Source organism: Streptomyces sp. NPDC101225 (genome assembly GCF_044767585.1).
Classification (GTDB): Bacteria; Actinomycetota; Actinomycetes; order Streptomycetales; family Streptomycetaceae; genus Streptomyces.
Window position 1 is genome coordinate 1 of sequence record NZ_JBIWOE010000053.1, and the last position, 49,979, is coordinate 49,979.

36 protein-coding genes and 1 rRNA gene are annotated in these 49,979 nt (G+C 72.5%); 15 read left to right on the forward strand and 22 right to left on the reverse strand.

Annotated elements, in window-relative coordinates; translation table 11 throughout:
* Window positions 1-92 (forward strand): 5S ribosomal RNA (rrf, locus tag ACIRPX_RS40830); the annotation flags it as partial.
* Between the two features lie 113 nt (window positions 93-205).
* Here rrf and ACIRPX_RS40835 read toward each other — a convergent pair.
* From ACIRPX_RS40835 to ACIRPX_RS40855, 5 genes are read right to left on the reverse strand one after another with little or no spacing between them, the layout of a single operon-like run.
* Complete coding sequence (locus tag ACIRPX_RS40835; protein WP_404205025.1) at window positions 206-1,516, reverse strand: DUF58 domain-containing protein; 1,311 nt, start codon at window positions 1,514-1,516, stop codon at window positions 206-208.
* The gene (locus tag ACIRPX_RS40840; protein WP_404205095.1) at window positions 1,516-2,505 is read right to left on the reverse strand and encodes an AAA family ATPase; all 990 of its coding nucleotides are present in this window, start codon (window positions 2,503-2,505) and stop codon (window positions 1,516-1,518) included. Before ACIRPX_RS40840 ends, ACIRPX_RS40835 begins: the two co-directional genes overlap by 1 nt.
* Window positions 2,505-3,701 carry a DUF4350 domain-containing protein gene (locus ACIRPX_RS40845; RefSeq protein WP_404205027.1) on the reverse strand — a complete coding sequence of 399 codons (1,197 nt, stop codon included), beginning with the start codon at window positions 3,699-3,701 and terminating at the stop codon, window positions 2,505-2,507. Before ACIRPX_RS40845 ends, ACIRPX_RS40840 begins: the two co-directional genes overlap by 1 nt.
* Window positions 3,698-4,483: a DUF4129 domain-containing protein gene (locus ACIRPX_RS40850; RefSeq protein WP_404205029.1), complete on the reverse strand. Its 786-nt coding sequence runs from the start codon at window positions 4,481-4,483 to the stop codon at window positions 3,698-3,700. Before ACIRPX_RS40850 ends, ACIRPX_RS40845 begins: the two co-directional genes overlap by 4 nt.
* 4 nt (window positions 4,484-4,487) lie before the next feature.
* The gene (locus ACIRPX_RS40855; protein WP_404205031.1) at window positions 4,488-5,810 is read right to left on the reverse strand and encodes a hypothetical protein; all 1,323 of its coding nucleotides are present in this window, start codon (window positions 5,808-5,810) and stop codon (window positions 4,488-4,490) included.
* Window positions 5,811-5,950: 140 nt separating this feature from the next.
* Between ACIRPX_RS40855 and mtnA the strand changes: the two genes are divergently transcribed.
* The 7 genes from mtnA to ACIRPX_RS40890 all read left to right on the forward strand — a co-directional run bounded on the left by mtnA (window position 5,951) and on the right by ACIRPX_RS40890 (window position 14,961).
* Window positions 5,951-7,099, forward strand: coding sequence for an S-methyl-5-thioribose-1-phosphate isomerase (gene mtnA / locus ACIRPX_RS40860; RefSeq protein ID WP_404205033.1), 1,149 nt, complete (start codon window positions 5,951-5,953; stop codon window positions 7,097-7,099).
* Window positions 7,100-7,341: 242 nt separating this feature from the next.
* The gene (mtrA, locus tag ACIRPX_RS40865) at window positions 7,342-8,031 is read left to right on the forward strand and encodes a two-component system response regulator MtrA (RefSeq protein ID WP_187284748.1); all 690 of its coding nucleotides are present in this window, start codon (window positions 7,342-7,344) and stop codon (window positions 8,029-8,031) included.
* A gap of 1 nt (window position 8,032) precedes the next feature.
* Window positions 8,033-10,090 carry an MtrAB system histidine kinase MtrB gene (gene mtrB / locus ACIRPX_RS40870; protein WP_404205035.1) on the forward strand — a complete coding sequence of 686 codons (2,058 nt, stop codon included), beginning with the start codon at window positions 8,033-8,035 and terminating at the stop codon, window positions 10,088-10,090.
* Window positions 10,080-11,912, forward strand: coding sequence for an LpqB family beta-propeller domain-containing protein (locus ACIRPX_RS40875; RefSeq protein WP_404205037.1), 1,833 nt, complete (start codon window positions 10,080-10,082; stop codon window positions 11,910-11,912). Before mtrB ends, ACIRPX_RS40875 begins: the two co-directional genes overlap by 11 nt.
* Before the next feature lie 219 nt (window positions 11,913-12,131).
* The gene (locus tag ACIRPX_RS40880) at window positions 12,132-13,007 is read left to right on the forward strand and encodes a ComF family protein (protein ID WP_404205097.1); all 876 of its coding nucleotides are present in this window, start codon (window positions 12,132-12,134) and stop codon (window positions 13,005-13,007) included.
* A 310-nt stretch (window positions 13,008-13,317) separates the two neighbouring features.
* Entirely contained in the window at window positions 13,318-14,010 is a 693-nt protein-coding gene (gene hpf, locus ACIRPX_RS40885; protein ID WP_404205039.1) for a ribosome hibernation-promoting factor, HPF/YfiA family, read from the forward strand.
* Window positions 14,011-14,214: 204 nt separating this feature from the next.
* Entirely contained in the window at window positions 14,215-14,961 is a 747-nt protein-coding gene (locus tag ACIRPX_RS40890; RefSeq protein WP_404205042.1) for a response regulator, read from the forward strand.
* 3 nt (window positions 14,962-14,964) lie between these two features.
* Here ACIRPX_RS40890 and ACIRPX_RS40895 read toward each other — a convergent pair whose 3' ends face one another.
* A complete protein-coding gene (locus tag ACIRPX_RS40895; RefSeq protein WP_404205044.1) occupies window positions 14,965-16,149 on the reverse strand; it encodes a winged helix-turn-helix domain-containing protein in 1,185 nt (394 codons plus the stop codon).
* A gap of 92 nt (window positions 16,150-16,241) precedes the next feature.
* Complete coding sequence (locus tag ACIRPX_RS40900) at window positions 16,242-16,817, reverse strand: GNAT family N-acetyltransferase (RefSeq protein WP_404205046.1); 576 nt, start codon at window positions 16,815-16,817, stop codon at window positions 16,242-16,244.
* A gap of 282 nt (window positions 16,818-17,099) precedes the next feature.
* Between ACIRPX_RS40900 and secA the strand changes: the two genes are divergently transcribed.
* The gene (gene secA, locus ACIRPX_RS40905) at window positions 17,100-19,913 is read left to right on the forward strand and encodes a preprotein translocase subunit SecA (RefSeq protein ID WP_404205048.1); all 2,814 of its coding nucleotides are present in this window, start codon (window positions 17,100-17,102) and stop codon (window positions 19,911-19,913) included.
* Window positions 19,914-20,113: 200 nt separating this feature from the next.
* Here the strand turns inward: secA and ACIRPX_RS40910 are convergent, their stop codons facing one another.
* The gene (locus tag ACIRPX_RS40910; protein ID WP_404205051.1) at window positions 20,114-20,716 is read right to left on the reverse strand and encodes an Rv3235 family protein; all 603 of its coding nucleotides are present in this window, start codon (window positions 20,714-20,716) and stop codon (window positions 20,114-20,116) included.
* Window positions 20,717-21,028: 312 nt separating this feature from the next.
* Here ACIRPX_RS40910 and ACIRPX_RS40915 point away from each other — a divergent pair, with 312 nt between their 5' ends.
* Together ACIRPX_RS40915 and ACIRPX_RS40920 are read left to right on the forward strand one after the other, a co-directional pair.
* Window positions 21,029-21,544: a DUF6912 family protein gene (locus ACIRPX_RS40915; RefSeq protein WP_404205053.1), complete on the forward strand. Its 516-nt coding sequence runs from the start codon at window positions 21,029-21,031 to the stop codon at window positions 21,542-21,544.
* Window positions 21,545-21,666: 122 nt separating this feature from the next.
* A complete protein-coding gene (locus tag ACIRPX_RS40920) occupies window positions 21,667-22,335 on the forward strand; it encodes an HAD family hydrolase (protein WP_404205055.1) in 669 nt (222 codons plus the stop codon).
* Between the two features lie 40 nt (window positions 22,336-22,375).
* Here ACIRPX_RS40920 and ACIRPX_RS40925 read toward each other — a convergent pair whose 3' ends face one another.
* A complete protein-coding gene (locus tag ACIRPX_RS40925) occupies window positions 22,376-22,942 on the reverse strand; it encodes a DJ-1/PfpI family protein (RefSeq protein ID WP_404205057.1) in 567 nt (188 codons plus the stop codon).
* Window positions 22,943-23,520: 578 nt separating this feature from the next.
* On the opposite strand from ACIRPX_RS40925, the gene ACIRPX_RS40930 reads away from it, so the two are divergent.
* A complete protein-coding gene (locus tag ACIRPX_RS40930; protein WP_404205059.1) occupies window positions 23,521-28,470 on the forward strand; it encodes an NAD-glutamate dehydrogenase in 4,950 nt (1,649 codons plus the stop codon).
* Window positions 28,471-28,566: 96 nt separating this feature from the next.
* Here the strand turns inward: ACIRPX_RS40930 and ACIRPX_RS40935 are convergent, their stop codons facing one another.
* Window positions 28,567-29,415: an ABC transporter ATP-binding protein gene (locus tag ACIRPX_RS40935; RefSeq protein ID WP_404205061.1), complete on the reverse strand. Its 849-nt coding sequence runs from the start codon at window positions 29,413-29,415 to the stop codon at window positions 28,567-28,569.
* On the reverse strand, window positions 29,408-30,325 hold the full coding sequence (locus ACIRPX_RS40940; protein ID WP_404205063.1) for an ABC transporter permease: 918 nt from the start codon (window positions 30,323-30,325) through the stop codon (window positions 29,408-29,410). The genes ACIRPX_RS40935 and ACIRPX_RS40940 overlap by 8 nt, the downstream gene beginning before the upstream one ends.
* A gap of 151 nt (window positions 30,326-30,476) precedes the next feature.
* On the opposite strand from ACIRPX_RS40940, the gene ACIRPX_RS40945 reads away from it, so the two are divergent.
* On the forward strand, window positions 30,477-31,103 hold the full coding sequence (locus tag ACIRPX_RS40945) for a TetR/AcrR family transcriptional regulator (protein WP_404205065.1): 627 nt from the start codon (window positions 30,477-30,479) through the stop codon (window positions 31,101-31,103).
* On the opposite strand, the gene ACIRPX_RS40950 is transcribed toward ACIRPX_RS40945, so the two are convergent.
* The 3 genes from ACIRPX_RS40950 to ACIRPX_RS40960 all read right to left on the reverse strand — a co-directional run bounded on the left by ACIRPX_RS40950 (window position 31,052) and on the right by ACIRPX_RS40960 (window position 33,648).
* Window positions 31,052-31,267, reverse strand: coding sequence for a helix-turn-helix domain-containing protein (locus ACIRPX_RS40950; RefSeq protein ID WP_404205067.1), 216 nt, complete (start codon window positions 31,265-31,267; stop codon window positions 31,052-31,054). The genes ACIRPX_RS40945 and ACIRPX_RS40950 overlap by 52 nt on opposite strands.
* Before the next feature lie 37 nt (window positions 31,268-31,304).
* Entirely contained in the window at window positions 31,305-32,285 is a 981-nt protein-coding gene (galE, locus tag ACIRPX_RS40955) for a UDP-glucose 4-epimerase GalE (RefSeq protein WP_404205069.1), read from the reverse strand.
* Window positions 32,286-32,364: 79 nt separating this feature from the next.
* Complete coding sequence (locus tag ACIRPX_RS40960) at window positions 32,365-33,648, reverse strand: glycosyltransferase 87 family protein (RefSeq protein WP_404205071.1); 1,284 nt, start codon at window positions 33,646-33,648, stop codon at window positions 32,365-32,367.
* Window positions 33,649-33,740: 92 nt separating this feature from the next.
* On the opposite strand from ACIRPX_RS40960, the gene ACIRPX_RS40965 reads away from it, so the two are divergent.
* Window positions 33,741-35,354, forward strand: a complete 1,614-nt coding sequence (locus ACIRPX_RS40965; RefSeq protein WP_404205073.1) for a hypothetical protein — start codon at window positions 33,741-33,743, stop codon at window positions 35,352-35,354.
* On the opposite strand, the gene ACIRPX_RS40970 is transcribed toward ACIRPX_RS40965, so the two are convergent.
* Entirely contained in the window at window positions 35,308-35,784 is a 477-nt protein-coding gene (locus ACIRPX_RS40970) for a MarR family winged helix-turn-helix transcriptional regulator (RefSeq protein WP_404205075.1), read from the reverse strand. The two genes, ACIRPX_RS40965 and ACIRPX_RS40970, sit on opposite strands and share 47 nt — an antisense overlap.
* A gap of 122 nt (window positions 35,785-35,906) precedes the next feature.
* Between ACIRPX_RS40970 and ACIRPX_RS40975 the strand changes: the two genes are divergently transcribed.
* A complete protein-coding gene (locus ACIRPX_RS40975; protein ID WP_404205077.1) occupies window positions 35,907-36,320 on the forward strand; it encodes an organic hydroperoxide resistance protein in 414 nt (137 codons plus the stop codon).
* A 76-nt stretch (window positions 36,321-36,396) separates the two neighbouring features.
* On the opposite strand, the gene ACIRPX_RS40980 is transcribed toward ACIRPX_RS40975, so the two are convergent.
* From ACIRPX_RS40980 to ACIRPX_RS41010, 7 genes are all read right to left on the reverse strand, one after another.
* Window positions 36,397-38,628 (reverse strand): CDP-glycerol glycerophosphotransferase family protein, encoded by a 2,232-nt coding sequence (locus tag ACIRPX_RS40980; protein WP_404205079.1) that lies wholly within the window; start codon window positions 38,626-38,628, stop codon window positions 36,397-36,399.
* Window positions 38,629-38,636: 8 nt separating this feature from the next.
* The gene (locus ACIRPX_RS40985) at window positions 38,637-40,838 is read right to left on the reverse strand and encodes a CDP-glycerol glycerophosphotransferase family protein (protein ID WP_404205081.1); all 2,202 of its coding nucleotides are present in this window, start codon (window positions 40,836-40,838) and stop codon (window positions 38,637-38,639) included.
* Window positions 40,839-40,992: 154 nt separating this feature from the next.
* Complete coding sequence (locus ACIRPX_RS40990; RefSeq protein ID WP_404205083.1) at window positions 40,993-43,239, reverse strand: CDP-glycerol glycerophosphotransferase family protein; 2,247 nt, start codon at window positions 43,237-43,239, stop codon at window positions 40,993-40,995.
* A 173-nt stretch (window positions 43,240-43,412) separates the two neighbouring features.
* Entirely contained in the window at window positions 43,413-44,294 is an 882-nt protein-coding gene (locus ACIRPX_RS40995) for a carbohydrate ABC transporter permease (RefSeq protein ID WP_404205086.1), read from the reverse strand.
* A complete protein-coding gene (locus ACIRPX_RS41000) occupies window positions 44,291-45,640 on the reverse strand; it encodes a carbohydrate ABC transporter permease (RefSeq protein WP_404205088.1) in 1,350 nt (449 codons plus the stop codon). Before ACIRPX_RS41000 ends, ACIRPX_RS40995 begins: the two co-directional genes overlap by 4 nt.
* A 9-nt stretch (window positions 45,641-45,649) precedes the next feature.
* Window positions 45,650-47,035, reverse strand: coding sequence for an ABC transporter substrate-binding protein (locus tag ACIRPX_RS41005; protein WP_404205090.1), 1,386 nt, complete (start codon window positions 47,033-47,035; stop codon window positions 45,650-45,652).
* Between the two features lie 172 nt (window positions 47,036-47,207).
* A partial coding sequence (locus ACIRPX_RS41010; protein ID WP_404205093.1) for an FtsK/SpoIIIE domain-containing protein occupies window positions 47,208-49,979 on the reverse strand: 2,772 nt, incomplete at its 5' end.

Genomic DNA, 49,979 nt, shown 5'->3' on the forward strand with positions numbered 1-49,979 from the left:
CGCCCGGTTACATTCCGAACCCGGAAGCTAAGCCTTACAGCGCCGATGGTACTGCAGGGGGGACCCTGTGGGAGAGTAGGACGCCGCCGAACAATCATTCAGAAAACCCCCGGCCGGGGATACCGGTTCGGGGGTTTTCTGCGTTCCGGGTTCGATTGTTTTTGGGGCTCTCCAGAAAGAGCCCCTTGGCCCTACATGCCGTGTCCTACAGGCGTCCGGCGGTCTTCAGCGCCAGATATGCGTCCGCCAGTGCCGGCGCCAGTTCGTCCGGTGTCTCGTCGACGACGGTGACGCCGTGGCGGCGGAGTTGTTCTGCGGTGCGGTGGCGTTCGCTTTGGGACTGCGCTGCGGCCGCGGCGTCGTAGACGGCCTCGGTGTTGCCCCGGGACGTGGCCATCCGGGCGATGTGCGGGTCCGCGACGGAGGCCACCAGAACCGTGTGGCGCTGGGTGAGTTGAGCGAGGACGGGGAGCAGGCCCTCTTCCACCGGGGCCGTGTCGAGGCTGGTGAGCAGGACGACGAGCGAGCGGCGAGGGGCCGTACGGAGAGCGGTCGCCGTCAGGCCTCGGGCGTCCAGTTCGACCAGTTCGGGTTCGAGCGTGGCCATCGCGTTGACCAAGGACGGGAGGACGTCGCGCGCCGTGCGGCCCTGGACGTGGGCGCGTACCCGGCGATCGTAGGCGAGCAGGTCCACCCGGTCGCCGGCGCGGGAGGCGAGGGCCGCCAGCAGCAGCGCAGCGTCCATGGAGGCGTCGAGGCGCGGAGCGTCGCCCACGCGGCCCGCGGACGTACGGCCCGTGTCCAGGGCCAGGAGGATGTGACGGTCGCGTTCGGGGCGCCAAGTGCGTACGGCGACCGCGGACTGGCGGGCGGTCGCGCGCCAGTCGATGGAGCGGGTGTCGTCGCCGGGGACGTACTCGCGCAGGCTGTCGAATTCTGTGCCCTCGCCGCGGGTGAGCACGCTCGTGCGGCCGTCCAGTTCGCGGAGGCGGGCGAGCTTCGAGGGAAGGTGCTTGCGGCTGGTGAAAGGCGGCAGGACGCGTACGGTCCAGGGGACTTTGTGCGTCCCCTGGCGGGCGAACAGGCCGAGAGGGCCGTACGAGCGGATCGTCACCCGGTCCGCCTGGCGGTCGCCGCGGCGGGTCGGTCGCAGCCGGGTGGTGAGGCGCCGGCGCTCCCCTGCGGGGACCGTGAGGCGGTGGCGGGACGCTGCGACCTCCGTGCCGGGCTCCCAGCTGCTCGGCGGCCAGGCGTCGCGCAGGCGGGCCCTGAGGAGGCGACGGGACGGATTGGTGACGGTGAGGGTGACGTCCGCCGCCTCGCCCAGGCGTACGGACGTGTCGCCGGAGCGGGCCAGGCCGAGGCGTCGTACCGGAGCAGCCAGGGCGAAGTCGCAGGCGCAGGCCGCGGCGATGGGGGCGTTCACGGCGAGCAGGCCCGTCCAGCTGGGGTCCCAGATGCCGACGGGGAGGGAGCCGAGGGCCGCGAGGAGCGCGGCGCGTCCGGTGATGGCCATCAGCGGGGGACGGGGACGTGGGCGAGGATCGCGTTGATGACGGAGTCCGCGGTGACGCCTTCCATCTCGGCCTCGGGGCGCAGCTGCACCCGGTGGCGCAGGGTGGGGAGGGCCAGAGCCTTGACGTCGTCGGGGATGACGTAGTCGCGTCCGGTGAGCCACGCCCACGCGCGCGCGGTGGCCAGGAGCGCCGTCGCGCCGCGCGGGGAGACGCCCAGGGTGAGTGACGGCGACTCGCGGGTGGCTCGGCAGATGTCCACCACGTAGGCGGTGATCTCCGGGGAGATCGCCGTCTTGGCGACGGCTGCGCGGGCGGCCTCCAGGTCCGCCGGGCCTGCCACGGGGCGTACGCCGGCGGCGCGCAGGTCGCGTGGGTTGAAGCCCTCGGCGTGGCGGGTGAGGACGTCGATCTCGTCCTGCCGAGAGGGCAGAGGGATCGTCAGCTTGAGGAGGAAGCGGTCCAGTTGGGCCTCGGGGAGGGGGTACGTGCCCTCGTACTCGACCGGGTTCTGGGTCGCGGCGACCAGGAACGGGTCGGGGAGCGGGCGCGGAGTGCCGTCGACCGTGACCTGGCGCTCCTCCATGGCCTCCAGCAGGGACGACTGGGTCTTCGGGGGCGTGCGGTTGATCTCGTCGGCCAGGAGGAGGTTGGTGAAGACCGGGCCGGGCTGGAAGGAGAACTCCGCGGTGCGGGTGTCGTAGACCAACGAGCCCGTCACATCGCTCGGCATCAGGTCCGGGGTGAACTGCACGCGCTTCGTGTCGAGTTCCAGGGCGGACGCCAGGGCGCGCACGAGCAGGGTCTTGGCGACTCCGGGGACGCCTTCGAGGAGGACGTGCCCGCGGCAGAGGAGCGCCACGACGAGGCCGGTCACGGCGGGGTCCTGGCCGACCACGGCTTTGGCGATCTCGGCACGCAGGGCCTCCAGGGAGGCCCTGGACCGGGCCGGGTCCCCGGCGTACCCGGCGTTGTCAGTGGTCGGGTCCATCATGGACGGCGTACCTCTCTTTCGAGGGCGTCGAGTTGGTCGGCGAGTGCGATCAGGGCCGTGTCGTCGCTGGGCGGCGGGCCGAAGAGGAGTGAGTGCAGCGACCGTCCGTCGCCGTGGAGGTGGGCGGACAGGGCGGGGAGCAGGGCCTCGGGCGCGTGCGCCTGGGCGACGGGGACGCCGACGAGGGGGGCGAGGCGGATGCGGGAGGCGGAGCGAAGAGCGGCGGCCGCGCGGTCGCGGGCGTTCGCCTTGCGGTAGAGGCGGGCACGGCCTTCGACGGTTTCGGAGGCGCGGATCGCCACGGGGAGTTTCTCGGGCACGAGGGGGCCGAGCCGGCGTGCCCGCCAGAGGGCGGCGAGGGCTGCCGCGACGAAGAGCTGCAGCGTGCCCCAGACCCAGCCGGAGGGCAGCAGGTCGAGGAAGCCCTTCTTCTCGCCCGTGTCGGTGGCCGAGGTGTCGGAGAGCGAGGGGAGGTACCAGACCAGATGAGGGCGGGAACCGAGGAGCTGGAGGGCGAGCGAGGCGTTGCCCTGCTGGTCGAGACGGTTGTTGAGGAGGATGTCGGGGGCGCCGACGACGACGGTGTCGCCCTTCTCGGAGGTCGCCGGGAGGCGCAGGAGGGTGGCCAGGCGTTCGCTCGGGTAGCACTCGTCGGCGTCGACGCGGGTGGTGGTGTAGCGGATGCCACCCGTGTCCGCGGCGCCCGCGCGGCGGGCGGCGGGCAGCCGGCACTCGGGGGTGAGCGTCGAGTCGAAGCTGTTGGCGGGGTCCGCGGTGACCCCGGGGACGAGCGTTTCGACGGACGCTCCGCTCGGCGCGACGAGGACGGTGCGGCCGCCGGAGCCCGCGACCGCGGAGTGCAGCCGGCTCTGCTGCGACTTCGTCAGAAGGTCGGGGACGGCGACCAGGAGGGTGGTGTCCGGGGCGGCTGCGGCTCGGGCCCCGTCCAGGGTGGTCACCACGCGCGTGGACACCCCGCGCTCGGCGAGGAGTTCGGCGACGGCGCGGCTGCCGTAGGGGCCGACGGAGCGCGGGTCGAGTTCGCCGTGCTTGGTGTCGGAGCGGATCACGGCGATCGCGACGGCCGCCGCCAGGAGGAGCACGAGGGCGAGCGCGATGCCGCGTGTGCGGGTCCACACCTGGCGGGCGGTGGGCGAGGCCGAGGTGGACGGGAGGGTGGCCTCGGTGGTCATCCGGCGGCTCCCTGGCGGGCGCCGTCCGCGGTGCCGGCGCTGCTGCTCGCGAGCCGGGGCTTGCTGCGCTCGAGGTCGCGGTCGAGTGCGGCCATGCGGTCGTACGACTCCTCGGTCGCCCTTCGCCCGCCGTACGTCACGTCGTCGAAGTCCCGGGCGGCGGCCCGCAGGCGGTCGGTGTGGGCGGGCAGGGCGCGGCCTGCTTCGGCGGCCGCCTCGTCCGCGGTGCGGCCCGGGCGGACGTCGAGGAGGGCGCGCTCCTCCAGGGAGCGGACGATGGCGCGCGTGCGCTCCTGGACGGCCTGGTTCCAGTGGCCCTGGGCGGCGTGCGCCTCGGCGGCGGCGCGGTGTTCGGCGGCGCTGCGGGGGCGGTCGTCGAACAGGGCGGCGGACGAGACGGGTTCACGGCGCGGCGTGCCCAGGCGCCACCACAGGGCGCCCAGGACGGCGACGACGGCCACGATGATGACGACCAGGCCGAGCATGCCCCCGGGCGTCGCGGCCGCGGCCGAGCCGAAGAGCTTGTCGACCCACTCCCAGAAGGCGTTCAGGGCGCGCTGGAACAGGCTGGGGTCGTTCTCGTGGTACATGCGTTTGGACAGCTCACGACGGGCCGCCTCACGCGCGGGGTCCCGCGCGATCGTCACCGGCGGTTCGTCGCCCGAGCCGGCCGGCGACAGGACCGACGCGTGTGCGGCCCTCGTCAGGGTCCGTACGGCCGATCCCGCGGCGTGCGGCAGGGCTGTGGGCACCGCCGTGAGAACTCCCCCCGTCAGGCTCACGGCTTCAGCCTCCCGAGCCGGCGCCGGCGCCGTAGCCCGCGACGCCGGAGGCGCGGGCCAGTTCGAGGTCGAGGGCCTCGCGGCGGATGCGCTGGTCGATGTAGAGGAGCACGGTGACGCCCGCGTTGATCGGGTACGTGATCATGGAGCCGATCACCGAGCCGATCCCGCTGATGATCAGGAAGGTCCAGCCGAGGTCGCCGGTCCCGGCGGTGAGGAGGCCGGTGATGCCGTCGCCGCTGAACGCCGCGGCGATGAAGGTGAAGGGGATGACGACGATCGCCGAGATGATGTTGGCGATGATCCCGGCGAGCAGGAGGATGCCGAACACCCGCCACCAGGAGCCGCGGACGAGCTTCACCGACCGGCTCATCGACTTCACCACGCCGCGCTTCTCCAGCATCAGGGCGGGCGAGGCGAGGGAGAAGCGGATCATCAGCCACAGGGCGACGATGCCGCCGCCGAGCCCGCCCAGGGCGGCGAGCGCGAAACCGGCCGCGGTGTTCGCGAAGACGGCCACGAGGATGCCCGGCAGCATGCCGCCGAGGACGATCGCGACGGCGATGACGAGCAGCAGCAGGATCAGGCCGAGCAGCTTGAGCACCTGGGGCCGGGCGTCGCGCCAGGCCTCACCGGTGGTCACCGGCCGGCCGAGGACGGCACGGCTGGTCACGGTGGTCAGCAGGGCGGTCGCGGCGACCGTGGCGATCAGGGAGACCAGGAAGACGGCACCGGAGCCGAGCATGGCGTCGCCCAGGGCACGCGTGAGTTCCTTGGCGCTGGCGCTGGGGTCGTCGAGGGCGGCCGTACTGGTGTCGTTGAGCACGAGGCCCTGGAGCAGGATGACGACGACCTCGGCGACCACCGCGACGGTCAGGGAGATGCCCAGGACCGTGCGCCAGTAGGTGCGCATGGTGGAGACCGCGCCGTCGAGGATCTCGCCCACGCCCAGCGGGCGGAGCGGGATGACACCCGGCTTGGCGGCGGGCGGGGGGCCTCCCCAGCCGCCGCCCCACGCGGGGTGGCCGGGCGCGCCGTAGGCACCGTAGCCCTGGGGGGGCTGGGTGCCCCAGCCGGGGCCCGGGGGCGGTGGCGGCGGAGGGCCGGGCGGGGCGGCGTCGCCGGGCCCCGTGGGCGCGGACCACCGGCCTGGCGGCGGCTGCTCCTTGGACCACTGCGGGCCGTGGTCCTGTGCGCCGGCACCGTCCTGCTGCTCGGGGCCGGGCCGGTCCGCGGGACCGGGACGGTCGGCAGGGCCGGACGTGCCGGACCCCTGCCCGTCGGAGGGGGCAGATCCGGGCGAGGCCCAGCCCGGAGTGTCTTTCATCGTCGCTCCTTCACGGTGCCCGTCCGCGGTCGCGGCTGCAGGTTGGCAGCCATCGTGCCATGGGGTGGTCATCCGGGTACCGGCCGCGGTATGGGCTGGACACCTTCAATTGTCCGCCGCGGAAGGGGCAGACTGACCGCATGGCTGATCAGTACGCGCATTCCGGCGAAGACAGCAGGCCGACCGAGATCCCGGTGATCCGATGGGAGGAACCCCCCGAAGGCCCGGTGCTGGTTCTGCTCGACCAGACGAGGCTGCCGGCGGAGGAGGTCGAGCTGGTCTGCACGGACGCGTCCGCCCTGGTGGAGGCGATCCGTTCGCTGGCCGTGCGCGGGGCGCCGGTGCTCGGGATCGCGGGAGCGTACGGCGTCGCGCTCGCCGCCGCGCGCGGATTCGACGTGGACGAGGCCGCGACCGTGCTCGCGGGTGCCCGTCCCACCGCGGTGAACCTCGCCGCCGGTGTGCGCAGGGCGCAGGCGGCGCACCGGGCCGAGTTCGCCAGGACCGGCGATGCCACGGCCGCGGCGACCGCTGCGCTCGCCGCGGCGCAGCGACTGCACCGGGAGGACGCCGACGCCAGCGCGCGCATGGCCGCGCGCGGACTGGCGCTGCTGGACGAACTGCTGCCGGCCGGCGGGCACCGCGTCCTCACGCACTGCAACACCGGGTCGCTGGTGTCGGGCGGGGAGGGGACGGCGTTCGCGGTGGCGCTCGCGGCGCACCGGGCGGGGAGGTTGCGGCGGCTGTGGGTGGACGAGACGCGTCCGCTGCTGCAGGGCGCCCGGCTGACCGCCTATGAGGCGGCGCGCAGCGGCATGGCGTACACCTTGCTCACGGACAACGCGGCGGGCTCGCTGTTCGCCGCCGGTGAGGTGGACGCCGTACTGATCGGGGCGGACCGGATCGCGGCCGACGGGTCGGTGGCGAACAAGGTGGGCAGCTATCCGCTCGCCGTGCTCGCGCGCTACCACCATGTGCCGTTCATCGTGGTGGCGCCGGTGACGACGGTGGACCTCGACACCCCGGACGGAGCGTCGATCGAGGTCGAGCAGCGGCCCGGTCATGAGGTGACCGAGGTCGTGGCGCCTCAGGTGGCGGTCGCGGGTGCGGAGGCGGGAGCCGGGATCCCGGTGGCGCCCCTGGGCACGCAGGCGTACAACCCGGCGTTCGACGTGACGCCGCCCGAGCTGGTGACCGCGATCGTCACGGAGGAGGGCACCGTCTCGCCGGTGACCGCCGAGGCGCTGGCCGAGCTCTGTGCCGGGTCGCCCCAGGTGACGATCGGCTGAAGAGGACCGGCGGCCCGCCCGGTGCCGGTGGGCCGCGCGCACTCCGGATCGGCCCGCCGGGCGGGTCCGGCGCCCGTCCGCCGGGCCGACCTCGTGGTCAGGGTGCGCCTACGCTGGGTGAGGGACGGCCGTTGACGACAGCGGCGTCGGTGGACGAGGCAGACAGTGACGGCGCAGTACGACTATCGTCACGGGCCAGTGACCCTGCTCACCAGCGCCTCTGTCACTGTTACGAGAATGGGATGATGTCGTTTATGAAGGGACGAGTCCTGGTCGTCGACGACGACACGGCACTGGCCGAGATGCTCGGCATCGTGCTGCGTGGTGAAGGTTTCGAGCCGTCTTTCGTGGCCGACGGCGACAAGGCGCTGGCCGCCTTCCGTGAGAGCAAGCCCGATCTCGTGCTGCTCGACCTGATGCTGCCCGGACGGGACGGCATCGAGGTCTGCCGCCTGATCCGGGCCGAGTCCGGTGTGCCGATCGTGATGCTCACCGCCAAGAGCGACACCGTCGACGTGGTGGTCGGGCTGGAGTCGGGCGCCGACGACTACATCGTCAAGCCGTTCAAGCCGAAGGAGCTCGTCGCCCGGATCAGGGCGCGGCTGCGGAGGTCGGAGGAGCCGGCGCCGGAGCAGCTGGCCATAGGCGACCTCGTCATCGACGTGGCCGGTCACTCCGTGAAGCGGGACGGGCAGTCGATCGCGCTGACGCCGCTGGAGTTCGACCTGCTGGTGGCGCTGGCGCGCAAGCCGTGGCAGGTGTTCACGCGTGAGGTGCTGCTCGAACAGGTGTGGGGCTACCGCCACGCCGCGGACACCCGCCTGGTCAACGTGCATGTGCAGCGGCTGCGCTCCAAGGTGGAGAAGGACCCCGAGCGGCCGGAGATCGTGGTGACCGTCCGGGGCGTCGGTTACAAGGCAGGGCCGAGCTGACATGTCCGGTCACAGTGCCGCTTCGGCGCCCGGGCCGGGCGAGGCCCGCGCGGAGCGGCCTGTCGGCCGGGGAGCGGCCGGCTCCCGATGGGAGCAGCTGCTGGAGGGCGGTCTGCTGCAGGGCGGCGTCCAGGGCAGCCCCGTCCTGCGCCTGTTCATGCGCTGGGTACGCCGGCCGCTGCTGCCCGTCATGCGGCTGTGGCGCCGCAACATCCAGCTCAAGGTCGTCGTCACGACGCTGCTGATGTCGCTCGGCGTCGTCCTGCTGCTGGGCTTCGTCGTGATCGGGCAGGTGCGCAACGGCCTGCTGGACGCCAAGGTGAAGGCCTCGCAGAGCCAGGCCACCGGCGGCTTCGCGGTGGCCAAGACGCGGGCCGACGAGGCCGCGGCGGCAACCACCGACGGCAGCGGCACGACGGCCGACAACCGTCCCTCGCAGAACGTCATCCAGTGGATGAGCGATCTGGTCTCCTCGCTGTCCAGCGGCGGTCAGGGCGCCTTCGACGTGGTCACCCTGCCCGCCGGGGACAACGGCGGCGGCGGGCGCGGTCCGCGCGCCTCCGGCGACGTCGACCCCTCCGCCAGCGTCCCCGAGGACCTGCGGACGCGGATCGGCGACGGGGCGGGGGCCGCCCAGAGCTACACCAGCATCGTCTACAGCAACGCCAAGGAGTCCCAGCCGGCGCTGGTCATCGGCAAGCAGGTCAACGACCCGAACGGCGACCCGTACCAGCTGTACTACCTCTTCCCGCTCACACAGGAGGAGAAGTCGCTGAGCCTGGTCAAGGGCACCCTGGCGACCGCCGGGCTCTTCGTCGTCGTCCTGCTGGGGGCCATCGCCTGGCTGGTGGTGCGGCAGGTCGTGACGCCGGTGCGGATGGCGGCCGGGATCGCCGAGCGGCTGTCCGCCGGGCGTCTTCAGGAACGGATGAAGGTCACCGGTGAGGACGACATCGCGCGGCTCGGCGAGGCCTTCAACAAGATGGCGCAGAACCTGCAGCTGAAGATCCAGCAGCTGGAGGACCTGTCGCGGATGCAGCGGCGGTTCGTGTCGGACGTGTCGCACGAGCTGCGGACGCCGCTGACGACCGTACGGATGGCCGCCGACGTCATCCACGAGGCGCGCGAGGACTTCGACCCGGTCACCGCGCGGTCGGCGGAGCTGCTGGCCGATCAGCTGGACCGGTTCGAGTCGCTGCTCGCGGACCTGCTGGAGATCAGCAGGTTCGACGCGGGGGCGGCGGCGCTGGAGGCCGAGCCGATAGACCTCAGGGAGGTCGTGCGGCGGGTCGTCAGCGGGGCGGAGCCGCTGGCCGAGCGCAAGGGCACGCACATACGCGTGACGGGCGACCAGCAGCCCGTCGTGGCGGAGGCGGACGCCCGGCGCGTGGAGCGGGTGCTGCGCAACCTCGTCGTCAACGCCGTGGAGCACGGCGAGGGCAAGGACGTCGTGGTCAAGCTCGCCTCGGCGGGCGGGGCGGTCGCGGTCGCGGTGCGCGACTACGGCGTCGGGCTCAAGCCCGGCGAGGCCACGCGCGTGTTCAGCCGGTTCTGGCGGGCCGACCCGGCACGCGCGCGTACCACCGGCGGTACGGGCCTCGGTCTTTCCATCGCGCTGGAGGACGCGCGGCTGCACGGCGGCTGGCTGCAGGCGTGGGGCGAGCCGGGCGGCGGCTCGCAGTTCCGGCTGACGCTGCCGCGGACCGCCGACGAGCCGCTGCGGGGCTCGCCGATACCGCTGGAGCCCAAGGACTCGCGGCGCAACCGCGGACTCGACGACGCGGGGCTGCCGCGCGGCGGCAGTGAGAAGGCCGCCACCGTGCCCGCGCAGCCCGCCGGGGACCAGATACCGATGGCCCCGCGGCTGAACGGCACGGCGCCCAACGTCGACCCGGCTGCGCTGCCGGGCAACGGCGCGCGGGTGGTGCCCCGTCCCGCCTCGGGAGCGCGGCGGCAGGACCAGACGTCCACCGAGGGTGGAGCACCGGAGAAGACCCCTGGCCGGGGTCCCGGGCCGGAGGAGTCCAAGAAGCAGGGGGAGGCATTTCGTGGGCGCTGACCGCGACGGGGGTGGCCGGCGCCGACCGGCTCGTGCGGCGGCGTACGGCGTCTGCGGCGTCGTACTGCTGGCGGGGTGCGCCTCGATGCCGGACAGCGGGGACGTCAGCGGCGTCGACTCCACGCCGCGCCAGGACACCCAGGTACGGGTCTTCGCCATGCCGCCCCCGGACAACGCCCAGCCCTCCGACATCGTCTCGGGCTTCCTCGAGGCGCTGACCAGCGACGACCCGAGCTATTCGACGGCGCGCCAGTATCTGACCAAGGCGGCCTCGCGGGCGTGGAAGCCGGGACTGTCCAGCACCGTCCTCGCCGACGGGCCGGGCATCGACGTCAACCGCCTGGGCAGCCGGGAGAACAGCAACGACCTGTCCTTCACGCTGACCGGGACGAAGCTCGCCAGGGTGGACGCGCAGCAGGCGTACGCGCCCGCGAGCGGCTCGTACAACGAGCCGGTGCACCTCTCGCGCGACAGGAAGACCAAGCAGTGGCGCATCGACACGCCTCCCCAGGGCGTCGTCATGGGCAAGTCGGACTTCCAGCGCAACTACATGGCCGTGAGCAAGTACTACTTCGCCACCGACACCGCGAGCCGGTCGGCGTCGCGGCCCGCGGCCGTCGCGGACCCCGTGTACGTGCGCCGGCGCGTGGACCCGATGACGCAGATGGTCCGCTCGCTGCTCAGCGGGCCCACCCACTGGCTCGATCCCGTGGTGCGGACGAGTTTCCCCACCGGTACGCAGCTGCAGAAGGGCGTCGCCGCGCTGGCGCCCGACGACCAGAACAAGCTGACCGTGCCGCTGAACGCGAACGCCGCCCGGGCCGGTGCGGCCAGGTGCAAGGAGATGGCGGCGCAGATCCTGTTCACGGTGCAGACCCTCACGCCCGCGGTGGACGAGATACAGCTGCGGTCGGGCCGGACGCAGCTGTGCTCGCTGGTGGAGGGGCGGGCCAACGACGTCGCCTCGCTCGGCTCGGCGCGGCAGCCCGACTACGTGTACTTCCTCGACAACAAGAGCCGGCTCGTACGGCTCGCGGCCGGCGCCAACAGCACCAAGGCGGAGCCGGTGCCCGGGGCGCTGGGCGAGGTCGGCAGGCAGCTGCGGTCGGTAGCCGTCTCGCGCCACGAGGACAGGGCGGCCGGTGTGAGCGCCGACGCCAAGAACCTGTACGTCGCGTCGCTGGCGTCCGGCAGTTCGCTCGGCGCCCCCGTTCTGGTCAGCCACGGCACGACGGAGCGGGACCGGCTGTCGGCGCCCAGCTGGGACGCGAACGGCGACCTCTGGGTGGCCGACCGCGACCCCGCCAAACCCCGGCTGCTCCTGCTGGACCAGGGCAAGGGCGAGCCGGTCGAGGTGAGGACCCCGGACCTGGACGGCAGCATCCAGGACGTTCGGGTGGCCGCCGACGGCGTGCGGATCGCGCTCGTGGTGGCGAAGGGCGGCAAGACGTCGCTGCTCATCGGGCGGATCGAGCGGCGGCAGGAGTCCGCGGAGACCCGGCCGACGGTCTCGGTGCTCGAACTGCGCTCCGCGTCGCCCGAGTTGGAGGACGTGACGACCATGTCCTGGGCCGGGGACGGCCGGCTCGTGGTCGCCGGTCGCGAACAGGGCGGAGTCCAGACCATGCGCTACGTCCTGGTGGACGGCTCCACGCCGGAGGGCCCGGCGCCCGCGGCTCTCAGCGGGATCAAGGAGATCACCGCGACCGAATCCGACAGCCTGCCCATGGTGGCGAACTCGGAGGACGGGATCGTACGGCTGCCGTCCGGGATGCAGTGGCAGAAGGTCACGGACGGGCAGGCACCGGTCTATCCCGGGTGAGATCCGTGCGGGGTAAGGCCGGGCAGGCCGGTCGCGGGGTCTGACGGGGACGACAGCCGCGTGCGTCCGCGCAGGCCCGCCGCGTGCGTCCGCGCCGGGTTGCCGCGTGCGCTCGCGGACTGCCGTGTGGCGGGCCTGGTGTGCGCCGGGGACGAGTTGTCCACAGGGAGTTTTCCACAGGGGTGGCCGGGTGACCCGGGCATGGGCACAGTGGTGGTCATGCGGGGGTGGTGGCAGGACCTCACCGACCTGGTGCTGCCGGCCGAGTGCGGAGGCTGCGGGATGCCTCGCACGGTGCTCTGTGCGAAGTGCCGTGCCGCCCTGAGCGGGGCCGCACCGGGCCGGGTGCGACCGGTGCCGGAGCCGCCCGGGCTGCCCGTGGTGCACGCGGCCGCCCGGTACGCCGACGAGGTCCGGGCCGTGCTCCTGGCCCACAAGGAGCGCGGGGCGCTGTCTCTCGCCGCACCGCTCGGCACGGCCCTGGCAGGGGCTGTGCGGTCGGGGCTCGGTCAGGCGCCGGGTGCGGCGGCCGTGGGCGGCGCGCCCTTGCTCCTCGTCCCCGTGCCGTCCTCGCGCGCGGCCGTGCGCGCACGGGGACACGATCCGGCGCGGCGGATCGCGCTCGCGGCGGCGGGTGAGCTGCGGCGGGCCGGGACCGCGGCCAGGGTGCTCGCCGTGCTGCGGCAGCGGCGTGCCGTGGCCGACCAGGCGGGTCTCAACTCCCGGCAGCGGCTGGAGAATCTGGCGGGCGCCCTGACCGTGGCGCCCGGAGGTGAGCGGCTGCTGCACGCCGGCCCGGTCGTGCTCGTCGACGACCTGATGACGACGGGCGCCTCCTTGACGGAGGCGGCGCGTGCCGTACGGGCTGCGACGGCGCCGACGGAAGGGCTCATTCCGTACGGAGAATCAACTGGGCCCGTGTACGCGGGAGCTGCGCGGGAAGTGATGGGAGAACAGAGGCTTGGATCAAGAGAAGAAGAGACCGGCCGAGGGCACGCGGTGCCGCTCATGGCGGGCGCGTGGGCCGCGCGTGACGTCGTCCGTGCGGCCGTGGTCGCAGCCCCGCCGGGTTCTTTCGAAATAAACCGGAACTGACTGCTTAGTTGCATCGTTGCAGGTAATGAGAGGGTCAATTCACCTGAACGGAGGTACGCCGCAGTAGAGGGTGACGCCATCCGTCCGGGCGAGATATGTTCGGTTGTGAGAGAAAGGCGCAGGCCATCCCTCGCACACCCGAATGCCGGGCTGCGGGTTTTCACAATCACCCGCAGCGGTGGAGTGGAGATCTTGTCCGCGGGGGAGGAGGTGGAAGTCACCGAGTCCGAGGTTCCGGAGTTGCCGGGGCCTGGTGCAAAAGGGAGATGCTCCGCCGCCGAAGCGGAGTGATCCGGGAACGGAGTTCTGCGTGGACATCGTCGTCAAGGGCCGCAAGACCGAGGTGCCCGAGCGGTTCCGCAAGCACGTGGCCGAGAAGCTGAACCTGGAGAAGATCCAGAAGCTCGACGGCAAGGTGATCAGCCTCGACGTCGAGGTGTCCAAGGAGCCCAACCCCCGACAGGCCGACCGGTGTGACCGAGTGGAGATCACGCTCCGCTCCCGCGGTCCCGTGATCCGGGCGGAGGCAGCGGCCAGCGATCCGTACGCCGCCCTCGACATGGCGGCGGAGAAGCTGGGCGCCCGGCTGCGCAAGCAGCACGACAAGCGGTTCTCCCGCCGCGGCGCGCGCAGGATCTCGGCGGCCGAGGTCCCCGACCACGTCCCCGGCGCGGCGACGCTCAACGGCAATGGCGAGGCGGTCCGGGACGACGAGCCGGACGGCGTGCCCACCAAGAAGATCGGCTCTCTCGAGGTGAAGGGCGAAGGCCCTCTCATCGTCCGCGAAAAGACTCACGTAGCCGCCCCGATGACACTCGACCAGGCCCTCTACGAGATGGAACTGGTCGGCCATGACTTCTATCTGTTCGTCGACTCCGAGACCAAGGAGCCCAGTGTCGTCTACCGGCGGCACGCCTACGACTACGGGGTCATCCACCTCAGCACGGACCCGATGATCGCCCAGGCGCAGGCTCCCGCGCCGGGCGGCACGCTGGGTGGCTGACGAGCGCGGCTGACGGCTGAGCCGGTGCCCCTGGAGCGCCTGTGCGCCCCCAGGGGCATCGGTGTGCGACCACTGCGCGCCCCGTTCGGTCACCGCATGGTCGCCCGGGCATGGAATCATGGCCGCAACGGCCCAACCGGTGGGCCGCTGCCTTGGGTTGGCGTTGGCGCAGCACCACAGGCCACAGCCTCAGGGGGAGGAACGATGGCGGACAGCTTCGGACCGATGCGTGACGAGGATGCCGACGACGGCGTCGTCGGCATGGGCCCAGAAGCGGGCTCCCCACGCAAGGAGCCGATCAGAGTCCTGGTCGTGGACGACCACGCCCTTTTCCGCCGGGGTCTGGAGATCGTGCTCGCGGCCGAGGAGGACATCCAGGTCGTCGGCGAGGCCGGGGACGGTGCGGAGGCCGTGGACAAGGCCGCCGACCTGCTGCCCGACATCGTCCTGATGGACGTGCGGATGCCCAAGCGCGGCGGGATCGAGGCCTGCACCTCCATCAAGGAGGTCGCCCCCAGCGCCAAGATCATCATGCTGACGATCAGTGACGAGGAGGCCGACCTCTACGACGCGATCAAGGCGGGCGCGACCGGATATCTGCTCAAGGAGATCTCCACGGACGAGGTGGCCACCGCCATTCGCGCGGTGGCCGACGGGCAGTCGCAGATCAGCCCGTCCATGGCGTCCAAGCTGCTCACCGAGTTCAAGTCGATGATCCAGCGGACCGACGAGCGCCGGCTGGTCCCCGCCCCGCGGCTGACCGACCGGGAGCTGGAGGTCCTCAAGCTCGTCGCGACCGGCATGAACAACCGGGACATCGCCAAGGAGTTGTACATCTCCGAGAACACCGTGAAGAACCACGTGCGCAACATCCTGGAGAAGCTGCAGCTGCACTCCAGGATGGAAGCGGTGGTGTACGCGATGCGGGAGAAGATCCTCGAGATCCGGTGAGGCTCAGCCCAGCGCGCGGGTGAGTTCCACGGCCAGGGGAGCGCGCAGCTCGGGTGCCTCCACCCGCTCCACGCGCACGTCCGTGCAGTCCACCCAGGCCGCCGCCTCCACGAGGGCCCGGGCCACCGCGGGGACCGCCTTCGGGCCGTCCAGCGTGACCTGCCGGGCCACCAGCGTGTGTCCCTCGCGGGCCGGGTCGACACGGCCGACCAGCCGGCCGCCTGCGAGGACCGGCATCGCGAAGTAGCCGTGCACGCGCTTGGGTCTGGGGACGTAGGCCTCCAGGCGGTGGGTGAAGCCGAAGATCCGCTCCGTGCGCGCTCTCTCCCAGATCAGGGAGTCGAAGGGCGACAGGAGCGTGGTGCGGTGGCGGCCGCGCGGCGGGGTCTCCAGGGCCGCCGGGTCGGCCCAGGCCGGCTTGCCCCAGCCCTCCACCGCGACCGGGACCAGGCCCGAGTCGGCGATCACCGCCTCCACCTGTTCGCCCTTGAGGCGGTGGTAGTCGGCGATGTCCGCGCGTGTGCCCACGCCCAGGGACCGGCCCGCCAGGCGGACCAGGCGGCGCAGGCACTCCGTGTCGTCCAGCTCGTCGTGCAGCAGCTCCTGCGGGATCGCGCGCTCGGCGAGGTCGTAGACCCGCTTCCAGCCCCTGCGCTCCACGCACACGACCTCGCCGTACATCAGCGCGCGCTCGACGGCGACCTTGGCGCCGGACCAGTCCCACCACTCGCTGGTGCGCTTCGCGCCGCCCAACTCCGTGGCGGTGAGGGGGCCTTCGGCGCGGAGCTGCTTGACGACCTGGTCGTAGGCGCCGTCCGGCAGCTCGTGGTTCCAGTGCGGGCGGCCGCGGTAGGCGCGACGGCGGAAGGCGAAGTGGGGCCACTCCTCGACGGGGAGGATGCACGCGGCGTGCGACCAGTACTCGAAGGCGTGCGGACGGGCGGAGGGGGCCTTCCAGTAGGCGCTCTCCACGGTCCTGCGGCCCACCGCGCCGAGCCGGGCGTACGGGATGAGCTCGTGGGAGCGCGCCAGGACCGAGATCGTGTCCAGCTGGACCGCGCCGAGACGGCGGAGGACGCCGCGGACTCCGGCCCTGCGGTCGGGGCTGCCGAGCAGGCCCTGGGCGCGGAGCGCGATACGGCGGGCGTCGTCCGCCGAGAGGTCGGTGATGGGGCGCGGGGTCGTCATGGTCCGCACGATAGAAGGCGGCACTGACAATCGCCGACGACCTGCGCATACGAGAGGAGGGTGCCGGTGTTGAGGCAAGGGCCGGGGAGCGGCTATGCGCCCGGCGGCGGCAGATAGGGCGCCGTCGAGGGCAGGCCCAGGTCCGAGGGCAGCAGCGAACCCACCCAGCAGTCCCGGCGCACGCCCTGGTGGACGATCGCGGAGCGCAGGACGCCCTCGACGACGAAACCGGCGCGCTCCGCCACCGCGCGCGAAGCCCTGTTGCCCACTTCCGCCCGCCACTCCACGCGGTCGACCGCCAGGTCGGTGAAGGCCCAGCGGGACGCCGTGACGGCGGCCTCGGTGACGTAGCCCCTGCCGCGGTGCTCCTTGGTGCCCCAGAAGCCGATCTCGGCCACGCTCAGGGAGTGCATGGTCAGGCCCAGCATGCCCACCAGTTCCTCCCCTTCGGGGAGGAAGAGGCCGAAGGTGAGCATCGAACCGTTCGTCCAGCCCTCGGGGACGAGCTGGTGGGTGAAGGTCCGCGCGTGCTCCGGGAGATACGGGGAGGGGATGGTGGTCCAGCGCAGGATGTCGGGGTCCTGGGCGGCGGCGTGCACGGCGTCGGCGTGCTCGGGTCCGACCGTGCGCAGCAGCAGGCGGGCGGTCGTGAGGGTCACGGGTTCCATCGGCCGATTCTGCTTGGGCGGTCGGTGAAGGCGCCATCTTTTTGGCCGTGCGTGAGCGGGTGATCACAATTCGCGTAATTCGGCGGCGGGGTGCGGCACCATCGGCAGGGCCCGTCCGTTGTCCCTTTTGAAGAAGATTTTGAAGCGGTGCGAGGTGCCTCCTGCGGTCGTCGTCCCGGCAGGCTCCCGGCTTGGTGGGGTCCTCGCATACGATGGCCGTTGCTCAGTACGTCAAATGGAAACCGACCGTCCCAGGCCCGACCGGCAAGGAGACCAACCCCCGTGTCCGTCCTTTCGAAGATCATGCGTGCAGGCGAAGGCAAGATCCTGCGCAAGCTGCACCGCATCGCGGACCAGGTCAACTCCATCGAAGAGGATTTCGTCGCCCTCTCCGACGCCGAGCTGCGGGCCCTCACCGATGAGTACAGGCAGCGTTACGCGGACGGCGAGAGCCTGGACGACCTGCTGCCCGAGGCGTTCGCCACCGTGCGCGAGGCGGCCAAGCGCGTCCTCGGCCAGCGCCACTACGACGTGCAGACGATGGGCGGCGCCGCCCTCCATCTCGGTTATGTCGCCGAGATGAAGACCGGTGAGGGCAAGACCCTGGTGAGCACCCTGCCGGCGTATTTGAACGCGCTGTCGGGAGACGGTGTCCACATCATCACGGTCAACGACTACCTGGCCGAGCGCGACTCCGAGATGATGGGCCGCGTCCACAAGTTCCTGGGCCTGAGCGTCGGCTGCATCCTCGCGAACATGGCGCCGGCCCAGCGCCGCGAGCAGTACGGCTGCGACATCACCTACGGCACGAACAACGAGTTCGGCTTCGACTACCTCCGCGACAACATGGCGTGGTCCCAGGACGAACTCGTCCAGCGCGGGCACAACTTCGCCATCGTCGACGAGGTCGACTCCATCCTGGTCGACGAGGCCCGTACGCCGCTGATCATCTCCGGCCCGGCGGACCAGGCCACCAAGTGGTACGGCGACTTCGCCAAGCTGGTGCTGCGCCTGAAGAAGGGCGAGGCGGGCAACCAGCTGAAGGGCGAGGAGGAGACCGGCGACTACGACGTCGACGAGAAGAAGCGCACGGTCGCCATCCACGAGCCCGGCGTCAGCAAGGTCGAGGACTGGCTGGGCATCGACAACCTCTACGAGTCGGTGAACACGCCTCTGGTGGGCTACCTGAACAACGCCATCAAGGCCAAGGAGCTCTTCAAGAAGGACAAGGACTACGTCGTCATCGACGGCGAGGTCATGATCGTCGACGAGCACACCGGCCGTATCCTCGCCGGCCGCCGCTACAACGAGGGCATGCACCAGGCGATCGAGGCGAAGGAAGGGGTGGACATCAAGGACGAGAACCAGACCCTCGCCACGATCACCCTGCAGAACTTCTTCCGCCTCTACGACAAGCTCTCCGGCATGACCGGTACGGCGATGACCGAGGCCGCCGAGTTCCACCAGATCTACAAGCTCGGCGTGGTCCCGATCCCGACCAACAGGCCGATGATCCGCATGGACCAGTCGGACCTGATCTACCGCACCGAGGTGGCGAAGTTCGAGGCGGTCGTCGACGACATCGCCGAGAAGCACGAGAAGGGCCAGCCGATCCTCGTCGGTACGACGTCGGTCGAGAAGTCCGAGTACCTCTCGCAGCAGCTCTCCAAGCGCGGCATCCAGCACGAGGTGCTCAACGCCAAGCAGCACGACCGGGAGGCGACGATCGTCGCCCAGGCCGGCCGCAAGGGCGCCGTCACCGTGGCTACCAACATGGCCGGCCGTGGTACGGACATCAAGCTCGGCGGCAACCCCGACGACCTCGCCGAGGCGGAGCTGCGCCAGCGCGGCCTCGACCCCGAGGAGCACATCGAGGAGTGGTCCCAGTTCCTGCCCGGCGCCCTGGAGCGTGCGGAGAAGGCCGTGAAGGCCGAGTTCGAGGAGGTCAAGGAGCTCGGCGGGCTCTACGTCCTGGGCACCGAGCGGCACGAGTCGCGCCGTATCGACAACCAGCTGCGCGGTCGTTCCGGCCGTCAGGGCGACCCCGGCGAGTCCCGCTTCTACCTCTCGCTCGGCGACGACCTGATGCGGCTGTTCAAGGCCCAGATGGTCGAGCGCGTGATGTCGATGGCGAACGTCCCGGACGACGTGCCGATCGAGAACAAGATGGTCACGCGCGCGATCGCGTCCGCGCAGTCGCAGGTCGAGCAGCAGAACTTCGAGACCCGCAAGAACGTCCTGAAGTACGACGAGGTCCTCAACCGCCAGCGTGAGGTCATCTACGGCGAGCGCCGCCGCGTCCTGGAGGGCGAGGACCTGCAGGAGCAGGTCGGCCACTTCATGGACGACACGATCGACGCGTACATCTCCGCCGAGACCGCCGAGGGCTTCGCCGAGGACTGGGACCTGGAGCGCCTGTGGGGCGCCTTCCGGCAGCTCTACCCGGTGAAGGTCACCGTCGAGGAGCTGGAGGAGGCGGCGGGCGACCGGGCCGGTCTGACCGCCGAGTACATCTCCGAGTCCATCAAGGACGACATCCACGAGCAGTACGAGGGCCGCGAGACGCAGCTCGGCTCCGAGATCATGCGTGAGCTGGAGCGCCGGGTCGTGCTGTCGGTCCTCGACCGCAAGTGGCGCGAGCACCTCTACGAGATGGACTACCTCCAGGAGGGCATCGGCCTGCGCGCGATGGCGCAGAAGGACCCGCTGGTGGAGTACCAGCGTGAGGGCTTCGACATGTTCACCGCCATGATGGAGGGCATCAAGGAGGAGTCCGTCGGCTACCTGTTCAACCTGGAGGTCCAGGTCGAGCAGCAGGTCGAGGAGGTTCCCGTCGAGGACGCGGCGCCGGTCGACATGGACAAGCAGGACGCCGTGCCGGCCCAGGCGGGCGCCCGTCCGGAGATCCGCGCGAAGGGCCTGGACGCCCCGCAGCGCCGCAACCTCCACTTCTCCGCGCCCACCGTGGACGGCGAGGGCGGCACCATCGAGGGCGACTTCGTCGGCGACGACGAGCCGGTGCGCTCCGAGGCCGACGGCCTCACGCGCGCGGAGCGCCGCAAGCAGGCGCGGGGCGGGCGGCGCCGCAAGAAGTAGCCGGCGCGGGAGCGGCCGGTGCGGGAAGCCGGCCGCCCGTGGCACCGAGCAGCGGCGCCCGCGGCGTCGTGATGGCCGGGAAGGGCCGGGTCCCCACGGGAGACCCGGCCCTTCGGCGTGCGTGCCGCGGCACCCGCCAGGGCGTGTTTCGGGAGTCCCGCCTGCCCTCCGGGCGGACGACGCTCCTTGCGCGGCACCCCCTAGCCGTCGCCGGTGGGGCGCGGGGGCCGGGGGCCGCCGAGTTCCACCGCCGTGCAGCGCCAGCGGAGGTCCCTTCCGCGTTCCAGACGGAAGGCCATGGCCCGCAGCTGGTCGCCGGCGCCGACGCGGGCGAAGGCCTCGACGGCGCCGGGACGGGCCTCGTAGTAGCCGATGTCGCGGACGACCGGGCGGGCGCCGCGGGCGCGCAGGGGGCTGCGTTCGGCGAGCCAGGCCAGCTCGTCGTAGGCCCGGCCCGCGGTGTGTCCGAGCATCGCGTGGACCGGGCGCAGGCCGCTCAGCACGGCGACCAGGAGCTCGGCGAAGAGGTCGGTGGGGCGGGGCTGGGACACGGGCCTGGTGCGTGCGCCGGCCGGCGTCCTGGCCGGCGCGGCAGGGGCTGTCGGCGGGCGGCTGTCGGCAGGCCGGGTGCCGGAGGAGAGGGCGTCGGTCCGGGCGCGCGGCGGGCGGCCGTCGCCCGCCGCGGTGCGGGTCCGGGTGCCGCCCGGTGTGCGGGGCGGGGCGCCTGCGGGGCGGCGCGCGTCGCGGCGGCCGGGCGGGCGGGAGCCCGGCTGGTGCTGTGCCCTGGTCATGACCTTGTGCATGCGCGTCCCCGTTCGGCGGGGCCGGTCGATACCGGCCGGTAACTTGCTGTCGGAGATCTTGTACGGGGCGGAGGACGGCGGCGGCAAGCACCCGCGGACCCGGGTCGGGCCGGCCGGGATGTTCACCTATCAGGGTGACGGAGGGGGCGTCCGGGCCCATGATCACGGGGGTGGGCCGGGTGAGTCGCGAGCCCTCGGGTGGACGCTCCCGGGCCGGTGGGCGGGGACTCGAAAGGGGACCCCCGCACGTATCCTGAAGGCCCTCCGAGCGGCGCGTGGAGCGCCCAGCCACCGACCACGAAAGCAGCGGCCATGCGCGTCTACGTCCCCCTGACCCTCTCCGGTCTCGCCGAGGCGTACAGGACGGGAGAGCTGGGAGCGGGGCCGCTCGTCGCGTACGCCGTCACGCCCGCCCTGCGCGAGTGGTACCTCTCGGACGACATCGAGGAGCTGGAGTACGCGGCGCTGAACCGCGCCGCCCTCGCCTCGCTGCGGCTCCTGGCGGCGGACCCCGGGGCGGCACGGCGCCGGGTCGTGGTCGCGGTCGACGTGGCCGACGGCGCGGCCGCCGCCGACCCCGACCGGGGCCTGGACCCGGCCGCGCTCGGCGAGGTGCGGGTGACCGGGCCCATCCGGCTGGCCAGGGCGGCCGCCGTGCACGTCGACCTCGACGACGCGGAGGCGGACGTGACCGCCGCGGCCGGGGCGCTGGCCGCGGCGGACGGCGGGGACGACGACGCGCAGTTCGTCGTCGACGGGGCCGAGGACCACGAGCTGCTCTGGTACGCGACGCAGGAGATCCCCAACCTGGTGGGACCCGGGGAATAACCCCGCCGCGCCCACGGCCCGGCCTCGCAGCCGGCTTGCCCGCGCCCCCGCCCGCCATCCGCCCACACGTCCTGTGACCTGCGGAACTCTTCACTGTCAGTGGCGGCGGGTACTTTTCTGGCATGGGGAACGAGACAGGGGCGGCGCACATCGTCTGGGACTGGAACGGCACGCTGTTCCACGACAACGACGCGATCATCGGGGCGACGAACGCGGCCTTCGCCGAGCTGGGCCTGGACCCGATCACGATGGACCAGTACCGCGCGCTGTACTGCGTTCCGGTGCCGAAGTTCTACGAGCGGCTCCTGGGCCGGCTGCCGACGGACGCCGAGTGGCTGGTCATGGACGAGACCTTCCACCGGTACTACGCCGAGCAGCGGGCCCTGTGCGAGCTCACCGCGGGCGCGACGGACCTGCTGGCCGGGTGGCAGTCGGCGGGCCGCAGCCAGTCGATCCTCAGCATGTACGTGCATGACGAACTCGTCCCGCTGGTGCGGGGGTTCGGGATAGAGCCGCACTTCGTACGCGTCGACGGGCGGACGGGACCCTCGGGCGGCAGCAAGGCGGAGCACATGGTGCGCCACCTCGGCTCGCTGGCCGGCGTGGACCCGGTGCGGACGGTGGTCATAGGCGACGCCGCGGACGACGCGGTCGCCGCGCGGCACGCCGGGGCGCAGGCCGTCCTCTACACGGGGGGCTCGCACAGCAGGGCGAGCCTGGAGGAGGTCGGGGTGCCGGTGGTGGACACACTGGCGGACGCCGTGGAGCAGGCGCAGCGGCTGGCGGCGTGACCGGCGCCGCCGCGCCGACGGATCGCGCCGCGCCGACGGATCACGTCACCGGTGCCTTCGCGCGCAGCACCGTCAGGAACTCGCGCATCCAGCTCGGGTGGTCCGGCCAGGCGCGGGAGGAGACCAGGGTGCCGTCGACCACGGCCTCGGTGTCCTGGAAGTCGGCGCCGGCGGCCTGCATGTCGGGTTCCAGCGCGGGATAGGCCGTGACCCGGCGGCCGCGCAGGCTGTCGACCGCGGCGGTGAGCAGGGGGCCGTGGCAGATCTGGGCGACCGGCTTGTCCGCGTCGAAGAAGGACTTGAGGATCTTGCGCAGTTCCGGGTCGTTGCGCAGGTACTCGGGGGCGCGCCCGCCCGGGATGACGAGCGCGGCGTACTGACCGGGGTCCACCTCGGCGAAGGCGAGGTCGGCGGGCCAGGTGTAGCCGGGTTTCTCGGTGTAGGTGTCGAAGCCGGGTTCGAAGTCGTGGACGACGAACCGGAGCTTCTTGCGGGAGGGGGCCGCGACATGGACCTCGTATCCCTCCTCTTGGAGGCGCTGGTAGGGGTACAGGACCTCGAGCGACTCTGCTGCGTCGCCGGTGACGATGAGGACTTTCGCTGCCATGACGGGCCGCTCCCCTCGGGCGGGCGGATGCGCTGTCCTGGGCAACGTGCCTCCTGGGCGCGGCGTTGCCAAGAGGTCCGGTCGTTTTCGTGCAAGGGGGATCGGATGACGGGCCGGAGTGACCGACCCGCACGACAGTGGGGTCCGCGCCCCTGTGCAGAGTGTCAAAGTTCGACCCCTGGTTTTGTACACATACGGCTCATGACGGGCCCCCCTGGGTGAGCGATAGCCTGGTGGCGTGATCAGCGCGATATCTCGCGGGGGCAGTGCTGCCCCTGCCCCGCGCCCGGTGAGCACGGACCACCTCCGTGACCGGGCGGCAGTCGCTGGTCCTCGCGGGCGGGACGGGGTCGAAGGGGCCCCCAGGACGCCGTGCACACCCCGGAAGCGGATGCCGCAGCGACCGGCGTCCCACTCCCCGGTCGTGTCGAGAATGGCTGATAACCCCCCGCTCGTCTCACCTTGCGGCATAGCGTCGGAGCAGACCGGAGAACCCGGGCCGAGGCGTCGCACCGCAGGGGAAGAAGCCGTACTTCCTTCTACGTCACGCAACGGCGCGCGACAGGAGCCAGAGGACAATGCAGACCAAGCTGGACGAAGCCAAGGCCGAGCTGCTCGAAAGGGCCGCCCGGGTAGCTGAGAACAGCCCGGTCGGGGGGCACCTACCGACTGGGACGAAGGAAGAGGGCACCCCGGACCGGGACTCCGTGCTCGCGTTCCTCCAGCGCTACTACCTGCACACCGCTCCGGAGGACCTCACCGACCGCGACCCGGTCGACGTCTTCGGGGCAGCGCTCTCGCACTACCGGCTGGCCGAGAACCGCCCCCAGGGCACGGCCAACACACGGGTCCACACGCCCACGGTCGAGGAGAACGGGTGGACGTGCAGCCACTCCGTCGTCGAAGTCGTCACCGACGACATGCCCTTCCTCGTCGACTCCGTCACCAATGAGCTGACGCGGCAGGGACGCGGCATCCATGTCGTCATCCACCCGCAGATCGTGGTCCGCCGCGACGTCACCGGCCGGCTGATCGAGGTGCTCTCCTCGCAGCACAACGGCGGCGAGCTGCCGCACGACGCGCACCTCGAGTCCTGGATCCACGTCGAGATCGACCGCGAGACCGACCGCGGCGACCTCAAGCAGATCACCGCCGACCTGCTGCGCGTGCTGTCCGACGTCCGTGAGGCCGTCGAGGACTGGGACAAGATGCGGGACGCGGCGCTGCGCATGGCCGACGAGCTGCCCGCGGAACCGGTCGCCGCCGACCTGCGCGAGCAGGACGTCGAGGAGGCCCGCGAGCTGCTGCGCTGGCTGTCCGCCGACCACTTCACCTTCCTCGGCTACCGCGAGTACCAGCTGCGCGAGGACGACTCGCTGGCCGCCGTGCCCGGCACCGGCCTGGGCATCCTGCGCTCCGACCCGCACCACTCCGAGGAGGAGGGCCACCCGGTCAGCCCGTCCTTCGAGCGGCTGCCCGCCGACGCCCGCGCCAAGGCCCGGGAGCACAAGCTCCTCGTCCTGACCAAGGCCAACAGCCGTGCGACGGTGCACCGGCCGTCGTACCTGGACTACATCGGCGTCAAGAAGTTCGACGCGGACGGCAACGTCGTCGGCGAGCGCCGCTTCCTCGGCCTGTTCTCCTCCGCCGCCTACACCGAGTCGGTGCGCCGGGTTCCGGTCATCCGCCGCAAGGTCGAGGAGGTGCTGGAGCGCGCCGGCTTCTCGCCCAACAGCCACGACGGGCGCGATCTGCTGCAGATCCTCGAGACGTACCCGCGCGACGAGCTCTTCCAGACCCCGGCCGCCGAGCTCGAGTCGATCGCCACCTCCGTGCTCTACCTCCAGGAGCGCCGGCGGCTGAGGCTCTACCTGCGCCAGGACGAGTACGGGCGCTACTACTCCGCCCTCGTCTACCTCCCGCGCGACCGCTACACCACCGGCGTCCGGCTGCGGATCATCGACATCCTCAAGGAGGAACTCGGCGGTATCAGCGTCGACTTCACGGCCTGGAACACCGAGTCGATCCTCTCCCGGCTGCACTTCGTGGTCCGCGTCCCGCAGGGCACCGAGCTGCCGCAGCTGTCCGACACCGACAAGGAGCGCATCGAGGCGCGCCTGGTGGAGGCCGCGCGCTCCTGGGCGGACGGTTTCGCCGAGGCGCTGAACGCCGAGTGCGGCGAGGAGAAGGCCGCCGAACTGCTGCGCAAGTACGGCAGTGCCTTCGCCGAGGGCTACAAGGCCGACCACACGCCGCGTGCCGCGGTCGCCGACCTGGTCCACCTCGAGGAGCTGAGCGAGGCCCAGTCCAGGAGCGGCAAGGACTTCGCCCTGAGCCTGTACGAGCCGGTGGGCGCCGCACCCGAGGAGCGCCGGTTCAAGATCTACCGCAAGGGCGAGGCCGTCTCGCTGTCCGCGGTGCTGCCGGCCCTCAGCCGGCTCGGCGTCGAGGTGACGGACGAGCGGCCGTACGAACTGCGGTGCGCGGACCGCACCACGGCGTGGATCTACGACTTCGGCCTGCGCATGCCCCGGGCGCAGAACGGCAGCGGGGACTACGGCGGCGACGACGCCCGCGAGCGCGTCCAGGACGCCTTCACCGCGACCTGGACCGGCAAGGCGGAGAACGACGGCTTCAACGCGCTCGTGCTCAGCGCCGGTCTGACCTGGCGTCAGGCGATGGTGCTGCGGGCGTACGCGAAGTACCTGCGGCAGGCCGGCTCCACCTTCTCGCAGGACTACATGGAGGACACCCTCCGCAACAACGTCCACACCACCCGGCTGCTGGTCTCCCTGTTCGAGGCGCGGATGTCGCCGGACCGCCAGCGTGCGGGCCACGAGATCGTCGACGCCCTGCTCGAAGAGGTCGAAGCGGCCCTCGACCAGGTCGCCTCGCTCGACGAGGACCGGATCCTGCGGTCCTTCCTGACCGTCATCAAGGCGACGCTCAGGACGAACTTCTTCCAGGAGGCGGCGGGCGGCAAGCCGCACGAGTACGTCTCCATGAAGTTCGACCCGCAGGCGATCCCGGACCTGCCGGCGCCCCGCCCGGCGTACGAGATCTGGGTGTACTCGCCGCGGGTGGAGGGCGTGCACCTGCGCTTCGGCAAGGTCGCGCGCGGCGGTCTGCGCTGGTCCGACCGGCGCGAGGACTTCCGTACCGAGATCCTCGGCCTGGTGAAGGCGCAGATGGTGAAGAACACCGTCATCGTGCCGGTCGGCGCCAAGGGCGGCTTCGTCGCCAAGCAGCTGCCGGACCCGGGCGTGGACCGGGACGCGTGGCTGGCCGAAGGCGTCGCCAGCTACCGGACGTTCATCTCGGCGCTGCTCGACATCACCGACAACATGGTGGCCGGCGAGGTCGTGCCGCCGCAGGACGTGGTCCGGCACGACGGGGACGACACGTACCTCGTCGTCGCCGCCGACAAGGGCACCGCGACCTTCTCCGACATCGCCAACGAGGTCGCGGGCAGCTACAACTTCTGGCTCGGCGACGCCTTCGCCTCCGGCGGCAGCGCGGGCTACGACCACAAGGGCATGGGCATCACCGCCCGTGGCGCCTGGGAGTCCGTCGAGCGGCACTTCCGGGAGCTGGGCGTGGACACCCAGAGCGAGGACTTCACGGTCGTCGGCATCGGCGACATGTCCGGTGACGTGTTCGGCAACGGCATGCTGCTGAGCGAGCACATCCGCCTGGTCGCCGCCTTCGACCACCGGCACATCTTCATCGACCCGAGCCCGGACGCGGCCACCGGCTACGCCGAGCGCCGCCGCGTCTTCGAGCTGCCCCGATCGAGCTGGGCCGACTACAACACGGACCTGATCTCCACGGGCGGCGGCGTGTTCCCGCGCAGCGCCAAGGCCATCCCGGTCAACGCGCACATCCGCGAGGCCCTCGGCATCGAGGGCAAGGTCACCAAGATGACCCCCGCCGACCTGATGCGGGCGATCCTCCTGGCGCCGGTGGACCTGCTATGGAACGGCGGCATCGGCACCTATGTGAAGGCGTCCACCGAGACCCACGCGGACGTCGGCGACAAGGCCAACGACCCGATCCGCGTCGACGGCGCCGACCTGCGCGTCCGGGTCGTCGGCGAGGGCGGCAACCTGGGCCTGACCCAGCTCGGCCGGATCGAGTTCGCTCGCCAGGGCGGCAAGATGAACACGGACGCGATCGACAACAGCGCGGGCGTGGACACCTCGGACCACGAGGTGAACATCAAGATCCTGCTCAACGGCCTGGTCGCGGACGGCGACATGACCGTCAAGCAGCGCAACAAGATCCTCGCCCAGATGACCGACGAGGTCGGCAGCCTGGTCCTGCGCAACAACTACGCGCAGAACACGGCGATCGCCAACGCGCTGGCCCAGTCGAAGGACATGCTCCACGCCCAGCAGCGCTTCATGAAGCACCTGGTGCGCGAGGGCCATCTGAACCGGGCGCTGGAGTTCCTGCCCACCGACCGCCAGATCCGCGAGCGCCTCGCCCAGGGCCAGGGCCTGACCGGCCCCGAGACGGCCGTGCTGCTGGCGTACACGAAGATCACGGTCGCCGACGAGCTGCTGCACACCTCGCTGCCGGACGACCCGTACCTGCGCGGGCTGCTGCACGCCTACTTCCCGACGGCGCTGCGCAGCGAGTTCGGGGAGCGGATCGACAGCCATCCGCTGCGCCGTGAGATCACCACGACCGTCCTGGTCAACGACACGGTCAACACCGGTGGCACGACGTATCTGCACCGGCTGCGCGAGGAGACCGGCGCCTCGCTGGAGGAGATCGTCAGGGCGCAGACCGCGGCCCGCAGGATCTTCTGCTCGTCCCCCGTGTGGGACGCGGTGGAGGCGCTCGACAACCGGGTCGAGGCGGACGTCCAGACCCGTATCCGGCTGCACTCGCGGCGGCTGGTGGAGCGTGGCACGCGCTGGCTGCTCAACAACCGGCCGCAGCCGCTCCAGCTCGCCGAGACGGTCGACTTCTTCGCCGAGCGCGTCGAGCAGGTCTGGCAGCAGCTGACCAAGCTGCTGCGCGGCGCGGACCTCGAGTGGTGGCAGCAGATCTACGACGAGCTGACCGCCGTCGGCGTCCCGGACGAACTGGCCACGCGCGTGGCCGGGTTCTCCTCCGCCTTCCCGGCGCTCGACATCGTCTCGATCGCGGACCGCATGGGCAAGGAGCCGATGGACGTGGCCGAGGTGTACTACGACCTCGCCGACCGGCTGCACATCACCCAGCTGATGGACCGCATCATCGAGCTGCCCCGCGAGGACCGCTGGCAGTCCATGGCCCGCGCCTCCATCCGCGAGGACCTGTACGCGGCCCACGCGGCGCTCACTTCGGACGTCCTGGCCGTCGGCAACGGCGCCTCGACCCCCGAGCAGCGCTTCAAGACCTGGCAGGAGAAGAACGCCGCGATCCTGGGCCGGGCGCGCACGACGCTGGACGAGATCCAGGGCTCGGAGACGTTCGACCTCGCCAACCTGTCGGTGGCCATGCGCACGATGCGGACGCTGCTGCGCACGCACTCGTAGGTCCCGCGGCGACGAGGGCGACAGGACACGAAGGGCGACGGAAGGGGGGCGCGCCGGGCCGGACGGCTCGGGGCGCCCCCCTTCGTGCGCGGTTGCTCAGCTGGGCTGCGGCACCTTGGGCGCGGCCGCCTTCGGCCGGGGCCGGGTCTTGTCGCGCTTGTCGCCGGTGAACGCCTCGTACTCCCTCATGACGTCCTCGGTGGGGCCGTCCATGCGCAGTTCGCCGCGCTCCAGCCACAGGACCCGCTCGCAGGTGTCGCGGATCGACTTGTTGTTGTGGCTGACCAGGAACACGGTGCCCGCCTGCTCGCGCAGGGCGCGGATGCGCTGCTCGGAGCGCCTCTGGAAGGACCGGTCGCCGGTGGCGAGGGCCTCGTCGATGAGGAGCACGTCGTGGTCCTTGGCGGCGGCGATGGAGAAGCGCAGCCGGGCCCCCATGCCCGAGGAGTAGGTCCGCATGGGGAGGGTGATGAAGTCGCCCTTCTCGTTGATCCCGGAGAAGTCGACGATGTCCTGGTAGCGGTTCCTGATCTCCTCGCGGGACATGCCCATCGCGAGGCCGCCGAGGAAGACGTTGCGCTCGCCGGTCAGGTCGCCCATCAGGGCCGCGTTCACACCGAGCAGCGAGGGCTGGCCATTGGTGTAGATATGGCCGTTCTCCACCGGCAGCAGGCCCGCGACCGCCTTCAGCAGGGTCGACTTGCCGGAGCCGTTGGTGCCGATCAGGCCGATCGCCTCGCCCTTGTAGGAGACGAAGGAGACGTTCCTGACGGCGTGCACGGTGCGTACGCCCGCCGCCCGCTCGGCGTGCCCGCGGCGCAGCATGCGGTTGAGCGCGGCGGTGGCGGAGCCGCGTCCGGCGCCGGTGCCGTTGACCCGGTAGACGATGTCGACGCCGTCCACGACGACGGTCGGGATGCGGGGGTCGTTCGCGTGATCAGCCACGGCCGTAGGTCTCCTCAGCCTTCCAGAAGTAGATGAAGCCGCCGACGCCGGCGAGCAGGGCCCAGCCGGTCGCGAGCGCCCACACGTGCGGCGGCAGCTGCTTCGCGTGGTAGCTGTCGATCAGGGCGTAGCGCATCAGGTCGATGTAGACGGCGGCCGGGTTGGCCTTGAGGACCGGGGCCACCCAGGACGGCAGCCCGCTGCCCTTGCCGGTCAGCTTGTCGATGTTCCACATCACGCCGGAGATGTACATCCAGGTGCGCAGCACGAACGGCATCAGCTGTGCGATGTCCGGCGTCTTGGCGCCCATCCGGGCCATGATCATCGCCACGCCCGCGTTGAAGGCGAACTGCAGCACCAGGGCGGGGAACGCCAGCACCCAGGAGAAGGCGACCGGCACGCCGAAGCAGAGCAGGATCACGACCAGCGCGGCCATGGAGAACAGCAGCTGCTGCAGCTGCTGGAGGCAGAAGGAGATCGGCAGCGCGGCCCTGGGGAAGTGCAGGGCGCGGACGAGGCCGAGGTTGCCGGAGATCGCGCGCGTCCCCGCCAGGATCGAGCTCTGCGTGAACGTCCAGATGAACACGCCCGTCACCAGGAACGGGATGTAGTCCGGCACACCCTTCTTGGTGTGCAGCAGGACACCGAAGATGAAGTAGTACACCGCCGCGTTCAGCAGCGGGGTCATGACCTGCCAGACCTGGCCGAGCTTCGCCTGGCTGTACTGCGAGGTGAGCTTGGCGGTGGCGAAGGCGGTGATGAAGTGGCGCCGGGCCCACAGCTGCCGGACGTACGCGGGCAGGGAGGGGCGGGCGCCGCTGACCGAGAGGCCATGACGGGCGGCCAGCGCCGCGAGGTCGTCGTCGGCCGGGGCCGGCGACGGGGGCGGTGTGTGGAGGACCTGGCTCACATCCGCTGCTTTCGCTCGGGGGGAGGCGTTTCTTTACGCTTCCGTTGAGGTTCTTTTACGTCGGGACGGGACCGTATCGTCGCAACGTGAGCGTAGGCCCGATCGACGTCGGAACGCAACCGTTTCGTCGTCACGCCCCTATGCTGGTCGCATGACGACGAACGCCGACGAGCCCCAGACGCGTCCGCGCCGCCGCACTCCCGCCGGTGCGGCCGTACTCCGGGAGGACGTGACGGAGGCCATCCGGGCCGCCGTCTTCGAGGAGCTGGCGGCCGTCGGTTACGCACGCATGTCCATCGAGGGGATCGCGCGGCGCGCGGGCGTCGGCAAGACCGCGGTGTACCGGCGCTGGCGTTCCAAGCTGCATCTGGTGCTCGACGTCGTCTCGGCGATCGCGGTGATGGGCCTGCCCACGCCGGACACGGGCAGCCTGGAGGGCGATCTGCGGCTGCTGTACGAGGTCACCTCGCGGGCCCTGCGGCACCCCGTGGCCTCGCAGATCATCCCGGACCTGCAGGCCGAGGCGGCCCGCAACCCCGAGATCGCCGAGGCCATGCAGAAGACCCTGCGCGAGGGCCAGGAGGGCGTGGCCAGCAAGATCCTGGTCGCCGCCGAGCAGCGTGGCGAGATCCGCGAGGGGTTCGACGACGAGCTCGCCCTCGACCTGGTCTCCGGCCCCCTGTACTGGCGCTCGGTGGTGATCCGCAGCCCCAGGCTGCCGAAGGGCTACCTGGCGTCGCTGGCCCGGGCCACGGCGGCGGCGGTCAAGGCGCTCTGACCGGGCGGCGGGGCCGGCGGCGCCGGTGCCAGGATCTCGATCCCGCCGTCCCGGGCCGGCCCGACGAGACCGTCGCGGCGCGGGCGCGCGAGAGCCCGGTTGGCGGTGACCCGGGTGACCCCGAGCAGGCCGGCGAACTCGCGCTGACCGCCGTCCAGGAGCACGCACCCGTCCGCGGCCGGCCGCAGGGCTCCTGGGCGCTCAGCCCCGCGCCGCCTCCGGATGCAGCCGGACCCAGCCCTCCCACGCCGACGTGATCATGTCCTGGACGTCGTGCTTCGCCGTCCAGGACAGTTCCGTCGCGGCGCGGTCGGCGGACGCCACGACGCGGGCCGGGTCGCCGGGGCGGCGGGCGGTGACCGTCGGCGGGCGGTCGTAACCGGTGAGGGCGTTGATGCGGTCGATCATCTCGCGGACGGACACGCCCTCCCCGCGGCCGATGTTGAGGGTGAGGTCGCGGCCGGGGGAGGAGCGCAGGGCGCGGGCGGCCGCGACATGGGCCTCGGCCAGGTCGACCACGTGGATGTAGTCGCGTACGCAGGTGCCGTCGGGGGTCGGGTAGTCGTCGCCGAAGATGCGCGGGGGCGCGTTCTCGGTGAGCTTCTCGAAGACCATGGGGATGAGGTTGTGGACGCCGACGTCCGCGAGTTCGCGGGCCGCCGCGCCCGCCACGTTGAAGTAGCGGAGCGAGGCCGTGGCGAGGCCCGTCGCCCGGCCGGTCGCGCGGACCAGCCACTCACCGGCCAGCTTGGTCTCCCCGTACGGCGACATGGGCGCGCACGGCGTCCGCTCCGTCACCAGGTCCACGTCGGGCATGCCGTACACGGCCGCGGACGAGGAGAAGACGAACGACGCGACACCGGCCGCCGTCACCGCCTCCAGGAGCACGCGCAGGCCCTCGACGTTCTCCCGGTAGTAGTGCAGGGGAAGATCCACGGACTCGCCCACCTGCTTCTTCGCCGCCAGGTGCACGACTCCGGTGACCTCGTGGTCGGCGAGGACGCGGGCGATCCCCTCGCCGTCCAGGGTCGACCCCGTCACCAGCGGCACCTCGTCCGGTACGCGCTCGGCGATGCCCGTCGACAGGTCGTCGTAGACCACGGCCCGCTCGCCCGCCGCGGTCATCGCGCGGACGACGTGCGCCCCGATGTAGCCGGCGCCGCCGGTGATCAGCCAGGTCATGTGCGGCCGTCCCCTCGTCAGTTGGCCTGTGATGTGCGGTGTCCCCCTGAGGCCGGTATCAGTGAAGCAGGCGGGCGCGTCACGCGTGCACGGCGGCGGGAACTGCCTGGGTGTCCGGGGGCGCGCGGTGCGGCCGCGGCGGGGCCGGCGGCGGCGTGGCGGTGGAGCGCCACAGCCGGGTGAGGGACAGGACGGCTGCCGCGGCCAGCAGGCCGTTGCGGGCCAGCATCAGGGCGCAGCCCGTCCAGGTGCACTCCCTGACCTCGGAGTACAGGGCGGGATAGGCCACGGCGGTGATCGCGGTGGCGACGACGACCAGGGCGGCCACCGGCCGCTGCACGGTGTGCCGCGAGGTCAGGCACACGGCCGCCGCGCCCAGCAGCCAGATCATGTACTGCGGGCTGATCACCCGGCTGGTGACGGTGAACAGGAGCACGGCGCTCAGCGCGGCGTCGAACGGTGTCGCGGGCGTCCAGTGCCGGGCCCGCAGCCGCCACAGGAGCAGCAGCGCCAAGGCCGCCGCCGTGAGCGCGAGCATCAGGTGCGCGACGGTCCGGACGTGCGGGCCGGTGAACTCCAGCGAGCCGTACTGGTAGCGGACCTGCCCGGGCCACCCGGCGTGCGTCGCGAGCGCGAGCGCCGTGCCGCCGAGGGACTCGATCTGCACGCCCCTCCCGCCCTGCTCCTCCAGGAACGCGAGCGGGTCGGTGAACAGGGCCGTGAGCAGGGCGAGCGCCGCGGTGCCCGTGGCGGCGGCCCAGGTCCACGCGGAACGCGTCGCCCGCCCTCGCGGCGCACCCAGCAGCACCAGCGCCGGCCACACCTTCACCAGCGCGCCGAGCGCCGCGAACGCCCCGTACGCGCGCGTCAGGCGCGGCAGCGCCAGCAGGGAGAGGACGGCGAGCGCCGTGACCTGCACGTCGTAGCGGACGAGCGGCATGTGCAGCAGAAGCGGGAGGGCGCCGATCCACAGGGCGGCCCCGAGGAGCGTGCGGCCGGGGCGGGTGCCGGCCCCGGTCAGCGCCAGCGTGATGGCCGCGTCGGCGGCGAGGGTGAGGGCCACGAACGCCTGGAAGTACGTCAGGCCCGGCAGCAGCGCGGGCGACAGCAGCACCGGGCCCGCGCCCGGCGGGTACTGCCAGAGGGGGTCGTGCGCGGGGAAGGCGCCCTGCGCGAGGACGCCGTACCAGTGCTGGTAGAGACGCGACACCTCGCGGGCGACCGAACCCCGGCCGAGCAGGGGGGCGGCGTTGTGGACGAGCAGCCACAGCATCAGGGCCCGGGTGGCGAGCCAGGCGCCGCCGAGAGCGAGGAGGCGGTGTTTCCGGACGGCGGTCGTCACGGTGGTCGTCACTGCGTTCATCACACCGGATGGTAAGCCGGGCGAATGGTGTGCAGCGTCTGAAACACCGTCAATCCATGGCAAGAGCATGGCTACCGCCCAAAATCAGCCGTGTGCTGATCGAGGTGGCGGGGCGGGCGAACCGCCGGCGGATGCGTACGGAGGCCGTGGCCGTGGCGGTCCCCACGGCCGTCATGCTCGCGATCGGGCTGTGGGGTCTCGACCGGGGTGGGATGTGGGGCGACGAGAGCGTCACCTTCCTGGTCGGGCGGCGCTCGGTGCCGCAGATCTGGCAGCTGCTGCACGGGATGGACGCGGTGCACGGCCTGTACTACCTCGCCATGCACCTCGTGCTCGCGGTCCACCCCGGCGAGGTCGTCCTGCGCCTGCCGTCCGTGTGCGGGGCGGCCGCGACGGCCGGCCTGGTCGCGGCGCTGGGCGTACGGCTGGCCCGGCCGCGGGTCGGCCTGTGGGCCGGCCTGATCTACGCGATCACCCCGCTGACCGGCCACTACGCACAGGAGGGGCGGTCGTACGCCCTCGTCTCCGCGGGGGTCGTGGGGGCGACCCTGCTGCTGGTGCCGGTGGTGCAGGGGCGGCCGCGTCCGGGCTGGTGGTGGCGGTACGGCGGCCTCCTCGCGCTGACCTCCGTGCTGCACGAGCTGGTCGTGCTCGCCCTGTGCGCGCACGCGACGACCCTGGGACTGGCGCGGGCGCCGCGGACGGTGTGGCGCGACTGGCTGCGCGCGGCCGGGCTCGTGGGCGTCGTCGTACTGCCGGTGGTGTGGGTGTCGCAGCGGCAGTCCGGCCAGGTCTCGTGGCTGGTCGCGCCGGACTGGGACAAGGTGGAACAGCTGGTGCGGGACTTCGCCGCCGGACCGGCGGGCGTGGTGTTCTGGGTCTGCGTCGCCCTGGTGGCGCTCGGGGTCACGGCCCGGCGCACGGCGGTGGTCGCGCTGCCGCTGCTGGTGCTGCCACCCGCGATCCTGATCTCCGTGTCGCAGTACCGGCCGCTGTTCCACGAGCGCTACGTGCTCTACGCGCTGGCGGGCGCGCCGCTGCTGGCCGCCGCGGGCACCGACCGCGTGGTCGTGTTCCTGGCGCGGCTGCGGCCGGGCGGCCCGCGGCCGCGCCCCGGCCGCCTCGGCACGCTCACCGGCGTCCTCGCCGTCACCGCCGCCTTCGTCCAGTGCCTCCCGCTGTACCGGCAGGACCGCTCCCCGGCCCACCGCCCCGAGAACCTCGCGGCCGTGGCCGCCGTCGCGGCCCGCGACATCCGCCCCGGCGACCCCGTCCTGTACCTGCCGTCGAGCTGGCGGCTCGCCGCGCTGACGTATCCGAAGGGGTTCCGGGAGGCCCGCGACATCGCCCTGACGGAGTCCGGGCCGCGGTCGGGGACGCTGAGCGGCCTGGAGACCACTCCGGCGGAACTGCGGCGCAAGCTGGTCGGCCTGAAGCGCCTGTGGGTCGTCGCCGACTCCAGGATGCTGAACTCGGACCGGCGGCCGGGCAACCCGACCGACCGCGTCAAACTCCAGGTCGTGGAGGAGCGGTTCACCGCCCGGGGGAAGTACGTCAGCGGCCGGGTGGCCTTCTGCCTCTACGTCCGCCGCCCGGCGCGTGCGGCGGCCGCGCCGGGGGCGCACCGCGCGGCCGGGTCCGGGGCCGCGCCGGCGCCCGCTACGCCGGTTCCGACGACACCGCGGCCGCGTCCAGCGCGCTGGTGAGCTCGTCGAGCCGGGCCCGCAGCTGACGGATCTCCCCGACGTCGAAGCCCGTGGCGGCGGCGATGCGGCGCGGCACCTGCTCCGCCCGCCCACGCAGGGCGGTGCCTTCCGCGGTCAGCCCCACCTCCACCGAGCGCTCGTCCCGGGTGCTGCGCTCGCGCCGGACCAGGCCGGCCGCCTCCAGCCGCTTGAGCAGCGGGGAGAGGGTGCCGGAGTCGAGCCGCAGATGCTCGCCCAGCTTCTTGACCGGCAGGTCGCCGTGCTCCCACAGCACCAGCATCACCAGGTACTGCGGATAGGTGAGGCCGAGGTCCTTGAGCAGGACGCGGTAGACGCCGCCGAAGGCGCGGGACGCGGCGTTCAGGGAGAAGCAGATCTGCTGGTCGAGCCGGAGCCAGTCGGTGGCCGGGGCGTCGGGCGTGGTGGACATGGAACCAGGGTAGCTCCCGCGGGACCATTTAGTTGTGCACAATTGAATTGTGTGCTCTACTTATGGTCGTGAGGCGGCCGCGGAAGAGCCGCCGGAACGTGACTTCGAGAGGGATGGTTTCCATGGACGCGCTCTACACCGCTGTCGCCACCGCCACCCACGGCCGGGACGGCCGAGCCTTCACCAACGACGGCAAGGTCGACGTCAAGCTGGCCCCGCCGGTGGAGCTGGGCGGCAACGGGGAGGGCACGAACCCGGAGCAGCTGTTCGCCGCCGGATACGCCGCCTGCTTCGGCAGCGCCCTCGGCCTCGTCGGCCGCCAGGCCAAGGTCGACGTCAGCGACGCCGCTGTGACCGCCGAGGTCGGCCTCGGCAAGCAGGGCGAGGGCTTCGGCCTCACGGTCACCCTCCGCGTCGAACTGCCCGACACCGTGGACGAGCCGACCGGCCGCAAGCTGGTGGAGACCGCCCACCAGGTCTGCCCGTACTCCAACGCGACCCGCGGCAACATCGACGTCGAGCTCGTCATCGAGTAGAGCTCGTCCGGCACCTGTCGGGCGCGGACGCCGGTCACCCGGCGTCCGCGCCTTCGTGTCCGTCCGTGACGGACCGTCAGTTCAGCGAGGGCGCACGCTCGGTGGCGGGCGCGGGAAGCAGCGGCGCCGGCTGCGGCGGCGCCGGCCGCTCGCCCAGCAGCACCGTGCGGACGACCCGTTCGGCGGCCCGCCCGTCGTCGAACTCGCAGAACCGCGCGCGGAAGGCGGCCCTCAGGCCCGCCGCCTCCGCGTCCTGCCAGGTCCCCGAGGCGAACAGCCACGCCAGCTCCCGGTAGGAGCGCGACACATGGCCCGGCGCCTCGGCGGTGATGTCGAAGTAGGCGCCCCGGCTCGCCGCGTACGCGGCCCAGTCGTCGGCGTGGACCACGATCGGCCGGTCCAGGTTGGCGTAGTCGAACATCAGGGCCGAGTAGTCCGTGACCAGCACGTCGGAGGCGAGCATCACGTCCTCGACGTGCGGCTCGTCGGTCGCGTCCACCAGGACGCCCCGGGCGTGCAGATCGGCGAGGCCCAGGCCGCGTGCCGTGCCGGTGGCGAGGGAGGGGTGCAGCCGTACGACGAGGGTGTGGCCGGCGCCGAGGTCGGCCGCGAACCGGGCCAGGTCGATCCGGTCGACGTGCCCGCCCCGGCGGTACTCGCGGCGGGTCGGCGCGTACAGCACGACGGTGTTCCCGGCGGGGATCGAGAGCCGCTCGCGGACGGCGGCGGCGCGCTGTGCGGGGGCGTCGACCAGCACGTCGTTGCGCGGGCTGCCCGTGCGCAGCGAGGTGAAGTGGCAGGGGTACGCCCGGTCCCACACCAGCTCGGAGTGCCGGTTGGCGACCAGGCTCAGGTCCCAGCGGTCGGCGCGGTGCAGCATCTTCGGCACGCTGAAGCCGTGCCGGGCGCCGGGCTTGTCCAGCAGGTCGGCGCCCATGTGCTTGAGCGGCGTGCCCTGGTGGGTCTGGAGGTGGACGCTGCCGGGGCGTTTGGGCAGGGCGCCGGGCCAGTTGACGTTGTTCACCCAGTACGTGGCCCGGGCCGCCACCGCGTGGTAGCCCCGCGAGCCCGGCGTCACGTAGTCGGTGCCCGGCGGCAGCGCGTCCACCGCGTCCTGACGGACCACCCACACGCCCCTGATGTGCGGGGCGAGTTCGCGGGCCTTGGCGTGGATCGCGGCCGGGTCGCCGTGCACCCCCGCGTGATGGGTCGCCGAGTAGACCGCCAGGTGCGGGTCGAGCGGGAGCTTCGAGCGGACGCCGTACGCGGCGCGCCGGGCCGCCTTCGAGGCCCTGCCCACGGTGCGGCGCTTGCCCGCGCCGGCCAGGGCGCGCAGACCGCGCCCGGCGCGCAGGGCCGCGTAGGAGGCGTAGGGCGAGGAGGCCAGCAGCCGCATCTCGGTGCCGCGGGGACCCTGCGGCGGGGTGAAGTCCGCGGGCCGGTGGCGGTCGTGGAAGGCGCGCATCTCACGGTGGAAGGCCGGCCGGTCCGCCGCGGTCACCCGGTCCTCGCGGGCGATCACGAACAGCATGTGGTCCAGGGCCCGCTCGAAGAGCGGCGGCCGGGCCCAGGCGAGGTCGTCGCGCTCCTCCAGGAAGGCGAACAGGCCCTCGTACTGCGGAAAGATGTCGAAGTGCCGGCGCCCCGGGGTCTTGGTGATCGCGCCCTGCCGGCGCTGCCGGTACTCCACACCGATGCGGTTCAGGCACGCGATGCGCTCCGCCAGCACCATCGACCGGTAGGTGACCGGCGCGTCCTCGTACAGGCCCGGCTGGTACCGCAGTGCGTGCTGCTGGAAGAAGGCGCGCCGGTACGCCTTGTTCCAGGCGACCAGGAACAGATGCGCGTACTGAGGGCTCTCGCGCAGGCTGAAGACGTCCTGTCCGGCCGCGGCCAGCAGGACGGAGGCGTCGCTGGGGCCGCCCCGGCCCCACCAGTGCGTGCGGACGTGGTCGAAGACCAGGATGTCCGGGTCCTCGGCGCTCCCGAGCCGGTCGGCGACGGCGGCCAGCAGGCCCGGGGTGTAGAAGTCGTCGCTGTCGAGGAAGAGGACGTAGTCGCCGCGCGCCCGCTCCAGGCCCGCGTTGCGGGCCCGGCCGAGGCCGACGTTCTCGGGCAGGTGCAGCACCCGCACCCGCTCGTCGCGCGCCGCGTACGCGTCGAGGATCGCGCCGCAGCCGTCGGGCGAGCGGTCGTCGACGGCGATCACCTCGAAGTCCGGGTACGACTGTCCGAGCACCGAGTCGATGCACTCGTGCAGAAAGCCCTGCACCTTGAAGACGGGGACGATGATGCTGAAGCGGGGCACGGCTGAGCTCAGCTCCTTACGAGGGGGGAGGCGGCGGGGGCCGGGACGCGCTCCGCGAGCGGGACCACGGGCGGGATCGACTCGGGCGGCTCGCCCAGCAGCACCCGCCGCACGACGCGCTCGGCGGCGAGGCCGTCGTCGAACTCGCAGAAGCGGGCCCGGAAGGCGGCCCTGGCCGCGGCGGACTCCGCGCCCGCCCAGGAGCCGTCGCGGAAGACGCGGGCCAGCTCGCCGGGGGTGCGCGCCACCGCTCCCGGCGGGTGCTCCAGCACGTCGAAGTAGACGCCTCTCAGCTCCCGGTAGACGTCCCAGTCGTCCGCGTAGACGACGACGGGCCGGTCCAGGTTGGCGTAGTCGAACATGATTGACGAGTAGTCGGTGATCAGCGCGTCGGCGGCCAGGCACACGTCCTCGGACGAGCGGTGCGCGGTGACGTCGATGACCTGACCGGTGTGCTTCGCGGTGCCCCGGTCGTAGAAGTAGTGGGCGCGCAGCAGGACGACGAAGTCCTCGCCGATCTCCTCGCACAGGGCCCGCAGGTCCAGGCCCGTCTCGAAGCCGGTGTGGTGGTCGCGGTGGGTGGGCGCGTAGAGAAGGGCCGTCTTGCCCTCGGGGATGCCCAGTTCGCGCCGGATGCGGGTCACGTCGTCCGCGGTCGCCGTGTAGTAGACGTCGTTGCGCGGATAGCCGTACTCGAGGGTCTCGTGCACGGCCGGGAAGGCCCGCTCCCACATCTGGGTGGAGTGCCGGTTGGAGGAGAGGTTGTAGTCCCAGCGGTCGACGCGGGCCAGCAGCTTGCCGAAGCTGCCGGTCGCGGCCGCCACCACCGGGTACGTCGCCTGGTCGACACCCATCTTCTTCAGCGGGGTGCCGTGCTGCGTCGACAGGTGCACGCTGCCCGCGCGCTTGACGACGGCGTCCGCGAAGTTGGCGTTGTTGACGAGGTACTTGGCGCGGGCCAGCACGTCCCAGTACTTCGCGCTGCCGATGACCGCGTGCTCGACGTCCCCGGGCAGGGTGTGCGCCTGGTCCGGTTCGACCAGGAACACCGAGCGCAGGTGCGGGGCGAGTTCGCGGGCCTTGGCGTGGATCGCGGCCGGGTTGCAGGCGTAGCCGCGTCCCCAGTACGCGCAGTACACCGCGAGGCCGGCGTCCAGCGGGCGGCGCAGGGCGCGCGCGTACCGCAGACGGGTGCGCACCATGCGCGGCCGCGGCAGGCGCCCGGCCGCCCCGGCCACCGACCGGTTGACGCCGCGCAGGGCGCGGAAGGCGGTGTACGCGCCGGTCGCCAGCAGCCGGTGCTGCACGCCGAGGCTGCCGCCCGGCAGGCGGTGACCGGCGGGCCGGTGGCGCCGGTAGAGCCGGCTCGCCTGCCGGAAGAAGGCACGGCGCCCGGCGGGCAGCCGCCCGGGATGGGCGGCGGTCTTCAGCACGGCCGCGAAGAGCTGCTCGAAGAGCGGGCCCAGCCGGTCGGGGGACAGGCCCTCCTCGGCGGCGCGGGTCAGCACCAGGTCGGTCTGGGTGAGGAGTTCGAGGTGGTGCTCACCGGGCAGGCCGAGCCGGCTGCCCTGCCTGCGCACCAGGTGCCGGACCACTACCTGGTGCAGGACGGCGGCCTTCTCGGCCCTCAGCAGGACCAGGCCGCCGAAGCCGACGTCGGTGAAGTACCCCGCGGGGAAGGCTAGTTGCCGCTCGGCCAGGAAGGTCCTGCGGTAGGCCGCGCTCCACGCCGGGAGCTGCACGCCGGTCAGCTCCGGCACCTCGTCGGGGGAGAAGGCGCCCGCCGGCCGCTTCGGCAGGACCAGGGCGGCCGGGTTGCCGGGCTCGCCCTCCCACCAGGGGACGCGCTCGTGCTCGACGTACAGGACGTCCACCTCGCCGGTCTCGGTGAGGCGGGCGTCCAGCGCCGCCAGCGCGCCCGGGACGAGGACGTCGTCGCCGTCGAGGAACAGCAGGTACGCGCCGGTCGCCGCCCGCAGCCCGGTGTTGCGCGCCCCGGCCAGGCCGCCCGACGGGGGCGCGTGCACCGGGCTGACCCGGGAGTCCCGCCCGGCGTGTCCGGCGGCGACGTCCGCCGCGGGCGTGCCGGGCGCGTCGCAGACCGGGATCAGCTCGAAGTCGCCGAAGGACTGCGTCAGGACGGAGTCCAGCGCCTGGGACAGCCGGCCTGACACCCCGTGCGACGGGACGATGATGCTGAAGCGGGGCATTCTGCTCTTTCTGTCGAGGTGCTTGCGGGGCTCGGCGGTCGTGGGCTCAGCCGAGCCGCCCCGGCCGGCCTGCGGGACGCCAGGTGGACGGTCTGCTCGGTGTGGGCCGCGACGGGCTGGAGGGCATGCGAACTCCCCTGATCGAGAACGGCGTTCAGTGGACGTCGGTGACGGTCGCCGGGCCGGCGGGCTGCGGCACGGTGGCCTGCGGGGAACGGATGCGGGCCGCGGCCGCGGACGGCACGGGGTGACGCTCGGCCGGCGGGATCACCGGGGGGAGGTCGGTCTCGCCCAGGACGACCCGGCGGACGACGCGCTCGGCCGCGCGCCCGTCGTCGTGCGGGCAGAAGCGCTCGCGGAAGGCGGTGCGCAACTGGGTGGAGCGGGAGCCGCGCCAGTGGCCGGTGGCGAAGATGTCGATCAGCTCGTCCTCGCTGCGGGCCACCGCGCCCGGCGGGAAGGAGCGCAGGTCGAAGTAGGTGCCCCGGGCCGCCTCGTACGCGGCCCAGTCGTCGGCGTGGATCACGATCGGCCGGTCCAGGCCGGCGTAGTCGAACATGATCGGCTCGTAGTCGGTGAGCAGGGCGTCCGAGGCGAGGCAGAGATCCTCGATCCTGGGATGGCCCGTGACGTCGATGATCCGCACGCCCTGCTGCACGGGGTCGTGCGTCCGCGCCAGGACGACGAAGCGGGGGCCCAGGCGGCGCAGGAGACGTTCCAGGTCCAGCGGGGAGCGCTGGGTGCGGCGGTAGTCGCGGCGGCAGGGCGCGTACAGCACGGCCACGCTGTCCTCGGGGATGCCGAGACAGGCGCGCAGTCGGGCCACGTCCGCCGACGTCGCCTTCTGGAACACGTCGTTGCGGGGGCTGCCGTGCTCCAGGGTGGTGTAGCCGCCCGGGAAGACGCGCTCCCAGGTCAGCGTGGAGTGGAGGTTGCCGGACAGGACGTAGTCCCATGTGTCGACGCCGTCCAGGAGCGCGGCGAAGTCCATGTCGCGGGCGGCCGCGGGGCGTTCCTGGAGATCCAGGCCCATGTGCCCGAGCGGGGTGCCGCCGTGCGTCTGCACGAGGACCTGGCCGCGGCGCTTGACCAGACGGCGCTCGAACTCGGCGTTGGACACGAGGTACTTGGAACGGGCCAGGGCCGTCCAGTAGGCGGCCGTGCCGGGGCTGACCCGCCCGGTGGCCGCCGGGACGGTGTGGTGGTGCTCGGGGCGGGCGATCCACGCCGTGCGGATGTGCGGCGCGTGCGCGCGGAACGCCGCCTCCAGGGCGCCCGGGTGGCAGCCGTGGCCACGCCCGTCGGACGCGGTGAAGACGGCGCGGTCGGCGCGCAGCGGGAGGCGGAGCTGGAGGCGGTAGTGCAGCCGCAGGGCCGCCGCCCGCGCGGTGCGCAGGAGCCCCACGCCCAGCTTGGCGGTCCTGCGGTACAGCGTCGCCGTGTGCTGGAGGCAGCGGTATGTGCGGTGCAGGCCCCAGCGGACCAGGGTGTGCCGCAGACGTGCGGGTGCCGGCAGCGGTGCGCCCCGGACGCGGTAACGGCGGTGGTGGGCGCGGGCCTTGCGCAGGAACTCGGCACGCGCGCCGCGCGGCAGACGCTCGCGGTGGGAGAAGATCTTGGCGAGGTGGTCGGCCATGCGGCGGAACAGCACCGGCCGCCAGCGGGCGAGTTCGGGGTGCTCGTCGAGGAACGCGAAGACCCGGTCGTACTGGTCGAACACGTCGAAGTGCCGCCGGCTGCTGGTGCCCAGGATGTTGCCCTGGCGGCGCTGGCGGTAATGCACGCAGACGCGGTCCAGCGTCGTGAGGGACTCCGCGCTCATCAGGACCGGGAAGGTCCAGGGGGTGTCCTCGTAGTAGCCCGGCGGGAAGGTGAAGCCCTCGCGTTCGACGAACTCCCGCCGGCAGGCCTTGTTCCAGGCCACCATCAGCAGGTGCAGCAGGCCCGGGCGGTCCTCCAGGCGGAAGGGGGCCGGGCCCTGCTCGGTCAGCTGCACCGAGACCACGTTGCGGACGGTCTCGCCCGACCAGTAGGTGCGCGCGTAGTCGTAGACCAGGACGTCCGGTTCGCCGGTCTCCTTCAGGCGGTCGGCGATCGAGCGCAGGGCGTGCGGGGTGAGGGTGTCGTCGCCGTCCAGGAAGATCAGGTAGTCGCCGCTCGCCTGCTCCATACCGGCGTTGCGGGCGCCGCCGAGGCCCCGGTTCGCGGGCAGGTGCAGGGGGCGCACGCGCGGATCGCGGGCCGCGTAGCGGTCGATGATCGCGCCGCTGCCGTCCGGCGAGCAGTCGTCGACCGCGATCAGTTCGAGATCGGGATACGACTGCGACAGCACCGAGTCCAGGCATGCGTGGAGATACGCCTGAACCTTGTACGCGGGGACGATGACACTGAACCTGGGCAAGGCACATCCATGGGTCTGCGCGGACGACTGGGCCTTGCCCGGGAACGGCCGATGGAGTGACTTGGTTACGTCCCCTACGGCATACGGGGGATTGCCGGTGAACGGAAGGGGCCGGGACCGTGACGTCCCGACCCCTTCGTTCCGTTGTCGTCAGGCCCGCTTCGCCGTCGGGCCTACTTCACCGCGCCCGCCATCACGCCGGACACGAACTGCCGCTGGAACGCGAAGAACACCACCAGCGGGACCACCATCGAGATGAACGCGCCGGGCGCCAGCACGTCGATGTTGTTGCCGAACTGCCGTACCTGCTGCTGGAGTGCGACCGTCAGCGGCTGCGACTGGGAGCTGGAGAACACCAGCGCCACCAGCATGTCGTTCCACACCCACAGGAACTGGAAGATGCCGAGGGAGGCGATCGCCGGTGCGCCCAGCGGCAGGACGACGGTGAAGAACAGCCGGGTCTCGCCGGCGCCGTCCAGCCGTGCCGCCTCCATGAGTTCACGCGGGATCTCCGCGAAGAAGTTGCGCAACAGGAAGATGGCGAACGGCAGTCCGAAGCCGACGTGGAAGAGGACCACACCGATGATGTCGCCGAAGATCCCGATCTTGCCGAAGAGGTCGGCGAGCGGGATCAGGGCCACCTGGACGGGGACGACGAGCAGGGCGACCACCACCAGGAACCACCAGTCGCGGCCCTTGAAGTCCATCCAGGCGAAGGCGTATCCGGCCATCGCGCCGATGAGCACCACGAGCAGCGTGGCCGGGACCGTGATCCAGACCGTGTTCCACAGCGCGTGGGTGATCGCGTCGTTCTCCAGCAGGGACTTGTAGCTCTTGGCGGTGAGCTGGCTCGGCGCGGTGAACACCTTCCACCAGCCCGAGGAGGCGATGTCGGTCGGATCGCGGAACGACGAGACCAGCAGGCCGAAGGTGGGCACCAGCCAGAACAGGGCGACGAGGATCAGGAAGACCCGCATCACCCCGCCCCCCGCACCGCTCGCCACCCGCGAGGCGAGGGAGCGCCTGCCGTGCACGGACGTGTCGAGGGCGGTCATCGGCGCTCCTTCCGCAGCCGGCGGATGTTCACGATCATCACCGGCAGTACGAGCAGCAGCAGGATGACGCCGATTGCGCTGCCGACGCCCTCGTTGCCGCCGCCGCCGAAGGAGGACAGGAACAGCTGCAGCGCCAGGACGTTGGCGTCGGGCTGACTCGGCTGCGGGGCGATGATGTAGACTAGGTCGAAGATCTTCATCACGTTGATCATCAGCGTGATGAGGACGACCGCCAGGACCGGTGCGAGCAGCGGCACGGTGATCTTGCGGAACACCTGCCACTCGTTGGCCCCGTCGACCCGCGCCGCCTCCAGGAGGTTGCGGTCCACGCCCGCGAGGCCCGCCGCGATCAGCACCATCGCGAAGCCCGCCCACATCCACACGTAACTGCCGATGATCGCCGGCGTGACGAGCGTCGGGCCGAGCCAGTCGATGCCGTTGTACGGAGCCGAGAAGTTCGAGGCGGGGAGCCTGAGCCGGGCTCCGTCGGCCTGGTCGGGAAGGCTGAAGGTGCCGTCCGCCGCGGTGGTGGCGGAGGCGACCGTCGTGCCGCCCTTCACCGCCTCCACCTTCACGCCCTTCAGCGCCTTCTCACCCGGGTCGATCTCGCCCTTCGTGCCGCCGCCGCCCAGCTTGAAGTCCAGCCAGACGGTGCCGGTCACGCCCGAGCCCGTCGCCGCCTTGGCGTTCTCGGGGTTTCCGGGCAGCTTGTTCGGGGCGATGCCGACCAGCGGGAGCAGGGCGGGCGTGCCCGCCTGCACGGTGCCGGTCGTCGTGAACGACCCGCCGCCGGAGGGTCTGAGGTCGCTCGCCGTCGCGTTCGGCCGGGCGCCCGGATACACCGAGGACGACACGAAGGTGTCGTGGATGCTCTTGACGACCGCGTTGGCGGCGCCCAGGTTGGGGTCCTGCTCGTACACCAGGCGGAAGATGATGCCGGCGGCGAGCATCGAGATCGCCATCGGCATGAAGACGATGAGCTTGAACGCCGTTCCCCAGCGCACCCGTTCGGTCAGCACGGCGAAGATCAGACCGAGCGCGGTGACGACGGCCGGGGCCACCGCGACCCAGATCGCCGTGTTGCGTACGGCGGTCAGCGTGGAGCTGTTGGAGAAGATGTCGCCGTAGTTCTTCAGCCCCACGAAGCCGGAGCCGTCGGCGTCGTAGAGACTGCGCCAGATCGAGTACACGATCGGGTAGACCACGAGCGCCCCGAGCAGCACGAGCGCGGGCAGCAGGAACAGCACCGCCACCCACAGCCGTGTGCCCGTGACGCTCTTGCGCGGCGAGACGGAGGGCGTCGGCAGTGTGCCGGCGCCCCCCGTCGTATTCGCTACCGACGTCATGGCGCGTCGTCAGCCGGTCGAGTAGGCCTTGGCCGCGTCGGCCTCCAGCTTCTGCTGGGTGCCGGCGACGTCCTTGGGGTTGCGCAGGAAGTCCTGCAGGTCCTTCCACTCGCCGACGCCCGCCGTACCGCCGAAGGCGGCCGGCGCCTGGTCGGACATGTCGAACCGGAAGTTGTCACCGGCCGCGAGCAGCGACTTCGCGATCTGGCGGGTGATGTCGTCCTTGTAGGCGCTCTGGTCCATCTCCTTGTTGGGGGAGAGGATGCCGCCCTGCGCCGCCCAGATGGCGGCCGCGTCGGTGGAGGCCAGGAAGGTCAGCAGCGCCTGGGCGCCCTTGCCGTCCTTGAGCGCCACGGCGACGTCGCCGCCGCTGACCACGGGCGCGATGCCGCCGACGGTCGGGAACGGGAAGACCTTGGCGTCCTTGCCCAGCACGGCCTTGGTGTCGGCGTTGATGTTGGCCGTCACGAAGTCGCCCTCGAAGACCATCGCGGCCGGGTTGTCACCGGAGAAGGTCTGGGTGACCGACTTCGGGAACTCCGTGTTCAGCGCACCCTTGTTGCCGCCCGCGATCAGGTCGTTCTTGCCCCAGAGCTGGGCGAGCGTGGTGAGCGCCTTCGTGACCGACGGATCCGTCCACTTGATCTTGTGCGCGGCCAGCTCGTCGTACTTGTCCGGCCCGGCCTGCGAGAGGTAGACGTTCTCGAACCAGTCCGTGAGCGTCCAGCCGTCCGCACCGGCGACGGAGACGGCGGGGGAACCGGCGTCCGACAGCGTCTGCGCGGTGCTGAGGAAGGTCTGCCAGGTCTTGGGCGTGCTCGTGATGCCCGCCGCCTGGAAGGCCGCGGTGTTGTACCAGACCAGGGACTTGTTGGCGGCCTTGGCGTAGACGCCGTACTGCTTGCCCTTCCAGGCGCCCAGGTCGACCCAGCCCTTGGAGAAGTTCTTGTCCAGCTGGGCCTTGGCGTCCGCGCCCATGGGCTTGAGCCAGCCCTTGTCCGCGAACTGGTGCAGCACACCCACCTGGGGCAGGAAGGCGATGTCCGGCGGCTTGCCGCCCTGGATCTTGGTCCCGAGGAAGGTCGAGGTGTTGTTGCCCGTGGGCACGAAGTTGATCTTGGCGCCGGTCCGCTTCGTGAACTCCTCCATGACCTTCATGAAGTTCTTCTGCTCGGCGCCGGTCCAGACGGCGGCGACCTCGAGGGTCTGGCCGTCGAGCTTGGGCAGCGTCACGCCGCCACCGCTGCCGCTCGCGCTCGCCGTGGAGCCGCCGTTGCTGCTCTTGTTGTCGTTGCCGCCGCAGCCGGTGAGTGCCAGCGCGAGGGCTGCCGCGAGGAGGGCGGCGGCGGGTTTGGCGGCCTTGAGTGTCCGGTTCTTGCTGCTCGTGCTGCGCATCACTGCCCCGTTCTTCGATCTTCGTCGAACGTCGAGCGCTGTCCCGTGGATCTGGTCTACGCCCGTCGGAATGGGTCGGCAAGTGCGCGTCCGTTGTCAACCGGGGGATCGTGACCGCGTCGTGACCGGGTGTTCGGTGTGGGCGTGACCGTCGGCCCGGGAGGCGGGAGCGTCACAGCAGTGAGGGCACCTCCGTGGCCGAGACCTCCCGGGCCGCTCGTTCCAGGGCACTGGCCAGGAGGGCCAAGTCGGTGGGGCCGTTGCCCAGTTCTCGTACGGTGCGGCGGGCCGGGGGGTCGCCCGTGCGGTGCCAGTCGAGAGGGACGACCGTCGGGCGGAGCGTCGCCGTGCGGGGGATGCGGCCCGTGACGCGGCCGCCCTGGAAGGGGGCGGACCGGCCGTCGGGCCAGGTCAGCCGGCCGCGGCCCGGGGCCGGTTGGTCCGGTCCGGTGGCCGGGGCCTCCAGGGTCACGCGCAGGGTGGCCCGCCGGGCGGGTTCGGTCTCCGCCGTACGGCCGCCCGGGGCGGCGGCGGCCACCAGGTGGACGCCGAGGCGCCCGCCCTCGCGGGCCACGGCTTCCAGCGCCCGCACGACGGAGCCCGCGGCGGGCCGGCCGGGCGAGCCGAGCGCGGGGCGGACCAGGGCGTCCAGGTCGTCCACGACGACCACGAGCCGGGGCAGCGCCGGTGCCGCCTCGGTCTGCCGGCGGGCGGCTCCCGGGCGCAGGCGCAGGGTCGAGCTGGGCGGGCTGTCGAGGTCGCCCGTCGCGGTCGTGCCGGTCGCGCGCTGGGCGACGACCCGGCCCGAGAGCTCCCGGCCGGTGTGCCACTCCGCGAACCCGCCGCGGCCCAGCAGTTCGGACCGGCGCTTCAGCTCGGCACTGAGGGACTGCGCGAACTCCCGCATCCGGACGGGGTCGTTGGCGGTGAGGTGGGTCGTCACGTGCGGGACGTCCGTACAGACCCGCAGGCCGTCGCCCTGGACGCCCGCCCCGGAGGAGGTGCCCGCGGAGCCCACGCTGTCCCGGCCGTCCATCAGGACGATGCCCAGCCGGTCGGGGCGCTCGGCCGCGGCCAGGGAGGCGACCACGGCCCGCAGCAGCTCCGTACGCCCGCTGCCCGCCGGGCCCTCGATCAGCAGATGCGGGCCGTCGGCGCCGAGGTCGGCGCAGACCGGGCCGCGCGGACCGGCGCCGAGCACCGCCCACGCCCGTCCGCCGAGCGCCTGGGTGTCGTCCGCCGCGTCCGCCCAACGCGCCATCAGCGAGGCCGGGGTGGCCCGCGCGAGGCCCAACTCGTCCAGCAGCCGCGCCGCCTGGGGCAGCGGCACGGAGACCCGCGCCTGCCGCTCGGTGCCGGAACCGTCCGTCCTCAGCGGTGCCAGCGCCCGCGCGAACCGCTCGGCCCAGGCCAGGGACACGGCGTCCACGACGGCCATGGTGCCGGGGCCTATGGGGGCGGCGTGCGTCCCGGCGTCGGCCGCGGGGGCGGAGCCGCCGTCCGGCCCGTCCGGTGCCCGGCCGGCGGGAGCGCCGGGGGCGGTCCGTGCCACCCGCATCAGCCGCAGCGCCGTCGCCACGTCGCCGCTCAGCAGTGCGACCGCGCCGCAGTCCCGGAAGGCCGGTGCCACCGCGCAGGCCGCCTCGTACGTCTCCGTCACCGGGGACGCGGGCGACGCGGACGCCGTCTCGGCGAGGCAGACGACGTGGATCCCGGCCCGCGGGCCCTCCAGCGCCAGACGCGCCACCGCCTCGCGCACGGCCGCGCCTCCGGGGTCGCCGTCCACGACGACGACGGTGTGCGGACCGGTGAAGCCGTCCGCCGGCTCCGGGCCGTCGTCCTCGCGGGCCCAGGAGGGCCTGCGGGCGGCGGCGCGGGGCGGGCCCGCGGGCGTGCGGGCCGGCGGCCGGGTGCCGGCCCGCACCTCCGCCTCCTGGTCGTCCAGGCGCCGCAGCAGCTCGCCCGTGCGGGCCGTGGCCTGCTCCCGGTCGTAGGCGAGCAGGAGGCGGCAGTCCTGGCCGTGGCCGGGGCGGAGGTGGGGGAGCCAGCCCAGCCAGGACCACTCGGCCGCCCGCTCCGCCACGGGGCGGGCGCGGTCCGCGCTGATCAGGACGATCTCCAGGGACTCCGGGGCGTGCAGCGCGGCGAGCTGCGCCACCACCGCGCGGGCCAGCCCGGACAGCCGCGCGCGCGGGCCGGCCAGGCCCAGGGACCCGGCCTCGCGCAGGTCCGCGGTCACCGGCACCGCGGGCAGCAGCCCGGAGCCGCCCGGCGCCGTACGGTCCGCCGTGCCCAGCCGGACCGTGAGCGCCTCGGGGTGGCCCGGGGTGCGCTCCCACAGCCGTGGCCCCGGGCCGAGCGCCGTCAGCAGCAGGGCCGCCGGGTCGGGCCAGGTCTCCGGGAGCCCGGGTCCGCCGAGCGGCTCGGGCCGCGGCGCGGCGCCGGAGCCGTCCTCCTCGTCGTACGCCGCGCCGTCGGGCGGCAGGTGCTCACCGCGTCCGCCGGCCAGCCGCCGTGCCCAGGCCGACAGCCCGCCGCGCCTGCGCAGGCCCTGCGGCACCTCCGTGCCGCGCGGCGGGGTGCCCCCGTGCCCGCCGGACGGTTCGCCGTCGGCCGCGGGGGAGGAGGCCGCGTCCCATGCGACGGCGCCGTACCGCCCGGCGTGCGTGTCGCCGCGCGCTTCCGCGTCCCTGCTCTCGATGTGCGGTGCCCCGCCCTGCCCCGGCACCAGCGGCTGACCGGCCGGGCCGGGGCCGTGGGGGGCGGGCAGGCCGCGCGAGGGGGTGGCGGCCGGGTCGCCGCCGTCGGGCACGCGCGCGTGCGGCAGCGGTACCGCGGACGGCACCGCGCCCCCCGGGGGCGGGCCGGCCCCGGGCGCCCGGCCCGCGGGGGTCTCCACCCCCGGCCGCCCCCGCCAACGGCCCCCCCCCGCCCGGGCCGGCGG

Bases quoted from the DNA above. Each gene is read 5' to 3' on its own strand.
- mtnA (WP_404205033.1), top strand. From the start codon at position 5,951: ATGGCTGATCAGTACGCGCATTCCGGCGAAGACAGCAGGCCGACCGAG.
- ACIRPX_RS40930 (WP_404205059.1), top strand. From the start codon at position 23,521: ATGCAGACCAAGCTGGACGAAGCCAAGGCCGAGCTGCTCGAAAGGGCC.
- galE (WP_404205069.1), bottom strand. From the start codon at position 32,285: ATGACCTGGCTGATCACCGGCGGCGCCGGCTACATCGGGGCGCACGTC.
- ACIRPX_RS40910 (WP_404205051.1), bottom strand. From the start codon at position 20,716: ATGCACAAGGTCATGACCAGGGCACAGCACCAGCCGGGCTCCCGCCCG.
- ACIRPX_RS40915 (WP_404205053.1), top strand. From the start codon at position 21,029: ATGCGCGTCTACGTCCCCCTGACCCTCTCCGGTCTCGCCGAGGCGTAC.
- ACIRPX_RS40840 (WP_404205095.1), bottom strand. From the start codon at position 2,505: ATGGACCCGACCACTGACAACGCCGGGTACGCCGGGGACCCGGCCCGG.
- ACIRPX_RS40960 (WP_404205071.1), bottom strand. From the start codon at position 33,648: ATGAACGCAGTGACGACCACCGTGACGACCGCCGTCCGGAAACACCGC.
- ACIRPX_RS40835 (WP_404205025.1), bottom strand. From the start codon at position 1,516: ATGGCCATCACCGGACGCGCCGCGCTCCTCGCGGCCCTCGGCTCCCTC.
- mtrA (WP_187284748.1), top strand. From the start codon at position 7,342: ATGATGTCGTTTATGAAGGGACGAGTCCTGGTCGTCGACGACGACACG.
- ACIRPX_RS40890 (WP_404205042.1), top strand. From the start codon at position 14,215: ATGGCGGACAGCTTCGGACCGATGCGTGACGAGGATGCCGACGACGGC.
- ACIRPX_RS40975 (WP_404205077.1), top strand. From the start codon at position 35,907: ATGGACGCGCTCTACACCGCTGTCGCCACCGCCACCCACGGCCGGGAC.
- ACIRPX_RS40970 (WP_404205075.1), bottom strand. From the start codon at position 35,784: ATGTCCACCACGCCCGACGCCCCGGCCACCGACTGGCTCCGGCTCGAC.
- ACIRPX_RS40845 (WP_404205027.1), bottom strand. From the start codon at position 3,701: ATGACCACCGAGGCCACCCTCCCGTCCACCTCGGCCTCGCCCACCGCC.
- ACIRPX_RS40920 (WP_404205055.1), top strand. From the start codon at position 21,667: ATGGGGAACGAGACAGGGGCGGCGCACATCGTCTGGGACTGGAACGGC.
- ACIRPX_RS41000 (WP_404205088.1), bottom strand. From the start codon at position 45,640: ATGACGTCGGTAGCGAATACGACGGGGGGCGCCGGCACACTGCCGACG.
- mtrB (WP_404205035.1), top strand. From the start codon at position 8,033: ATGTCCGGTCACAGTGCCGCTTCGGCGCCCGGGCCGGGCGAGGCCCGC.
- ACIRPX_RS40855 (WP_404205031.1), bottom strand. From the start codon at position 5,810: ATGAAAGACACTCCGGGCTGGGCCTCGCCCGGATCTGCCCCCTCCGAC.
- ACIRPX_RS40985 (WP_404205081.1), bottom strand. From the start codon at position 40,838: ATGCCCCGCTTCAGCATCATCGTCCCGTCGCACGGGGTGTCAGGCCGG.
- ACIRPX_RS40880 (WP_404205097.1), top strand. From the start codon at position 12,132: ATGCGGGGGTGGTGGCAGGACCTCACCGACCTGGTGCTGCCGGCCGAG.
- ACIRPX_RS40895 (WP_404205044.1), bottom strand. From the start codon at position 16,149: ATGACGACCCCGCGCCCCATCACCGACCTCTCGGCGGACGACGCCCGC.
- ACIRPX_RS40995 (WP_404205086.1), bottom strand. From the start codon at position 44,294: ATGACCGCCCTCGACACGTCCGTGCACGGCAGGCGCTCCCTCGCCTCG.
- ACIRPX_RS40900 (WP_404205046.1), bottom strand. From the start codon at position 16,817: ATGGAACCCGTGACCCTCACGACCGCCCGCCTGCTGCTGCGCACGGTC.
- ACIRPX_RS40925 (WP_404205057.1), bottom strand. From the start codon at position 22,942: ATGGCAGCGAAAGTCCTCATCGTCACCGGCGACGCAGCAGAGTCGCTC.
- ACIRPX_RS41005 (WP_404205090.1), bottom strand. From the start codon at position 47,035: ATGCGCAGCACGAGCAGCAAGAACCGGACACTCAAGGCCGCCAAACCC.
- ACIRPX_RS40945 (WP_404205065.1), top strand. From the start codon at position 30,477: ATGACGACGAACGCCGACGAGCCCCAGACGCGTCCGCGCCGCCGCACT.